Here is a 56,542-nt window from a genome sequence, read left to right on the forward strand (position 1 = left end):
GCGATGATCTACCTGATCGGCAGTCCGGTGGGCCGCCTGCTCGATCAGGCCAAATCCACATGAAGTGACGAAGAACCGTAAATATTGACACCAGCTCTGACTCACTGAAATCTAGCCATTTTCTAATTTTTTGGTTAATAACTTCTAACTGTATGCAAGTCTGATGGTGGTTTTCGAAAAACTGAAGCGGCTTCCCTAGTTGCAGATCCATATCCCAAAACCCTAAGGTTTCAATGATAGATTTTTTTTGACCACTACGATTGATCAAAGGAAAATGAAAAGACATATATCAACCTCATCAAAACATCAGACATTTTAATCTTGCATCGAGCATAGACTGAAAATTTTAAAAACTTTTTTGGTTCCCTTTCTTCTTTTTTGGTTCCTTTTCGACCACCTGTCATGAACCTTAGCCACGCCAACCTTCAGTGATTTAATATCTTGTAGAGTGTAGGGTCGAATTCCCTCTAGCTTGTAAAAAACCCGTATCTTAACAATATACCAATAATTGAAAATTATAGTGCCATGAAGAGCATGGCCAACTATTCTCTGGTCGATCAGTAGATTTAAACTTTATCTCATAGCCTTTCGTTTTCATTTCGAAATACATCAACTAGACAAACGAGCTTGTTTTTAATACGATTACGCATAACCCTACATACTCAGGCCAGCCATACATGAACAGTGAGAGCACAATAGCTATGAGGCTGCGTCAGCTCATGGAAACGGCTCATATGAGCGAGAATGAGTTATCTCGGCGCTCAGGTGTTCCTCAGCCCACAATCCATCGCATTCTGATGGGCACTAGTAAGTCTCCGAGAATTGGCAATCTAGAAAAATTGGCAAAATCTTTAAGTACCACTACGAGTTATCTTGCTCATGGAGTTAGCATTTCTTCTTACAGCTCTCATGGCGCTGTCGCTGCATCTGTAGGTTTCATGCCAAGTGCTTTAGGCTTTATGTCGTCAACTTTTGAGGCTATAAATTCAACGCGCCAAAAATTGAAACACAGCACTTATCACTATCCTATTCTTGATTGGCCAGACCTTGGATGGCACTCAATAAAATCATCATCTTTTTTTAAAAACACTATAAATAACCCAAATACAAATTATGAGCCAAGCTCTTATAAAACAATTGGCACTGGCTTTTGGCTAAGTTTGAATGGAGATGCCATGTCCTCTCCAGCTGGCGTTACTCCAAGTTTGCCTGCAGGCACTAAAATACTTTTCGATACAGGAGTAACCAGTACTCCGGGGAAGCTAGTTCTTGCTCTTTTGCTTGATGTTACGGAGCCTGTTTTCCGTAAGTTTATAAAAGATGGTGGGCAAAGCCATCTTCAAGCACTTAACCCCTCCTACCCCCTGATTCCATTAAAAGAAGACAGTCTAATCTTCGCTGTCGCTATTGAAGCAAAAACATCTCTTTAGGCTAACCCCCCCCTAGGTAGTCGAAGTGAGAACCATCTAATACGAAAACGCATTGACTTGTCAATACGTTTTCGTATTATTACACCATCGGCTCATAACCATGCTGCTCGGATGCGGCATGTAGAGGAAAACAGATGGAAAAGCTTCTTCGCCCGGAACAAGTTGCCCAAACGCTCGAGATGAGCTTGAGCTGGGTCTACGGGCATAAACATGAAATCGGATTTGTTCAGCTTGGCAGTGCCGTACGTTTTGATCAGTCAGAAGTTGAGGAGTACGCTCAGCGTTGCAGGCGCGGTCCTCAGGAAAAAGAGGATCAGCTATGGGATACACAGTCTCACAAAGGAAAGACCGTGGCACTTGGGTCGTCCGGTCAACAATCAACGGTCTCCGCTCTCTGCGAACTTTTCAGACAGAAGGAGAGGCAAGGCAGTACGCTTTGAAAGCAGGCGCTCAGCAACAGGAGAACGCATTTAATGGCGTGATGGGACGCAAGCCCAAGCGCACCTTTTCGGAAGGCCTTCAGCGGATGGTAAGCGAATACGATGCGCGCTCCCAGAAACAGCACATACTTTTAGTCGCCAAGTGGATGGATGAACAGGCCCACGGTGTTGTGATTGGCCAAGAATTGCTCGATGCAGCACGTAAAATGCAGAAAGCTTTGAAAGAGAAAGGGTTAGCGCAATCGACCATCAATAATCGAATTCAGGTGGTCAAGCGAGTGTTGTCACTCGCTTATCGTGAGTGGGATTGGCTGGACCTGCCTCTTGACGGCAAATTACGCAAGCCATCGCCTAAAAATGAGCGGCATGTCTATCTGACTGAGCCGGAGCTTGCCGAGCTATTGGAGGCAGTCCCAGAACGATACGAAGTCGAGCGTCAGGTGATTTTACTGGCGATGCTTACAGGCATGAGACGGGGGGAACTTTTGGCTCTAGAGCCTGGAAATGTTTATAGCGGTCGTATCGTGCTCAAACCCAACCAGACAAAGAATGGGAAGCCAAGAGTCATTCCGTTATCTGATGAAGCTCAACTGCTGGTTGATGCCCTGCCCTTCGCTACCACAAGTGACAAAGTCAGGGGAGCTTTTGAGAAAGCCAGAAAAACTATCGGACGACCAGATATTCGCTTTCATGACATGCGGCACTGCTACGCGTCGCTGCTGGCAAGCAAAGGGGAAACACTGACAAGTATTCGGGATCTACTGGGGCATTCATCACTGACAGTCACCAGTCGATACGCGCATGCAGATCCAGCAAGATGGGACGGTGTAATGACAAGGTTGCCGCGCATCAGCAACCAAATCGCAACCAAACATTGAACAGACTGTCTGATAATCCCGTAACCATTTGATTTAAATGGTGGGCCCAGCAGGACTCGAACCTGCGACCAAGGGATTATGAGTCCCCTGCTCTAACCAACTGAGCTATAGGCCCTGATATTGCGGTTGCGTATGATACCCAACGCACCGTCGCAAGGCCAGTGTCGTTTATCAACAAGGAGTGAATGCATGCGTGATCGTTTATGGAAGGTGTTGGGTGTGGCAGGCGCAACGCTTGCATTCACGGCTCAGGCTCAGGCGGCCTGGCAGTTTGTTCCGGCCGACAGTGAAATAACCGCTCATGTGTCAGGCCAGGGTCAGCGCGGCCCGATGGAGCAGACCTACCATGTGTCTGATCTGCAGGGCACCATCGATGATGAGGGTCGATTCGAGATGCCGCTGCGCCTTGAACAAACCGATCTGCTGGGCAAGCAGAGTGGTCTGGGCGACCTTTTATCAGGACTTTCATCCGACTCTGCCATGGTGACGCTCTCAACAAAGGTCAATCCGGCCTGGCTGAGCAATCTGCAGCCGGGGGATGCAACGACCCGTAACGTCACGTTGACTGCCAGTGGCAATCACTTCGAGCGCAGCGAACAGGTCCCTCTGACGCTTGAGCGACTGGATCAGCAGTACTATCACCTGACACTGGCCGAGCCAATCAGTGTGGATACCCAGCAGCTGATGCAGCTGGATAATGCGCAGACCGTTTTATCGTTGCTGGGGTACAAGCGCCTGAACGACACCATACCCATCGAGTTCAACGCTCGTCTGGTCGAGCGATGAGCTGGCACACACAATAGCGCCCGGCATGGCCGGGCGCTCAGGAGGGATAAAAGCTTTTCAATCTTCCATATCCCTCGGACGTGGCGGCGCAGTCTCCGGGCTGCGTTCCTGCATACCCATATGCGTTTCCTCCATCATGACACGGCGCTCTACGCTGTTGCCGTGAAGATTAATGCCCAATATTCCGCTGGCCGAGAAGATCAACCAGGTCATGATATCCACACAGTCCTGAATGCGGTCAGGATCCCTGATGACCGTAATGCAGATGGCCACGGACATGAGCGCCAGCATGCCGCACAGTGTCCAGCCTACCCCGGCTCGCCAGTCATTGTTGAAAAGCCCCTTGATAGCGCTTCCGGTAGCCTGCGACATCGCAGGCTTTTCCGCCGCCAGGTCCAGCTGTAGCTTGATGCGTTCTACATCCAGCTGTTTAAGACGCTCGATGGCCTCCGGATTCCGGTCCAGCATATCCGAGACGCCTTGTGCGGATGCATTTGCCCAGCATTCAAGGGTTGCGGCAACAATTGCTCCCAATGCTTCATGGTTGTCCGGGTTTCTAAAAAGCGCCGCCAGTTCGGGCGCCTCCTTTTCAAGGCGTCGTCCGACTTCAGACCATGCCATGACGATTTCCTCGTCGTTCTCTGGATGCTCCATCTCGGCCAGTGTCAGGTTCGATGTCATACATATCCTTTTCAAGCCTGACGACACGGTCGATCCAGCCCTGAGCAAATGCCTGCTGCGAGACATCACGCCGTGCAAGATCAACCAGCCACGCCAGACGCAGCGCATTAATGGTACTCGCAAGTGTATTACCAGTGTTCACACCGCGAAGTTTGAGCATGGCGTCCATTGCCCTTAGCGTCTGCGTTCCGATGCAACCGTCTATCTCGATGGCGCTCCAGCGCCGTCCATTGTTGCTTAATACATTCAATACCTCCTGTAGCTGTCGTCCAGCACGTTTGGTTCCGCTGTGTACGCCATAATCCAGCATCGTGATCGCCAGTGCGGGCGCACGCGCACTGATCTCATCGAGCTTCATCGCATGCCAGTAGGTTTTAAGATAAATTTTCTCGGCCAGCGCCTGAGGTAGATCACGCATGCTGCCGCGATAGCCATGATCGATAGCCACACGCTGAGTGATACCATAATTGGTCGCGCCCCCCCGATCATTGGGATGGTCGACAAATCCGCCTTCGCGCTTCATCAAGGCGACGATAATTCTGCTGCGCTGTGATTCATTCATGAGAATCTCCGTATACAAGGTTCTACGTGAAGCGCCATTGCAGCCCGGAACTGACTTACTTTTCGCGTGGCAATATTCAGTCGCCGGAGGCACAATATGCACACATTGGTTAACAAATTCGAGTATGCGTGGGTTTTAATTGACCATCAAGGCTAATTTTGAAAAAGTTTTAATACTCCCGATGAGAATTAACCATGCAAAGAGTGAGTGAAATAAGACGTGAAAACGCGCGCGCGCTACGCGACCAGGCAGGCAGCAACAAGGCGTTTGCCGAGTGCGTCGGAGTTGAGCCGCCGGCAGCCAGCCGGGTACTGAGCAGCAAGGCGACACGTAATATCGGTGACGATTTCGCACGCCGCATCGAAGCGGCATTTGGCAAGGAAGATGGCTGGCTGGACAGCCGTCATGAGCAGCCCTCATCTCATGATGGCAACGTGATCGCCATGCCATCACGCAGTGACAACAGCGTTGAGCAGGCACCCATCATGAACGGGATGGCCCCCCTGCTGAGCTGGGTACAGGCAGGCGCCTGGACGGATACTTCGGCCAGTATCATCGATCACGGGGATCAGGAATCCTTCCCTCGTCCACCCAATTGTGGCCCGAGCTGTTTTGTGCTCCGCGTGCGTGGAGAATCAATGATGGAAGTCTACCCGCCGGGCACCCTGATCTTTGTAGATCCGGACGTACAGGCCATGTCGGGTGATGATGTCATCGTTCAGTGTGAAGAGCATGGCAGCGCCGAGGCCACCTTCAAGCGCTATATTGAGGAACCAGGGCAGCCGCCCATGCTCAAGGCATTGAACCGGGGCTGGGCACAGCAATACATGACGCTGGGGCCACACTGCCGAATCATTGGCGTTGTCATGGCACAAATGATGTTGCGCCGGTAACCCTTGAACCGATCATTAGTAAATGTTTGTTTAAAAAGGATTACTCAATTCGAGCGCCGAAAATTGCCTAATTTGTACAATTAAGGGTTGACCGTATTAACCAAATGATTAACCATGATTACACGTTATCCAAAAAGGATAACGTCACGACATCAATATGGTTATCTTTGGAGAATATTCATGACGACTGCTACTGCTACCGCAATGAAGACCGTTCTTGATTTTGGCGCTGATCCTACTGGTAAAAAGGACAGTTCACAGGCATTCATCGATGCAGCGTCCAGCGAACTCGCCACGGTCATCGTACCGCCTGGTGACTACGTGATCGCCAAAACGGTTGACCTGCAATACAAGAACCTCAGCGGCTCAGGGCGCCTGCGCGAAAATCAGAACAACGGCAAGGCACGGCTTCGTCCCGGCAGCGGGCTCACCGGTGCGATGTTTATCAAGCAGGGGCCAATGGTTGAAAACCTGTTGATTCAGGGTCAAAAAGAAAGTGACGGCAAAACCGCCTTTGATGCCCAGGGCTACAACAGCGTTTTCAGCAATATCCACTTTACAAACATCCAGTACGCCATCTACGTCAAGGAAATTCTGGTCAACTTCACGATCAAGGATTGCGTCTTTATCCAGGTGGGCTATGGGCTCTACTGTGATGATGCCAAGAACAGCTACTCAACCACGGCGCGCTTTTTGCGCAACGAGTTCAATAACTGCGGCAACGCCTTCGTTTTCCGTCGCCAGATCAATGGCTCCACCTTTCAGGACAATATTTTCGAGTTTATCAGCGGCGATGCGCTGGTGGCTTCGCACATCTACGATTGCAACTTTATCGGCAACTGGTGGGAAAAACGTCGTGATACGGGTACGGCTGCTCATGTTCCACTGATCGCCCCCCAGGACGAAACGGATGACGAAACTGGCCATCCGGCTATTCGCAGCAGCAGCTACCAGCAGATCATGAACTGCTTTGCGGCCGGTAATAAGGTGACCTGGGGCTGGCGTAACGTGTTCAGCTCCATGCTTAACGACTCTCGCATGGGGGGCGTCTCTGCCCACGGGGGCGCCGTGGTGGTGAGAACCGCGGCCGGCCGCGCAATGCGTGTCACGCCAGACAACATTGTTCAGCAGGCTGACAAGTGGTGCTATCTGCCCACCTTTGCCATTGAAGCCGGTAGAAACAGCGCGGGCGCTCCCCAGGGAATCACTCTTCGAACCAAGGGTGGGCCACTGTCACTTGAAGACAGCGAAAAGAATGCCTTTTCAGGTGCCATCTCCATCGCCAAGGGAAAAGGCCTCTTCGAGCAGTACAGTCTGACCCGAAACGCCGCCGGCAAACCAACGGTGGGGCTGACAGGCGTCAGCGAAATGATGATTAACGGAGAAAAGGTCAAACTGACGACCGGTATTCCTCAGCATTTCCTGTGGCGTCAGGACAAGCTCAGCCGCGGTCTGGGGTGTTTCACGACCAACCAGGTGACAACAGAGGGAACGATCAAGCTGGTGACCGAATATCTGCTGGATAATCCCCTGATTCAGGTGACTGTCGAAGACCGGGGCATCCGTTTTGATGGTCTCAAGCATCTGGGCAGTTACGTCAATTCCAGCAAGTCACGGCGCCAGTGCACAGGGTTTGAGCTGTACTTTGTCGACGCCGAGGGCAAGCCGAAAACGCCGACGGCCTTTTCGATGCAGATGCTGACGCTCAACCCCTCCCTGCTGACCTCCTGAGGTTGCTGCAGATTCCATGCCACCAAAGAAAGGGGCGCCCATTGGGCGCCCCTTCTGCATGTGGTCAAAAAACCTTATGTCCTGACCATTGGCACCTGCTTCAAGGATTATTCATCCCAGACCGGAGCAAAGGACGGATTGGCAATACGTTCGCCGCGGTCAAGGGCGTTGATACGTTTGACCTCGTCGTCGCTCAGCGACAAATTCATGGCGTCCAGATTGGACTGCTGGTGAGCCCTTTTCGTGGACGAAGGAATCACCACGATATTGCGCGCCGCTACCCAGGCCAGCGCGACCTGTGCAGGTGTCACATCATGTTTGTCGGCAATCTGTTTGAGCGTGTCATCTTCCATGACCTTGCCTACTGCCAGCGGCATGTAACCGGTCACCCTGACGCCTCTTTCATTGCAATGATTGACCAGCGCCTTGTTGGCCAGGAAGGGATGCACCTCAATCTGGTTGGTGATGAGCTGATCGCCGCCTTCAACCTCAAGCGCCTCATCGAGCTGAGCCATGGTGAAGTTGGAGACACCGATGTTACGAGTCAGACCACGCGATTTTGCCTCGGCCAGCGCTCCGATCGACTCGGCTACCGGCACCTCGTTATCGGGTGAAGGCCAGTGCAGAAGCACCAGATCCACGTAATCGGTGCCAAGCCTTTCAAGACTCTCTTCAAGGCTTTTGATCAGATCATCATGGTGGAAACGATCCGTCCAGATCTTGGTGGTCAGAAAAATCTCTTCACGCGCACACCACTGTCAGCGATGGCACGCCCGACTTCGGCTTCATTGCCGTACATCTGCGCTGTATCGATATGCCGATAGCCCAGCTCAAGCGCCGTGGTCACCGAATCGATGACATCCTGCCCCTTGAGTCGATAGGTACCCAGACCAATATCGGGAGTCATGTGACCTCCTGTCAGTGGTGCCCGTGGGCACCTTGTAAACGCTTGACGACCATTAGCCGTAGTCATTCGATTGCTCAGTACTGACATTAGGCACTGTACCGATACTTTCAACCCGTTAGTCTGCAAATCATGTCGACAGATGGAACGGCCAAAGGCATGATTGGCACTGTCTGATGAGCACCCTCAGACTTCCATAATGACACCCTTGTGCGGACATGCGAGACTGCGCCGCCAGACTGCAAGCCCATACCATCGCCGAAGCTACCGGCACTCATGTCGAAAAGAGATCGCTATGATCAAATGGACAATCGTGGCCCTGATCGTGGCCAGTATTCTTTATGTACATTTTCGTGGCCGCGTTCGTCACAAGCCCTTTCGTCAGCTATCGGACCATTCGAGTTTCATGGCGCCCATCAATGCGTTCATGTATCTGTTTTCAAAAGTCCCGGACCGCCCTTACCACCGCGCCGAGGACTTCCCGGAAATTGCAGCCCTCACCTCGCGCTGGGAAGAGATCCGCGATGAAGCCCTGACCCTTGAAAATCACATCAAGGGCTCGGCCAAAAAGGACGACGCAGGGTTCAATTCTTTTTTTCGACGCGGCTGGAAGCGCTTTTATCTCAAATGGTATGGCGAAAGCCATGAATCAGCACAACAGCTCTGTCCGCGCACGACCGAGATCCTGGCCGGCATCCCCGGCGTCAAGGCAGCGATGTTTGCCGAACTGCCCGCCGGCAGCAAGCTGATGAAGCATCGCGATCCCTACGCAGGCTCAATCCGCTACCATCTTGGCCTGCGCACACCCAACGATGACCGCTGCCGCATCAATGTCGATGGTATCGACTACAGCTGGCGCGACGGTGAAGCAGTGCTTTTTGACGAGACCTTCATCCACTACGCCCAGAACGATACCGATCAGAACCGCCTGATTCTGTTCTGCGATATCGAACGGCCCATGAAGTATCGCTGGGCAGCGGCAGTCAATCGCTGGTTCAGCCGCAACGTCATGGCCGCGGCGGCCTCTCCCAATGATGACAACGATCACACCGGCGGGCTCAACCGTGCCTTCAAGTACATCTACAAGGTTCGTGAAGCCGGCAAGCGTCTCAAAAAGAAAAACAAGACGCTGTATTACGTGATCAAGTGGCTGATCTTTGGCGGTATTATCGTCGGCCTCCTGTCACTGTAATTTTTGCGCCTCATGTCTAACGCCATCGCGCCCCCGCATTCTTGCTGGCCCTTTATCTCCCCGGCCCGCGGGGCGCGATTGAGCATGACCTCCTTCGACGTTCAATGTTTTGATGACACCGCCTTCGCTGCCTGTGGCATGGCGCTGCCAGAGAGCCTCTCTCGCGCTGTCACCAAGCGTCGCGCTGAATATCTGGCCGGCAGGGTGTGCGCCCGCCATGCCCTGGCCGAGCTTGATATCCATGTCAACGCCCTGCCAAGTCTTGCCGACCGCCAGGTCGACTGGCCGACAACGGTCCGCGGCTCTATCACCCATGCTCGCAACCTGGCCGCCGCACTGGTCAGTACCATCCCGACCCACCAGGGGCTGGGAGTGGATGCCGAGCGCTGGCTGACAACCGAACGCGCCGATTATCTGGCGACATCGATTCTCACACCGCGCGAACAACAGGTCCTCAGCGTTTTCACGCCCGAGCAGCGCTCACGCGCGATCACCCTGACCTTCTCGCTCAAGGAAAGCCTTTTCAAGGCGCTTTATCCGCTCACCGGCACCCGCTTTTATTTTCATGATGCCCGGGTCGAAGGGTTGGACCCCACCGCATCACCGGGTCAATGCACGCTGGTACTGAGCTGTACACTCAGCGAAATATGGCTGCCCGGAACACGTCTGATCGGCGATTTTGCCGATATGGGCGATCATGCGCTGACCGCCGTTATGACCGATGCCGAACCGAATCCGGCAGCCACCCTGCTATAAGAGACATGGCTCAAACATACTGCCTACACAATGAATGCAATTCAGTTGTTGTTTATGCGCGCCCTGACTACTGTATGTAAATACAGTTAAAGGAGTGCTCATGCAGCTTACTGACAAGCTGATCGTTCTCGCGGACGCCGCCAAATATGACGCCTCGTGCGCCAGTAGCGGCGCGCCCAAACGCTCATCAAGGGGCCAGAAGGGCCTGGGGGCGACCAACGGCAACGGCATCTGTCACAGCTTTACGCCGGATGGCCGCTGCGTGGCATTGCTCAAGATCCTGATGACCAACTTCTGCCTGTATGACTGCCAGTACTGCATCAACCGGCGCTCCAGCAACGTGCCCAGGGCGCGCTTCAGCGTGGATGAAATTGTGCGGTTAACGCTCGATTTCTATCGTCGCAACCTGATCAGTGGGCTTTTTTTAAGCTCCGGCATTATCCGCTCCAATGATTACACCATGGAGGCGCTGGTCAGGGTGGCCAGAACGCTGCGCGTCGAGCATCAGTTTCGCGGCTATATCCATCTCAAGACCATTCCCGATGCTTCTCCGGATCTGATCCGCCAGGCCGGGCTGTACGCTGACCGTCTCAGCGTCAATGTCGAGCTGCCCACGAGTCAGAGCCTCAATCGCCTGGCTCCGGAAAAAAGCGACACCACCATTCGTCTTGCCATGTCGACCATTCGCGATGGGCTGGATGAGGCGACCGCTGAACCCCGAGCTCCCCGCTTTTCACCCGGCGGCCAGAGCACCCAAATGATTGTGGGGGCCGACGATACCGATGATCACACCATTCTGGGTAACGTTCAGTCCCTGTATGGTGATTACCGACTCAAGCGGGTTTACTACTCGGCCTTTTCGCCCATTCCCGAAAGCCCATCGTCGGTGCCATTGATCGCCCCACCGCTGTTGCGTGAGCATCGCCTGTATCAGGCCGATTTTTTGATCCGGGGGTATGGTTTTCGTGCCAATGAACTTTTGACCGGCCCTGGTAACCTGTCGCTGGATATTGATCCCAAGCTTGCCTGGGCGCTCAACCATCGGGAGCTCTTTCCCATCGATCTGGACCGTGCCGACATGTACATGATTGCTCGGGTGCCAGGCATCGGGATTACCAGTGCGCGACGCATCGAGACACTGCGTCGTGAACGGCGCATTCGCTATACCGATCTGACCCGGCTGGGCTGCTCCATGAAGAAGCTGGCTCCTTTTATTACCACTCAGGACTACCGTCCGCGTCAGGCCGGTCTCGAACGACAGGCACTGCTGGCGCAGATGCAGACCTCCACTCCGGCGCAGATGGCGCTGCTTTAAGCATTCGGAATGTCACCATGACGATGTATACCCTGTACATGGCACGGGCCGACTTCGCCGCCTGGCGCGACAACGCCCGCCGGTTGCTGGCGGCACGGGTGTCACCCGGCGAGGTGCTGTGGCAGGACAATGACTCGGCAGGCGATCTTTTCGCCAGCGGTGATACGGATCTGCCACCACCGAGCGAGACACCGCTGGCGCTGAAGCTTTCAAGACAGCATCTGAGTCGGCTCGAATGCGCCTCTCACTACTGGCCTGCACATCATCAGGAGTGCCGCTGGGCACTGCTTTATCGGGTGGTCTGGCGACTGGCGCAGGGTGAAGGCGAAGCACTGCTGGCAGGGGACACCGATGGTGCCGTTGTCGAGCAGCGCGTCAAGGCGGTCAATCATGAAGTGCATCACATACACGCCTTTCTGCGTTTTCATCAGCAGCCCGTTCATCCGCAAGAACAGCACGCTCCCGAATTCGTTGCCTGGTTTGAACCCCGCCATGATGTTCTTGAGGCGGCCGCACGACACTTTATCGATCGGATGGGGCAGCATCGCTGGCTGATCATGACGCCCGAGGGGACCATCTTTTGCGATGGTCGGCAGTGGCATATCGAACGCCCCGAGTCCGGTGTCTTTACCTTCCAGGACTATCAGGCGCTATCAACAATGGAAAACGACGTGGAGGATCTCTGGCTGGCCTACTACGCCAGCACGTTCAACCCGGCCCGTCTCAATGAAAAAACCATGGTGCGCAGTATGCCCTCGCGCTTTTGGCGCCACATGCCCGAGCGCGTTCTGATTACCGGCCTGATCAGCCATGCCAGGCATGGCGCCCGACGGCTGGGACAGGACAGTCGGCTGGCCGACAGGCGCGGCCACACCATTACGCTGCCCAAATAGAAATACTACGAAAGTAGAATATTTTCTTCGGATAGCTTGCAACTGCCCTCACAACCCCGTGAAAATAACGATCTCGCTTCGTTGCCGTCCTGACGGTCGACTCCACAGGGTTTTTCATGTTTTCACAAATCATGGCTGTCATGGTGCCCATCATGGTGGGTGCTGGTATCGGCTATTTCTGGGTGCGCTTTCGACAGCCCTACCCTACAGGGTTTGTTACCAAGCTGGTTTTCAACGTTGGCACCCCCTGTCTTATCGTCAATGCCCTGTCGAGCACTCATGTCGATATTTCAGCCTTTTCAAGCATGGCGACTGCCACATTCCTGTGTCTTCTGGTACTGCTGGCTGTCGGCCTGCTGCTCTCGCGTGTGACCGGGCTGGACTGGCGCACCATTGTGCCGTCGGTGCTGTTTCCCAATACAGGCAACATGGGACTGCCGCTGGCCATGTATGCCTTTGGTGAAGGACGCGGCTTTTCACTGGCCATTGCCGTCTTCGTGATCGTCTCGATCGCACAGTTTATCGTGGGCAGTATTACCAGCAGCTCTCGTCCGGTCAGAAATCTGCTGACCAATCCAACCATTTACGCCAGCATCATTGCGATACTGCTGATGGCTTATCAGATCACGCTGCCGGCCTGGCTTTCCAACAGCATCGAACTGCTTGCCGGCATGACCATTCCTATCATGCTGATTACGCTTGGTGTGGCGCTGGCCAGTATTCGCGCTCGCAACCTGTCGGTCGGTCTTGCCTTTGCGCTGGGTCGCGTTGTAGTTGCCGGTGCGATTGCTCAGGGCATCGGCCTTTTGCTGGGGCTGGATGAGGAAGCGCGCGGCATTCTCATGGTGATGATGTGCATGCCCATGGCCGTCTATAACTATCTTTTTGCCCAAAAGGCCGGACGCTCGCCGGAATTTGTGGCAAGCCTTGTCATGTGCTCGACCCTTGCCTCGTTTATTTATCTGCCGTTGATGCTGATGTGGGTCATCTAGTCTCTCTTTTGGCTGTTTGAACCATGAAAAAGGCCCCACCGAAGTGGGGCCTTTTTGGATAATGGCATCAGGCCCGGGCCGTCTGCGCGTCACCTTCGCGATACTGCGAGAAGTTGTTGACCCGCCCCTGACGGAATTTCTCGCTCATGAGCGTCTCCATTGATTCCAATGGCACGCCTTTCGTTTCCGGCACAAAACGCCAGACAATAAACAGGCTGACAAGCGTGATGGCCCCAAAGAGCCAGAACGGAAAGGCACCGTTGAAAACATCATTGAGCCATTCACTGCCGCGCATCATCGGGAAGGTTTGCGCCACGATAAAGCCCGCTGTCCACTGTGCGCCCATGGCAAGTGCCATGCCGGACTCACGAATGGCGTTGGGAAAAATCTCCGAGAGCAGCGCCCAGCTGCAGCATCCCCAGGAGATGGCATAGCCCGTCACATACACCATGATGGCGATCATGGCGGTGTAGCCCTGAACATCAAACCAGAAGACGGTCCCCAGTACGGCCATGCTCAGCACACAGGCCAGCGAACCGATGGTCAGAAGCGTCACACGCCCGACCCGGTCGATCAGGAACATGCCCGCCAGATTGCCCACAATGAAAATCAGTCCGATATAGCCAGTCTGTAAAAGCGCGCTGCCGGTGCTGTCAGTGACGCTGGAGAGCACGGTCGGGGCGTAATACATCACGACATTGATCCCGGAAAACTGCTGCGCCGCTGACAGGAAGATACCTACCAGCGCGATTCCCATCATGACCGGCTTTTTAAGCGCACTGCGTGAGCCGCGCTTTTCCTGACGAAGCTGGCGATTCATGGCACGCCGCCCGGAAGACCTGCCTTCATCGAGAGAGTTGCGCACTTCCTCGACCATCGGCTCGATATCCTTTTGCGGCGTAAAGCGTGCCAGAATTCGTCGTGCCCGATCCTGCTGACCATGCATGATGCACCAGCGCGGCGACTCGGGCACCAAAAGCAGCAAAGCCGCGAAAAGTACGGCAGGGATGGCCTCGGAGCCCAGCATCCAGCGCCATCCGTAATTATCCAGCCAGGTCTGGGCCACATCGCGGGCGATGAAATAGTTCACGAAAAAAACAATGGTCTGGCCCACGACAAGAGACTGCTGAAACATGCTCAGCGTTCTGCCGCGCCAGTGCTGAGGGGCCAGCTCTCCCATATACATGGGAGACACCACGCTTGCAATCCCGACAGCGACGCCGCCGACCAGACGCAAAATAATGTAAAACCAGAAAGCAGGTGCCAGCGCCGAGCCCAGCGCCGACACCAGAAACAGGGCAGCAGCCGTCATCATGGTCATGCGTCGCCCCAGAATATTGGCCAGATAACCGGCCCCCAATGCCCCCACGATACTGCCAATTACGACACTCGATACCGCCCACCCCTTCATGGTGGAAGAGAGATCAAAATAGGTAGTGATCGAGTCAATGGCCCCTGAAATGACCGCCGTGTCATAGCCAAACAAAATACCGCCCAGTGCGGCCACAAGGCAGATGGAAAGTATGTAGCCTATTCCGCTGGCACCCTTTTGATTCGTCATATACGTCCGTCTTCATCCCTGAATGTCACCAGCCTTTCGCTGGCCTTAAGCCATCAAGGGCAAGACTTTAGTAGAAAACTTCCGTTTGCTCGAATCGCAAGTGCAACGTTTTTTTTCAGGCATAAAAAAAGGCCGCTTCCGAAGAAGCAGCCTTTTGAAATAGCTGAAAGCTGAAATGGCTTATTGCTGCTTTTGCGCCATCTGCTGGACCTTCTGCATCATCTTAGGATCGTTCTGAACGGCCTGGCCGATCTGATTGAACTGCTCAACTTCCAGATTGTTGTCCTGTACAGCCTGAACCATTTTCTGGTTGGCTTCTTCGCGAATGCTCTGCTGAGCATCGGCATCACCAGCACCCTGAAGCTGCTTGGTGTAATCCTGAGAGATGCCTGCAATTTCCTGGGAAGCAGAGGCAAAGTTCTGCAGCTGGTCATCGCTGAAATTCTGTGACTGCTGCTGGCTCTGGGCGCTCTGAGCCGGTTGCTCCTGAGCGGCGAGTGCCGGTGTGGCAGCGAGGCCGGTCGCGACCAGCGATGCGGAAACAACTGCGGCAAAACGTTTCATGAACATCCTCCTGACTACCTTTGCTTTTTAATGCGTACTGTCGTTATGACGCCGCACAGCAAACTAAGTTCAACTGAATTTGTTACTGCATGTAACTAATTTTAAAGGCTTTATTGCCTTGCTATGCAGACCCTATCCCACTATAGACGCTGTAAAAAGCGTGTGCCGCCCAGCTGTCTCATTTGCTGCCGGACCCACGCAATACGCTGCGCCACACGGGCACTGGGCGCGATCGGACTCCAGTCACGTGGATTGGGCAGTACGGCGGCAAGCCTTGCCGCCTGATCTGCCGTGACCTGGCTGGCACCGATGCCGTAATAGTGCTGTGCGGCGGCCTCCAGACCAAACACGCCCCGATCCCACTCCACAACGTTGAGATAAACCTCAAGGATGCGCTCCTTGGGCCAGATCAGTTCGATCAGCATCGTAAACCAGACTTCAAGCCCTTTTCGAAGCCAGCTGCGATCCGACCACAAAAAGACATTCTTGGCCGTCTGCTGACTAATGGTACTGGCCCCTCGCAGGCTCCTGCCCTGCTGCCAGGCCTGAATGGCCGCATGTACCTGATCGAAATCAAACCCATAGTGATAGGGAAACTTTTGATCCTCGGCGGCCATCACGGCGAGCTTGGCCTGATCCGACAGGGAGCGCCAGGGCGTCCAGTGGTACTGAATCGTCATGGGCTCGCGATCGATGATGGCCGTTGCCTTGCGCTCCAGCATGACCATCGAGCCCGGCAATGGCACGAAACGAAACAGGGTCACCAACAGTATCGAAAACATGATCGCGCCCAATGCGATCCTGACACACCAGCGCAGCAGCTGTCCGATCAATGCCCTCATCCCCTTGTCTGTCAGCGGCATTTGCCTTCCGTGCTGCCCTGCATTTGAGGCAGCGCCACCGCTCGATCATTGTTAAAGACCACAGGTTACACGCAGCGGATCATGAATGCCCTTGCAATGTCCTTGTCGCTGATATGCCTCCGGGGCTCGTGTCAGAGCCCCGGAGGCGTATCGCTGCGAAGTCATTGAACGTTTACTGCTGGTGAAGACTACGTCTGATCGGCAAAGAGATGATGCGCGTGGTATTCGAGATGGTCGTCGATGAAGCTTGCTACAAAGAAATAGCTATGGTCATAGCCTTCATGACGTCGCAGTTTCAGCGAGACCCCCTGAATATGGCATGCCTTTTCCAGGTGATCGGGTTTGAGCTGCTCATCGAGAAACTGATCATTCTCACCCTGATCGATAAATATCGGCTGTCTGGACGCCCCGGCCAGCACCAGTTCACAGGCGTCCCAGTCCGACCATTCGGCGCGATCATCTCCCAGATAACGGCTGAAAGCTTTCTCACCCCACGGGCAATCCATGGGATTCACAATGGGTGAAAAGGCAGACACGCTGGCATAGCGACCGGGCTGTTTCAGAGCACAGACCAGTGCGCCATGCCCACCCATGGAGTGCCCGCTGATGGCTTCCCGCTCACCGATGGGAAAATGCTCGCGCACCAGCGCCGGCAGTTCATCCGTCACATAGTCATACATGTGATAGTGCCGACTCCATGGCTCTTTTTTGGCATTGAGATAAAAACCGGCGCCCGAGCCAAAATCGTAGCTGTCATGCTCGCCCGGCAGATCAGTGCCTCGTGGGCTGGTATCCGGACAGATAATGGCCATGCCCAGCCTGGCAGCCATTTTCTGGGCCCCTGACTTTTGCATGAAATTCTCATCGGTACAGGTCAGCCCGGAGAGCCACCACAACACCGGTACGGGCCCGGTTTCTGCCTGAGGCGGTAAAAAGATGCCAAACGTCATGTCGCAATCAAGCACCTGTGAGCGATGGCTGAAGCGCTTGACCCATCCACCATGACTGCGGGTAGCGCTTAACTGTTCGATGGACTGCGTCATGGTCGTCTCCACTGTAGGTTTATCACTGGCGCAACAGGTACTTTCAACTCTGATTAAAACAGGCCCGACATGCCTGCCAATAATGGGTGTGCGTTATCGACAGGCTTCAGGCAACAATACGTCGCGACAGTATAGTGAGCCACGAAAAGAGGAAACGGCAACCGATGGAAGAAACAAATCGGGAAGAAACATCGGCCACGGACGGCACCCACCCTGATCGGGGTCAGTAGTGCAGCCATTGCAGCGGTGAAAAAAATACCGGAAAGGCATTGAGGCGGGCAGGTCGTGGCCTGACCTGCCCGTGAGTTCATCAAGGGTTTAATAGATCAACGGTTTTGGCGATGAACGCGTCAACGCAGTGTATTGCAGTCCTTTTCAAACAGCTTCAACAGCTCGCTGACGCTATCGTCCAGGTAAATATCCGAAAAATTGGCCACCTCGTAAAAGGCTTTCAAATCCGGAATGTCGATTCGATTGCGCTCACGATACAAAAGTCCTTCTTCCCGAAGTTCGGAAAAGGTACGACTGACGTGAACGGCTGAAAGCCCGAGAACATCAGCCAGCACCTGCTGTGAAAGTGGCAGGTTGAATCGATGCGTGATATCCGGGCAGGTCTTGCTTAAACGCAAATGCATCTCACAGATAAAATGAGCCACCTTCTCACGCGCCGTACGACGGCCCATATTGACCAATCGTTCTGCCATGATGGCCTGCTGCTGCCCTGCCAGTGAGAACAGTACGGTAGTCAGTTTGGGTGATGTCGTGAAAATATCCGTCAGGTTCCTGATTGGAAAACGACAAATAATGCCTTCTGTCAGCATGGCTACCGACGTCAGGTGACGTCGAGGTGAAAAATCGCTCAGACCGACAAGATCGCCCGGCAAAAAGATATTGAGAATCTGTCGGGTACCATCGTCCATTGACCGGTACGAGCATGCCCAACCCTCGCTGAGGACACAAAGCGTTTCAGCAGGATGATTTTCCTCCCACAACATCTGGGCATTCGACACGGTCTGAGGCGTTTTTTCCAGCGCTGCCAGAAGCTCGGCTTCCGTCTCATCAAGCGCACAATAATGTTTGAAGTTACGCACCAGGCAGCGATCCCTGTCCAACATGGCATGCACCCACGAATGGCGTTGAAATAGCCATACGGTATTATAGTAATAATTGATGCATTACCTTCCAAAGATAGGCGCTATTGTTGGACGAATCGGCCTCAAATGCCGCTAACCTGGATTATGCAAGTAACAAAAAATCAATCATTTAGGGGGGAAATAGCATCGCACTTGAAGCAGGACATCGCCTGACCGAATCTGAAAGCGCCGCGGAAGACACCACCCAAAAGAGGCTTGCGGCGTGCAATCGAGTCAGCCTTCTCTGGAAAACATGCCCTTTTCACACCGGAGACCTGTTTGCTCAAACAGGATCGAATGTCGATCACCTCACTCTTTCCTGCCCCCCGTACCACTCAAATCGTAATCATTTTTTACGAGAAGAATTACGCTGCCCCTGGAACAGTGGCTGTGTTTCAAGTAAAGGAGTAATTCGGTCGGCTCGCATGGAGCGAAAGTAATAAAACCCTTGTATCAGATCGACATTGAGTTCCCGAACCAGCTCCAGTTGCTCACTGGTTTCAACCCCTTCTGCAATGACCTCAAGGCCCAGCCGATGACCGATAAAGACGATACCGGCCAGAATGGCACGATCCTTAAGGCTTTTAGGGGAATCCATGACAAAGGTACGGTCGATCTTGAGCGAGGTAACGGGGAACTGCTTTAGATAGGCAAGTGAGGAATAACCAGTGCCAAAGTCGTCAATGGCAATTTTCATGCCGCGATGATAAAGCGTTTGCAGATAGTCCTTTACCGTCTCATCAGACTGCACCAGAACGTTTTCGGTAATCTCGATACCGACATCGCGCATGGAAAGCTGATGGCGCTGCATGGTTTTTTCCAGCTGTTCAAGCATCGCGGTAGAGCGTAGATGCTCTCCCGATAGATTAATATCCACACGATAGCCATGAAGCCCCTGGGCTTTCCAGCAAGCCTGCTGACGGCACAATGCTTCAATGGACCAGCTTCCCAAACGGCCCATTAGTCCGAACCGCTCAGCAAGCGGAATGAACTCTGCCGGAGAAACCATGCCACCACCAGCAGGAAACCAGCGCAGCAGTGCCTCCATGCTTTCAATACGGCCACTACGCGATATCTGGGGCTGATAATGCAGCGCCAACTCCTGTTGGTCGATCGCGTTTTCCAGGCGTTTGAGTAATTCATGCTGGTAAATCAGATCACGGTGAAACTCGTGACTAAATATCTGAAAACGGCTTTCACCGGGCATTCTGGCCCGGTTACGCGCCACGTTGGCTGCATAAATCAGGGATTGGGCATCTTCACCATTGTCGGGAAAAAGGCTGATGCCCTGACTGACCGTAATGTAGTGTGACTTGCCATTCAACAGGAAAGGCAGTTCGAACATGCTGTTGACCCGGTCGATCAACTGCAGGGCATGGCGTCTTGAATCGAGATGCGTACAGGCCATGACGAACTCATCATTGCCAAAACGTGCCAATAGATCAGAGGTATAACAGTGCTGAGAAAGACGCTCGGCGACCTGGGTCAGCAAATGGTTCCCCTGGTCATACCCCAGCGAGTCGTTGATCTCGGAAAAGTTTTCGATATCAATAAAAAAGACCGCCAGCGGCGCCCTTTGCCGATCTTCATCTTCGATCAGCCGGTTGAGCTCAGCAATGAAAGCCGCCCGATTGGGCAAAAGCGTCAGCGGATCGTAACGCCGGATAAAATCAAGGTCGCGATGTGCCTGCTTTTGTACTGACAGGTCAACGTCTACACAGAACATCAGTGGATTGTCAGTATGCTGTCCAAGCATGACATGGTGAGAAAACACCGCCACGCTGCGCCCTGACTTGTGCACCAGCTCTATTTCGCTGGCAGGTATTTCCACCCCTTCATTGATCCAGCTCTGATGCGCACGTACCACCGACTCGCGCATGTCCTGCGGAATAATCAGCTCTTCAAACCGGCAGCCCATCACCTCATCGGGCATATAGCCATAGAGCTGTGTGCTGGCCGCATTCCAGTAGATGACACGCCTTTTACGATCGTAGCCCTGCACCGCCACGCGCGGCAGACTCTCAAGCAGCGCCCGAAAGCGCTGCTCGCTTCGATCGTAGCGCAAACGCTCATGACTGCTGAGGCGGTTGGCCGGATGATGAAGCTGCTGGTAGAGCTGACGATTGCGCAGTCGGGTGCGATGCCAGGCCAACAGGACCGCAAAAAGGGCTAACCCCAGAATCATGATCGCCAGATTGCGCGCACCAATGAATGGCGTGATCACCAGCACCGCTATCAGGCCTGAAATCCATAGAGCAAGGCCATGGCGCGGGTAATTGTGCGAAATGCGCATCTCCGATTAATCCTGATCCGACCCGGCAAAGGGCCCGCTGGTCAAAAGTACTGGCGTCTTTTATCAGCATAACAGCTTACGCCATGTCACAAGGAATAATTGAGACGTTACCAATGTTCTGGTGTTGGCTCCAATTTTTGCCCGCCCTTTGCACCCGATCATCAATCCCCTTCTGAAAGCCCATAACATTTATCTGCGGGCTGTCAGCAAATGCAGACAGTCAGCGTTACTTATTATTTTTTCAGGAGAAAAAAGATGACCACTACCAACGCGCAGTCCTTTTGGCAGCACAGTGTCCCCGTGGAACTTGCTGAACACGACTGGTGCTTTACCCATGTTCGCGATCGTATTGACCTGGAAGCGTGGCAGGCCTTTACTCGTGACATTCCCCGCGACCCTTACGTTGAACGCCGTTGGAAGCGCATGTCATGGCTGGCGCTTGACGAACAGGGACACATGAAAAGCCTGGGCGAGTGCCCCATGGCACAAGGGGGGCAGTACAATGATGCCGAAAGCATGGCGGACAAGTTGCGCTGGTACCCGGCGCTGGAGCAGGATTTTCTCGACCGTCCCGACGTCCGCGCCTTTGTGGAGGCCTGGGCAGCGCTCTGGGGTCTTGATGCCAACGAGCCCATTCTGATGCAGATTACCGGCGTCAAGGGATCGGGGGAACTTGACCCCTTGCAGGGCCAGGGCATTCATGCCGATGGCTGCCGCTATCTGAGCATCATGGTACTGGACCGTGACAACGTCAGCGGTGCTGAAAGCGTGCTTTATGCCGATCGCGCAGGTCAGCAGCAGCTGGCCGATCAGGTCATGGTGCCGGGCGATGTGCTGCACCTGCGTGATGACCGCCTCTTTCACGGCGCAAAGGCATTGCGTCAGGAAGATCCGAACCAGCCTTATGAGCGGTTTATCATCATCATCAACTCGAGCTTCGTGGATGGCTTTCAAAACCGCATGCTGCGCCGCTATTTCCCCGAAGCCGTCATTCATGAACACATTGCCTGATCCTTCAGGCGGAATTGTTTTGTCAATAACGCCTCATCAAACCTAAAAGGAGCCGCCGGCCGACGCCTGTCGGCCGGCACCCGGTGGCCCGGACCATCATGACCGACCCACCATGGGCCCCTGCCCCATTGCGGCCACGGCCTGACGCCGATGACAGTCAGGCGCATGATCGTTGACCATTCCCGTCGCCTGCATCCAGGCATAGATGATGGTAGGTCCTGCAAACTTGAACCCCCTTGCCTTGAGCGCTTTCGAAAACGCGTTAGATAACGGCGTTTGCACCGGTACCGGCGGCGGGTTCTGAATCGGACGATGCCCTGTCATCGACCAGCAGAATGTAGCGAAGTCCTCTCCCTGATCCTGCATGCGCAAAAAGGCCCGGGCGTTACCGATGGTCGCCTCGATCTTGGCCCGCGAACGAATGATGCCGGCATTGCTCAGCAACCTTTCAACATCATGCTCTGTGAAACAGGCAACGCGTTCGGGATCGAACCCCTCGAAAGCCTCACGAAAGGCATCACGCTTTTTCAAAACGGTCAGCCATGACAGGCCTGCCTGAAAGCCATCGAGGATCAGCTTCTCCCAAAGGGCTCGACCATCAGGTTCCGGTACGCCCCATTCATGATCGTGATAGTGCGCCAGCACAGGGTTACCCTGAACCCACTGGCAGCGTACTGGTGAGGGCGTGTCCGTCATAAGACATCTCCGGTTTTATCGCTTCAATACGACCTGTCGCGTGCGTGTTTTCCAGCGGGCATCTGACAGCGAGGCCTTCATGCATCTACCTTGAAGACTCACTTTCCTCCCCGTTCAAAGGCGGCACCCATGAACCCCATCATGCACACCATTGTGGTCGGCATTTTAAGCTATCTGATCCTGATTATCGTTTTACGCATTTCGGGCAAGCGTACCCTGTCAAAATGGAATGCGTTTGATTTCGTCACCACCATCGCGCTGGGCTCCATTCTGGCCACGGCCCTGACTTCGACGCAGGTCTCCCTCGCCCAGAGCGTGACCGCTTTCATTGTGATCGTGATGCTGCAGTTTGTGATTACCTTTATCTCGGTGCGCTCGCTCGGTGTGCTCAAGCTGATCAAGTCTCAGCCCACTCTGCTGCTTTTCAAGGGTCAGTACTGTCGTGATGCCATGCAGCGCGAGCGTGTGGCAAAGGCAGAAATTCTGGCGGCCATTCGTGAAAAGGGCATGGCTGACGTCGAGCAGGTGCACGCTGTCGTTCTGGAAACCGATGGCACTTTCAGTGTGATCGGCAATGCCGGAGACCATGACTCGGCACTGGAAGGCGTCGAAGGCGTTTCGAACCAATAACGACAAAATGGCCCCGGTCAAGGGGCCTGATCATGTCATGACACACGATCAACACGGGCCATCATGAAGGCGCCACTCCCGGCCACGCCCATGATCCTGTCGATATCTGCCCATGACGACTCATCACCCTCTTGCCGCCACCCTGCTGACCTGCTGTCTTGCCCTGCCCTTCACCACGTCGGCGCAGGCCTTCACCTGGTGGGACGACAACCGTGAGATGGCCATCACTCAATCGAGAGCCGAACTGGTTCAGCAGGTACGCCAACTCAAGGGATTGGCACAACTGCAATACATCAATCGAGTGGTCAATAACGCGGCGCGCCAGCAGGAAGAAGCCACCGATATCTGGAAAGGGTTTGATCGCCTGACCCGTGAAGGATTCGGCGACTGCGAAGACTTTGCTCTCGCCAAATACCAGATTCTGCGGGAGACCGGCATGCCAGCTGACAGGCTCGACCTTCTTGCCGTCAGGGACACACTGACTCCCACCTATCACGCCGTTCTACGTTATCGGATGGATGACGGCAGTTATTTGATTCTCGACAACCTGACCACGCTGATACTGCCGCAGGCGCGGCGTACCGACCTCACACCCATCGTGGCCTTTGATGAAACGCACAGCATGCTGTGGAAAAAGGATCATTTCGTATCAATTACCCCTTCGCACGTCAGGCTGGGCGGCAAACTGCTGAGTGAACGCATGGCGAGCCTGATGCATTACTGAGCGCGGAGACCCTTCAGGCTGCCAGCGCCTCCGTCAGATAGGCACGAAGCGGCGCATTTTTGAACTGACACTTTAAATACCAGAGCTGTCTGGCGGTCATGGTTTTCGGCCGGGTCATGTAAAGTACTTCGGCCATGGTAGGCACGAAGGGTTTCAACAACAGTGCCATACCCGCCTCCTCCGGAGTTCGATTACCCTTGAGGCTGTTACAGCGCTGACAGCAGGCAACCGCATTGAGCATCGAGAGCCGGCCACCGCGCGAACGCGGCAGGATATGATCGATCGTCAGGGCCTGACGCGTCACCGTGACCCCACAGTAGGCGCAGCACAGCCCTTCACGGTACTTGCACAGCACCCGATTGAAGCCGGTATGCTCAAATGCCAGCATGGCATTGACGGGCGGCGACACCCCAATCACTTCGGGAATATCGATAAAGGATTGTTGGCCGGTCAGCGAGCTGGTGCCGCCGTGCAATCGATAGGCGGCCTCGCCATCGGCCCACACCACGCCCCCTTCGCACGCACGCGACATCAACACTGCAGCCTCTTCAAGCGTTAACCAGTCGATTGGAATGCCGGAGGCATGAAGACGTAACACCATGGGTTGGCGCATAACACGAAACTCCCCACGAGTCGAGACGATAGCTACGATCCTACACCACTATGTCATTCCCGTGACAATCCCTGCATAAGTCTTTATTGACCCGACCGTTACCTTCTTTTTGGCATATGCCGGAACATGACCCGTTGACAGCAAACTGTTCCATACATAAAACGTTCTATATATGAAACGTTTCTTCTGTCAACAATGGAACAATGGATCTCATGGATGATGATGCCCTGCAACGACTGGGCCGGCGTATCACAGCGCTGCGCCAGCACAAAACGTGGTCACTGACCTTTCTGGCCGACAGGGCCGGCATTGCCAAATCGAGCCTGTCACGCCTTGAGCAGGGCAAGGGCAATCCGACACTCGACACCCTTTGGCGCCTGGCCCTGCAACTGGAAACCCCTTTCAGCGCCCTGATTGCCACTGCTCAGAGCAGCATCATCGAGGGGGATATCTCGGTGTCCCTGCTTGATCGCCATCGCGGTGTCCTGCCCGTGGATATCTACCTGATGACGCTTGCTCCCGATGCCGTGCGCTACACTGGCGCTCACGTCGCGGGAACACGGGAAACCCTTCAGATCATCACGGGCCGACTGCAGGCCGGCCCCGACCAGGCACTCGTTATTCTGGAAACCGAAGAAATACATCAGTTTGCGGCAGGGCAGCCCCATACCTACCGCGCAGGCCCCCAGGGCGCCACAGTGCTCGTCACCATCTTTTATCCGCAGGGAGAGGTGGCATGAATGCGAAGGCATGGCGAATGGGTGCGCGTGAGGCCCTGCGCTGCTCAGTGGCTATCTGCCGGTGGCGCTCTCCTTTGGACTGATCGCCACTCAGGCCGGCTTCAGCCCACTGGAGGCTGCGGCGCTATCGCTTTTCATTTACGCCGGCGCCTCGCAGTTTCTGTTTGTGGGCATGATTGCCGGGGGCGCGCCGCTATGGCTGACGGTCGTCATGACGCTTTTGATCAATGCACGCCACCTTGTCTATTCCATCACGCTGGCGCCCTGGGTATCAGAGAGTCGCCGATGGCCATGGCTGATGCATGGACTGACAGACCAGGTGTTTGCGCTGGCACACTATCGCCTGCCACTGCTGAGTGAACAGGATCGCATGAGCTGGTTTTCCAGCACCGCCATTGTGGCCTGGAGTGGCTGGGCTGGCGGCACCCTGCTGGGCAGCCTTGTGGGTCAGCAGTTGATCGGGCAGTGGCCGCTGTTGGCCAGTGCCATGACCTTCGCCCTGCCGGCGCTGTTTCTGGTGCTGCTGGCACCACGCTGCACTTCCCTGCGATGGATGATGGCCTTGCTGGTCAGCGCTTTTGCGGCCCTGATGCTGGCGCTCAATCACATGGCCAATGTCGCCATTCCGCTGGCAGCAGCGCTCGGCGCCCTGTGTTTTTATCTGTTGCCGGAAAGTACCGCGAGGACAAGCTCATGAACAGTGCCATCTGGTGGACCGCTGCAGCGACAGCGGTGGGCACGCTGCTGATTCGAATGCTGCCACTGTACTGGATGCAGCGACGGATGAGCTGCGCGTCCGATATTGAAAGGGAGAGGCCCCTGCCGACGTGGCCCGGGGTGCTGGCACCGCTGATGATTGCAGCGCTTCTGGGGCTATCGCTGGTGCCTCAGCCGACCAGTGCCCTGGGCTGGAGCAGCACGGCCGCCGGGAGCCTTGCCACACTGTGCCTGTGGTACAAAACGCGCACGCTCGGACTGCCAGTGGCGGCCGGGGTGGCCGCCTATACACTGGTGCTTTTAATCGGGTCATGAGGATATTCACATGACCCGATCAGGGCTCAACACTCGATGGCGTTGACAGCCAGACCGTAGTTGACGGCCAGTCCGCCCAGCGAGGTCTCCTTGTACTTGCTCTGCATGTCCCGACCGGTATCGCGCATGGTGCGAATGGCGTGATCCAGCGAAATAAAGTGGGTGCCATCACCGTTGAGGGCAAACTGCGCCGCGTTGATCGCCTTGACCGACGCAATGGCATTACGCTCGATGCACGGCACCTGAACCAGACCACCGACCGGGTCACAGGTCAGGCCCAGATTATGCTCAAGGCCGATCTCGGCGGCATTCTCTACCTGTTCGGGCGTCCCGCCCATGACCTGGCACAGACCGGCAGCGGCCATGGCACACGCAGAGCCTACTTCCCCCTGGCACCCGACTTCGGCACCGGAGATCGAGGCGTTTTTCTTGCACAGGATACCGATGGCACCGGCCGTCAGCAGAAAGTCGACGACACCACGCTCACAGGCGCTTTCCTCGAACTTCATCCAGTAGCCCAGTACCGCCGGAATAATACCGGCGGCACCGTTGGTCGGCGCGGTCACCATGCGTCCGCCAGCGGCATTTTCTTCATTGACCGCCAGCGCAAACAGGTTGACCCAGTCCATGGCTGAAAAGGTGGTCGCGATCAGGTTTTTCTCGGCACGTTCAAGACGCGACAGCAGCGAGGCAGCGCGACGCTTCACGTTCAACCCGCCCGGCAGTACGCCATTCTGCTCAAGCCCCTTGGCAATACAGGCCTGCATCGCCTGCCAGATACCGAAGAGCTCCTGACGCACTTCTTCTTCACTGCGCCAGACCCGCTCGTTGGCCATCATGATCTGAGCGATGCTCATGTTCTCGCGCTTGCAGATCGCCAGCAGCGCATCGGCGCTGTCAAATTCATACGGCAACGTGACGCCGGGCTCGGCATCACTGTTCTCTTCATCGGCACCATTGATGACAAAACCGCCGCCGACCGAATACCAGGTCTGGGTAATGTTGCTGCCATCCCTGAGCGTGGCGACCAGCGTCATGGCGTTGGGGTGGCGCGGCAGCGGCTCATTGGACCAGTAGAAATCCCGCTCCCACAGAAAGGGAACGCTGACTCGCCCGCCCAGGCGCAGCACCTGTGACTCCAGCAGCTCATCGATGGCAGGCGCGATAATGTCCGGGTCGATCGAAGCCGGCAGCTCGCCCATCAATCCCATGATGACAGCGCGGTCGGTGCCGTGCCCGACACCGGTGGCCGACAGCGATCCATGAAGATGAATCTCGATACCGGTCACGCGCGAGGTGGCCTGCCGCTCATCCAGCGCATCCAGAAATAATCTGGCCGCACGCATGGGGCCGACCGTGTGCGAGCTTGATGGACCAATGCCGATATTGAACAATTCGAAGACGCTGATAGGCATGCTGTCACCCCATAATCGGTGTAAGGAGCACTAAACCGTTATTGAATTTGTGCGCGATAGGGCCAGAATGTATTGCCCTGGAGCGCCTTTCAAAGCATAAATAGGCGACCAGGGTTTAGTTTTACTAAACCATCGCACCTATTGCCCTGATACTGGGCCATTGCTGATGACGAGTCTTTCATGCCTTCAGCCACGACCTCCATGCATGCCGGTCTTCATGTCTTCGCCTGCGCAGCACGCCACCTTTCCTTTACCCGGGCAGCAGGTGAACTCAATGTGACCACCGGCGCTGTCAGTCAGCAGATTCGCCTGCTCGAGGAGAGACTCGGGTTTCGGCTCTTTCACCGCCACCCCCGAAGACTGTCGCTGACGGCCGAGGGCGAGCGGCTGGCCGACGCCGTATTGAGTGCGCACGGTCGTATCGACCAGGAGCTCAAACGCCTGTCTCGCGGCCTGATGAGTGGAGAACTGGTACTGCGCTGTGTGCCGTCCTTTTTGACCCGCTGGCTGATGCCGCGCCTGCCACGGCTGCAGGCACAGCTGCCGGCGCTGGATATCTATCTGCACGCTGAAGACAGCGACCGCGCTCTGACCGAGGAGAATTTCGATCTGGCCATCGATCTTGGCAATGACCACTATCCGGGCATGGCCTCCACACTATTAATGGAAGAGATTATTTTTCCGGTCTGCGCACCGTCTCTTTTCAGCCACCGTCCGGCGCTGAATCACCCTGACAGACTTGCCCACTATCCACTGCTGCATGATGTCACCGCCTGGCGCGGCAGCAGCCCGCATGGCGAATGGCATCACTACCTTGAGGCCATTGGCGCCGACCCTGTCGGCATCCAGCGGGGCTACAGCTTCAATCGACATGACCTCACCATGGAGGCGGCGCGCGCCGGCATGGGCATCGCCATCGCGCGCCAGACGCTATTGCGTGATGAACTCAGCAGCGGCGAGCTGATTGCTCCCCTGCCGCAGCGGGTCAATACGGGTCGCCACTACGCCATTGTGCATGCCTTTGGTGCGCTGGATGATCCCCGCATTCGCGCCGTTCATGACTGGATTTGCGCCGAGGCCAGACGCACCCCCTGATGCAGGCGAGCCATACCGAACCACGCACACAAAAAACGCCTGCTCCCTTTCAGGAGCAGGCGTTGAGCGTCAAGGCGATCGCTTTCTTGTCGATACCGCTTATTCGTCGATAAAGGAGCGCAGCGACTCGGAGCGTGACGGATGACGCAGCTTGCGCAGCGCCTTGGCCTCGATCTGCCGGATACGCTCGCGGGTCACATCGAACTGCTTGCCCACTTCTTCCAGCGTATGATCGGTATTCATGTCGATGCCAAAGCGCATCCGCAGTACCTTCGCTTCGCGCGCAGTGAGACCGCCCAGCACGTTGCGCGTGGCCTCGATCAGCCCTTCACCGGTGGCCGAATCGATCGGGGACACCATGGTGGAGTCCTCAATGAAATCACCAAGATGGGAGTCGTCATCATCACCGATGGGTGTTTCCATCGAGATCGGTTCCTTGGCAATCTTGAGCACCTTGCGCACCTTGTCTTCCGGCATCTCAAGGCGCTCACCCAGCTCCTCCGGCGTAGGCTCGCGCCCCATCTCCTGAAGCATCTGACGCGACACGCGGTTGAGCTTGTTGATCGTTTCGATCATGTGTACCGGAATACGGATGGTACGGGCCTGGTCGGCAATCGAGCGTGTGATCGCCTGACGAATCCACCAGGTCGCATAGGTCGAGAACTTGTAGCCGCGACGATATTCGAACTTGTCGACCGCCTTCATCAGACCAATGTTGCCTTCCTGGATCAGGTCCAGGAACTGCAGACCACGGTTGGTGTACTTCTTGGCAATCGAGATCACCAGACGAAGGTTGGCTTCTACCATTTCCTTCTTGGCACGGCGCGCCTTGGCTTCACCAATCGAGAGCCGACGGTTGATATCCTTGAGCTCGGATACCGGCAACAGGGCCAGTTCCTCTTCAAAGGCAATCTTGCGCTGAGCGCGTTCAATGTCAGAACGCAGCGGCTCGATGTTGCTGGCGTGCTTGCTGTTGCGCGCCATGAAATCATCGATCCAGGTAGTATCCGACTCACGCCCCGGAAAGGAAGTGATGAACGCCTTGCGAGGTACCTTGCCGCGCTTGACGCACAGCTGCATGATGGTCTTTTCCTGCTCGCGGATCTGACCAACACTCAGGCGCAGCTGACCAACGAGCCGCTCGAAGTGGCGCGGTACCAGCTTGATCGGCGAGAAAAGCTCAGCCAGACGTGCCTGTTCGCTGCGCGCCTGTGGAGAAGACAGGCCATGCGCTTCGATCGCTGCCTTGGTCTGCTCGTTCTGCTCGCGGATCTGCTCGAAACGAACGCGCGCCAGCTCGGGATCCGGACCGCCTTCAGAAGCAGTATCGTCTTCCTCGTCGCCGTCTTCCTCGTCACTGTCATCATCACTGTCGCTGTCGTCGGAATCATCGGCGACAACCTCGGGAACCGGCTCTTCGACTTCCGCCACACCCGGAACCCCTTCATCGGGATCGATGAAACCGGAGAAGAGATCCGATAGACGGCCCGGCGCCTCTTCATCCTGAGTGGCGTCGTAGGCCTGCAGGATGGAGTCAACCGAGCCCGGCAGACTGGACAGCGCCGACATGACCTCACGGGTACCCTCTTCAATACGCTTGGCGATTTCGATTTCGCCTTCGCGCGTCAGAAGCTCAACGGTACCCATTTCACGCATGTACATACGAACCGGATCAGTGGTGCGACCAACGTCACTTTCAACGGCCGCCAGCGCTGCGACAGCTTCTTCGGCGGCAGATTCGTCAGCAGACTGATCCGACATCATCAGCGTGTCTTCATCGGGTGCTTCTTCAACGACATTAATGCCCATGTCGTTGATCATGCCGATGATGTCTTCTACCTGATCGGGATCTGCAATATCCTCAGGCAGATGGTCGTTGACCTCGGCGTAGGTAAGAAACCCCTGTTCCTTGCCTCGCGCGATCAACTCCTTCAGACGTGACTGCGGTGTATTTCCAGCCATAGAAACCTATCTCGAAGAAGAGTGAAGCGCCTGGATCATGCCGAAAGGCATACCAGGCAATCCAGTATAGACCAGCAGGGAGCCGACAGCAGAAGGCTGACGCTTCTCACCAATCCTGTGTATTGATGCGGACGTCAAAAGCCATGCGACGCCTATCGCTATATCCCTACTAAATAAGGGGGATAAACGCTTGTTTCAACCCCATGGCAGGGCTTTCAGCGCTTGATCTCGCAGATCAGCTGCCAGAGTCGACCCGCCTCCTCGCGGGTAAGCTTTTCACCATTTCGTTCCCGGGCCTGCAGCGCTTCAAGCTCACGCTCCGGACTCAAGCGCTGGCGCTGCTGCTCAAAATGCGCCACGAGCACTTCCATTTCCCGCTGACGCAGCGCCGCCGGGATCAACGGCTCGCGCTGCAAAAGCGCCAGCAGTCGGCTGCCATGGCTGCTACCGTGAAAATGCGCCAGCAACACCTGTGATGAGCGATAACCTCCAGCGCGCACCAGCCTGACAACGTCCAGCAGAAGCTGACCGTCCTCATCGTCGGGGCACCACGCCTCGCCTTCCGGCAACGACTCGACCAGGACCGGGGAATGCACAATCAGATGCAGGATTCGACCGCTCGAGCTCAGGGTGGTAGCGCCCTTTTGACGAGGTGGCGATCCTTTTCCTGCCGGCGGCTCCTGATACCCGGACGTCTGAGTGCGCGTCTGATGCTGTGATGCCTGTGACGCGCCAGACCCGGATCCGGCACTACCTTCGGACAGCTCTTCCAGCGTGCTGCGCTCAAGCCCCGTACGCTCGCTGAGCTCACGCATCAAAAGGGATCTCAACAGGCCCTGAGGCAGCTTCCCGATGCCTTCGAGCACGGCACTGGCAAAACGTTCACGATCCTCGATACGGCGCAGATCACGCCCTTCGCCGGCATGATCAAAAAGATATTCCGTCAGCGAGCCGGCCCGCACGATGCGCTGTTCAAAGGCCTCACCGCCCTCCTGGCGAATCAACGAATCGGGATCTTCTCCCTCCGGCAAAAACAGGAACCGGGCCTGACGCCCGTCAATCATCAACGGCAGCACGGTATTCAACGCGCGATGGGCCGCCTGTCGCCCGGCAGCGTCACCGTCAAAACAGAACACCACTTCGTCGACCAGGCGAAACAGACGCCGAAGGTGCTCATCGGTGGTGGCCGTGCCAAGCGTTGCTACAGCGTAGTCGACCCCGTGCTGCGCAAGGGCCACCACGTCCATGTAGCCTTCAACAATCAGCATGCGCTCGGGGCGCTTTGACTGCACTCGAGCCTCGTAGAGACCGTAAAGCTCTCGCCCCTTGTGAAATACCGGAGACTCGGGCGAGTTGAGGTACTTGGGCTTTTCATCTCCCAGCACCCGGCCGCCAAAGCCGATGGTACGCCCTTTCCAGTCACGGATAGGAAAAACGACCCGGTCACGAAAGCGGTCCCAGCTACGCCCGGCCTCTTCCTTTCTGACCAGCAGGCCATATTCGACCTGAACATTTTCATCCACGCCCTTCTCTATCAGATGGCGCTTGAGCGTATCCCAGCCGGCAGGCGCATACCCGATGGCATAGCGACTGACGATTTCCTCACTCAGGCCGCGGCGCGACAGGTACTCATGCGCCTGATGCGCCGCAGGTGACGCCAGCTGCTGCTGATAAAACCGCGTCCCCAGCTCCAGTAGATTGACGGCTTCTTCCTGGCGTTTTGCCTGCACCCGTGCCTGCTGGCGCTGTTCGTCGCTTTCTCCTTCCCGGGGCACTTCCATGCCCGCGCGGCCTGCCAGCGCCTCGATCGCCTCCGGGAAGTTCAGGCGATCAAACTCCATGACAAAGCGCAGCGCATTACCGCTCGCACCGCATCCGAAGCAGTGGTAAAACTGCTTGTCGGCACTGACGGTAAAGGAAGGAGACTTTTCCTGATGAAACGGACAAAGCGCCGAGTGATTGCGCCCTGTCTTTTTAAGCTGTACACGAGAACCAATGAGGTCAACGATATCCGTTCGTGCCAGTAGATCGTCGATAAATCGTTGAGGAATTCTGCCGGCCATAATGTCCTGCACTACCTCAAGAGTCAGTGGTCACGCCTGCTCCAGCGCCGTCATCCCGATTAACCGGGATGCAGACTGCCGCAGGTGTGTCGTGTGGCATTATCCATGACGGCATCAGCACTCGTTACCCTATCGGCGGCGTCTGACGCATCATTACCTGTTAGAATGAACATCCATAAAAACGAACGGCCGCCATTGGCGGCCGTTCGGCATCCCGCTGAAGCGTTGGGCATACGCTCAGGTACGGATCAATACAACCGCTCGAAGCGCTTGCGTTCGCGCTGCAGCTTCTTGGCATGGCGCTTGACAGCTGCTGCTGCCTTGCGCTTGCGCTCGGCCGTGGGCTTTTCGTAGTTCTCACGACGACGGACTTCGGAAAGCACGCCGGCCTTTTCACAGGAGCGCTTGAAGCGACGCAGAGCAACGTCGAACGGTTCGTTGTCACGTACTTTGACGGAAGGCATTAAGCAATCACCACCTTAAGGAGATCAATGAGGTTTGAATGTGCTCAATGCCGTCGATGCGGCACTTAAACCGGTCATGACATGTTTATCACGATTCAGCGAAGGCGCCGCGATCAGCGGCCAGAAGCACAGCCCGGTATTACAGGGACACGCATTATAAACGTCGCGCCTTCAGTTTGCAAAGCGCCTGACGCGAGAAGTACAAACGGGTAAACTTGCCCACCTGCCGGCTGCAACGAACATGACCTGCAGAACGGCACCCGCCATTGAAAGACGCCCTTACCGAAATCAGGACACATCATGCGCGTACTGGGGATCGAAACCTCCTGCGATGAAACGGGGATCGCCCTGTTTGATAGTGAACACGGGCTGTTGGCCGACGCCCTGTTCAGTCAGATCGACATGCATGTCGAACACGGCGGTGTCGTACCCGAACTGGCCTCGCGCGACCACGTACGCCGCCTGCTCCCCCTTATTGATCAGGTGCTGGCCGAGGCAGGCCTTGAAGCCCGCGATGTTGATGCCATTGCCTACACGGCCGGCCCTGGCCTGGTAGGCGCCCTGATGGTGGGCGCCGCCACCGCTCACGGTCTGGCCTGGGCCTGGCAGGTACCCGTACTGGGTGTTCATCACATGGAAGGCCACCTGCTGGCCCCCATGCTGGAAGAAGAACGCCCTGGGTTTCCCTTTGTTGCCGCGCTGGTGTCCGGCGGGCATACACAGCTGGTGGCCGTGCATGCGCTGGGAGACTACGAACTGCTGGGTGAATCCGTGGACGATGCCGCCGGAGAAGCCTTTGACAAGGCAGCACGCATGCTCTCGCTGCCCTATCCCGGCGGTCCACATATCGCCCGACTGGCCGAGCAGGGCGACCCCACCCGTTTTCGCTTTCCAAGACCCATGACGGACCGTCCCGGCCTGAACTTCAGCTTCTCGGGCTTGAAGACCCATACGTTGACCACTATCAAGGCGCTTGAGGCCCGGGGAGCGCTGGATGATCAGACCCGCGCCGACGTGGCCCGCGCCTTTGAGGAAGCCGTCGCCGACACTCTGGTCATCAAGTGTCGGCGCGCGCTGGAGCAAACCGGGCTCAAGCGACTGGTCGTGGCAGGCGGCGTCAGCGCCAATCAACGTCTGCGTCTACGCCTTGATACGGCGCTTGAAAAACTGGGCGCACGCGCCTTTTATCCCAGAGGGCGTTTTTGTACCGACAATGGCGCCATGATTGCCTATGTTGGCGCTCAGCGCCTGATGGCCGGTGAGCGCGACGGGGAGGCCATGATCGCCACGCCGCGCTGGCCGCTTTCCGAACTGAGCCCGCCTGCCCCACGCCAGAATGCTACTTAATAAACCATGACAGGAGTAACGCCATGGACATGGTACTGATTGAAGAGCTGGCGCTGGAAGCCGTGATTGGCGTATATGCATGGGAAAAGCGCATCCATCAGCGTCTTTTGCTGACCCTGGAGCTGGGTTGTGACATCACAAAGGCCGCACGCGATGATGATCTGAAAGCGACGCTGGATTATGCCGCCATTAGTCAGCGCCTTCAGCAGTACTGCAGTGAGCATCAGTTCGAGCTGGTAGAAACCTTTGCCGAACGCATTGCGGCCCTGCTTCGAGAGGAGTTCGGCATTGCCTGGCTGCGTCTGACGCTGAAAAAGCCCGGTGCCGTGGCAGATGCCGCCTTTGTCGGCGTGCGTATCGAGCGCGGCGGGTACGGTCGCTGACATGGCGTTCGTACTGTTCAGCCTGGGCAGCAATGCCCAGCGTCATCGACGCATTGATGCCGCCCTTTCGGCCCTGCATGACGCCTTTGGTGAACTGCTGATATCACGGGTATTTGAAAGCCACCCGGTAGGCTTTGACAGTCCGTGCAACTTCTACAACCTGGTAGTGGGGGCATCATGCCCCTGGTCGGTGGCCCGTCTCAATCGATGGTGCAAGCAGGTCGAGCGCGACAATGGCCGCGACCACAGTGCCCCGAAGTTCAGCTCGCGAGCGCTGGATATTGATATTTTATGCATGGACAATCTGACCGGCTGCATTGACGGAGTGACCCTGCCCCGCGAAGAGATCACCTATAACGCCTTTGTCCTGCGTCCGCTGGCCGAAAGCTTTGGTAACTATCGCCACCCCGCCACCAACGAACGTTATCAGGATCTTTGGCAGGCCTTTGATGCCGACGCCCAAAGGCTCTGGCCGGTGGCCTTTGAGTGGCAGGGAAAGGAGATTTCAGCGCCGGAACCCATTGAGGCCGTCACGTTTGCGCCAGCGCGCATTCGATAGCGTTGCGTCGCGTCACATCGATCATGCGGCCCAGTTCTGCACCCTGATAGCCCTGCGCCATGAGTGACTGCGGCGAGACCTGTCTTGCCTGATCAATGGCCTGCTCAAGCGCGGCTATCGGCAATCCGAAGTCGCTGGTGGCCAGCATATCGAGTACTTCGTCCATGCGGGATGGCCGCCGCCAGGCATCCATCGCCTGCGCCCAGGCCAGCACCTGCTCGGCATCCGGGGAAGACGGCAACATTTCCCGGCTGCGCACGACCATCAGCGCCCGATCACGCCAATCTCCCGGCACACGGTAACGTTCACACAGTGCGGTCAGCGCGTCATGAGACAGGTCCGCCGTCAACAGCGCCCAACGCGCCATGGGCGCCTCGGTTGCCCTCATGCGCGCCAGCCCTGTTGCCAGCACATCATCAAGCACCGGCATGAGGACATTGAGCGCCCCGCACTGCTGCAGCAATTCGAAAAAGGCCGCCGGATCCTGCTCCCCCAGGGTTCGCTCAATTTCCTGCCAGACCCGCTCGGCCACCAGATGGCCCACTTCACCTTCTGCTACCATGGCCTTCATCAGGGCCATGGTGTCATCGGCGACCGTGAAGCCGCGCGGGCGAAAGCGTGCCAGAAAGCGAGCGGTGCGCAGGATGCGCAGCGGATCCTCGACAAAGGCCTGTGAGACATGCCGCAAAATGCCGGCACGACAATCCTCAAGGCCATGGAAGGGATCCACACGCTGCCCCGAACTGTCCTGCGCCATGGCATTAATGGTCAGGTCGCGCCGTATCAGATCTTCTTCAAGCGTCACCTCGGGCGCCGCATGCACCTCAAAACCGGTATAACCATGTCCGGATTTGCGCTCGGTCCGTGCCAGCGCATACTCCTCGTGGGTATGAGGATGCAGAAAGACCGGAAAATCACGCCCGACCGGGCGAAATCCACGCTTTCGCATCTCTTCACTGGTAGTACCCACGATCACCCAGTCGCGATCATCATGGGCAATGCCCAGCAGATCATCGCGTACGGCGCCGCCAACGCAGTAAACCTCAAGCCCCTGAAGCGCCTCGTCGAGCTCAAAACGGATCACTGCGGCCCTGCCTCCCCGTTACGCACCACCTGCTCGGGGTGGTGATGCTGCCAATGGGTAAAGCCACCGTCCAGACTGTACACCTTTTCAAAGCCCTGCCCGGCCAGCCACAGGGCCGCCTGCTGGCTGGAATGGCCGTGATAGCAGACCACCACCACCGTGCTGTCCTGCGGCGTGCGCTCGACAAAGTCGCCGACGCTCGTATTGTCCAGATGGTAACTACCCGGGATATGGCCCTGGCTGAAGCTCATGGGGTCACGGATATCCACCACCTCATGAGCAGCGCCGCTGTCCTGCCACTGGCTCAGGGTGTCGTGATCGAGATGACTAAAGGACATGAAGTCTCCTTTGAACCTGTGTGTGACGTCGCACCCGCCGTTATGTGCGCGCTTTGGCTGCCACCGTGACGACCTGATCGGTTTCAAGGTTCATCGCCATCAGGACACCGCCCCAGACACAGCCTCCATCAAGGGATCGAACGTTGGCCTGCGCCCCCGGTGCCCGGCCCTCAAGGGCGGCCCAGTGCCCGAAAATCAGGCGACTGGTATCGCCTCGTTCAAAGCAGAACCAGGGGCTGAAGCCTTCGGGTGCGCTATCCAGTCCTTCCTTGGCACTGAAGTCGAGCGTGCCATGCTCATCAATAAATCGCATGCGTGTAAACACGTTAATGATGGCACGCAGGCGATCATTGCCACGCAGCGCAGGCTCAAAGCGCGCCGGTTCATTACCGTACATGTGAGGCAGAAACTCGAGAAACTGGCGTGATGAGAGCATTTCCTCACCTTCCCGCGCATACTGCCGGGCACGCTCCAGCGACCATTGCGGCGGCAGACCGGCATGGGTCATGACACATTGATGTATCAGGGATTCGACCATCAGGGGCTGACGGCGCAGCCACTCCAGCAACGTCTCGCGATCGGGCGCTTCAAGGATGTCCATCAGGGTGTCCGAGGGCTTGAGGCGACCATGGCCAAAGGCCACTGCCAGAAGGTGAAGGTCATGGTTACCCAGCACGACGCTTGCATGCTCGCGCAGCTCATAAACGCGGCGAAGCGTTTCAAGCGACTGCGGCCCACGATTGACCAGATCACCGGTGATCCATAAATGGTCGCGTCCGGGCACAAAATCGATGGCTTCGAGCAACTCATCAAACTCATGGCAACAGCCATGTAAATCACCAATGACCCAGGTTGTCATCGTCTACTCCAGAACCATTGAATGAATAAGACACCGCCCCTTCCAGGACACTTTTTTTGATACATCAATGCGGGTTTTGAGACATCAATGAAGATGCAACGGGCAGGCCAGGCGAAAGGGGGCGATCGTCACATCAAACGTTTCCCCCAGTGCCGGCGCCATGAAGGTATAGCTGCCGTCCATCACACCGACCTGACTGTCGAGAATGGCGCGACTGGAGTAATTAAAGGGCAGCCCCGGCGCAATCATGGGCTGTCTGCCCACGACCCCTTCACCACGGACTTCACGCACCTCACCGCTGCCCAGGGAAATCCGCCAGTAGCGTGCCAGAAGCTGTATGGAATATTCCCACTGGTTGCGAATGGCGACCCGGTAGCCAAACACGAAGCGCTGCTGCGAAGGATCCGATTCCTGCGGCAGATAAAAGCTTTCAACCTCGACCACAATATCCCGGGCAGGCTCACTCATGACGCGTTCTCGGACAGATGATTGGCGATCGTCACGAACTCACCAACACTCAACGTCTCCGGGCGGCGCGCAGGGGCGATCTCAAGCGATTCCAGTGTTTCGGCGCTCAGGACATCACGCAGATTGTTGCGAAGCGTCTTGCGCCGCTGGGAAAAGGCACGACGTACCAGATTGGACAGCAGCTCTTCATCGTGCGCCACATGGGGCCGCACCTGCCAGGGCACGAGCCTTACAATGCTTGAATCCACCTTTGGCTGAGGCAAAAAAGCTTCAGGCGGCACATCAAAGAGTGACTCTACCTGGCAGTAATAGCGGGTCATGACCGATAAACGCCCCCACTGCCCTGTGCCGGGCTCTGCTGCCAGACGAGCCACGACTTCCTTTTGCAGCATGAAGTGCATATCGCGCACCGCATCGCCCGCACCCAATAAATGGAAAATCAACGGTGTGGAAATATTGTAGGGCAGATTGCCGACCACTCGCAGCGGCGAGCCCTCTCCGCGAAATTCCCTGAAATCAAATGTCAGCGCATCGCCTTCGATAATGTTGAAATCGGGATAGTTGAAAAACCGCGTGCGCAGTCCCGGAATCAGGTCCCGGTCAAGCTCGATGGCCTCAAGTGATCCATGCGCTGCCAGCAACTCCTCGGTCAGGGCACCCTGTCCGGGCCCGATTTCGACCAGTCGGTCACCCTTTTGTGGATGTATCGAGCGCACGATACGTTCGATGACACCGTGATCCTGGAGGAAATTTTGCCCAAAGCGCTTGCGAGCGCGCATGGGGGCCGGTTGTCGTGACATGAATGATCCTTGCATAAAAGATGACGGCCTGCATCAACGAAAGGCCGCGAGGGTCGCTCGCGGCCTGTCATCAGCACTGGCATCCGAAAGGAGGCAGGGCCTGTTACGGCGCAGTGTCGTCGCCCTGCTCCAGTCGATTATCAACGTAGGCCGAGGCACGAATCTCCTGCGTCCAGGCCTCCAGTTCCTCGTTGACCTTGCGTTGAAACAGCGTACGTCGAATCTGCTCTCGCTGCTGGTCGGCATTACCACCGCCGCGCTTGTCCAGAAGGGTAATCAGGTGATAACCGCTCGGGCTGCGGATGGGCTCGCTGACGTCGCCCACACTCAGGCGAGGCACGACATCATCGAAGATGCTGGGCATTTCGGCACCGGAACGCCAGCCCAGATCACCGCCATCCAGCGCCTGAGGGCCGTCGGACTGGGCCGCTGCAACTTCCTGGAACTTCGCCTGCCCCGAGGTAATGGACTGGCGCAGCTGCTCGGCCTTTTGACGGGCTGCCTCGGCCTGCTGAGGCGTAGGCGCCTGTGGCACGGCAATCAGAATGTGCGCCAGATGATACTGCACATTGGCGTTGCTGCCGGCCTGTTTTAGATACTGATCCACTTCGCGGTCGGAAATATTGACCTGGCTTGCCACACTGCGCTGCTGTACCTGAGTAATCAAAAGCTCGCGGCGAACCTGCTCCCTGACCTGGGCATAGCTCATGCCCTCCTGCTCGACTCGATCAACAAACTGCTCAAGCGTCATGTTGTTGCGCTGAGCAACGCCTCGCATGGCCTGATTGAGGTCACTGTCGCTGACGCTCAAATTGGCACGTTCGGCCATCTGCAGCTCGATCTGCTCGGTGATCATGCGCGAGAGGACCTGGTCGCGCAGCTCCTCCTGATCCGGCATGCCGATATTGCGCGACTGCATCTGCTGACGCACCTGGCTGACGCGCTGATCCAGATCGCTGGACATGATGGCTTCATCGTTGACCACGGCGACGACGCGATCCAGAGGCTGCACGGCAGCAGTCGCCAGCGGCGAAACGGAAAGACTCAGCGCAAGGCTCAGAGCGGCTAGCGTGTTTGCGTTGCGTGCCTTCATGACATCTCTCTTCTCATTCATAAAACCGACGTTACGTCAGTAGTGCAGCAAGGTCGTGCCTTCGCCACAGGTTATGGTCCAGTCACAAGCGATCGTGTGGCCTATCTGCCCACGCCGGTATAAGCGCCGAAGTCATCTTCCCGAACGCCAGGAATGGCCTCGGAGAAATAGCCATCACTACTACCCTGCCCGACACCACCAAGCCCCTTGAAGATGAAGGACAAAAAGAGACCGTGCTTGCGCTCGTCATCGTCAATACGGGCCGTATCGTCATCGTCGATATACTCGCGCCATGCGAGCTGAACACCGTAGCAGCAGTCGTTGAAGCGCACCCCTGCCAGCGTCTCGAGTGTCCGATTATTGGTCTGATCATACAGATAGCGACCGAGCAGTGAAATTGCCGGGGTCACACGATACGCCGCCGAAATATCATACTCTTCGCGGTTGTAGGTCAGGCGATCATCCTGATCCCCGAAAGGATCAAAATCCTGAACGGTCCAGCGATAGCCCAGATTGAGGATCAGATTATCCGTATCCTGATAGGTCAGATAGGAAGAGGTCTTCTCGGTGCGGTCGCGATGATCGTCGTAGAAAAAGGACTGGCGGGCCGACCAGCGATCGCTGATCTGCCAGTCAGCTTCAGCAACAATCGGGGAGCGATCACGAGTGTTGCGGTAAAAAAGATCACTTTGCTCATTGATAACGCGATCTTCAAAGCGTGCATCGACAACGCGGCGATCCTCGAAATAACGACTCTGTCCGACCGACAGGTTCAGTCGCTCACGACCGGTATCATCTTCAAGGAAGCGGGTACTTACCCCATAGGACACCTTGTTGGTATCCCCGATACGGTCAGAGCCACTGAACCGATAGGGTGACCACAGCTGTGAATAGGACAGCGGTTGCTCACGGCTATCAAACTGCGGCAGCTCGGACTGATCCCGATAAGGGGCGTAGGCATAGTACAGGCGTGGCTCCAGGGTCTGGCGCCAGTCACGTCCGAAAATGCTGGTATCGCGCTCGAATATCAGCCCCGAATCCACCGAGAGTACCGGCAGCACACGATTTGGCGAGTCATCAAAACCTGAAGTCTCATCGCGATCATGCCAGTCCAGATCATACTGGGTCGCCATAAGCTCGGCACGGGGCTCGAAAAATCCCCAGGAAGGCGCACGGCGGAAGCCGACAGCAGGCGCAACGTGAACGCGCGCGCCGGTGGCGGACTCCTGTGGAATCGGGATATCACTGTAATCGACGTCGCGCCAGAAGTAGGTAGCGCTGGAGTTGAACTCCTCATAAAGACCGCCGGCCTGATCCCAGCGCGCGCTGGCCAGCAGGGCCGGCAGCTCGTAGAACGGCTTGTCATCGTCGTCCAGTGGCTCATCAAGTTTCTGATAGCCACGGGCCCGCGCCTGCAGGTTCCAGGTGGTTCCCTGATAATTCAGTCGCGCCAGACGCTCGAGGTTATCGGTGTCCTGCTCCTCGAAGGTCTGTCCGAAATCGTCAAAATAGTCGCCATCACTGGCCGCACCATAGCGCAGATTATAGGTGGTTCGTGGCGAGAAACGCCCATCATGGGCATAGCGTACGAACCAGCGATCTTCGCCCTCAAAATCCTTGTCCTCTCCACCATCGTCGTGTCCGAGATAGTTGCCTTCCAGCGTGCCGACATCTTCATCGAAGAGATAGCGCAGCTGCCCACCAATGGCCTCGCCACGTCGCGAAATATAGCGTGGTGTGATCGTGGCATCGTAGTTGGGGGCCAGGTTCAAATAAAACGGTTGGGCGTAGTCAAATCCTGACTCACTACCCAGACTGACAGAGGGCCACAAAAAACCGGTCAGACGGCGATCATCGATCGGAAAGCGTACCCAGGGCCAGTAAAAGACCGGCACGTCTTCGATTTCCATACGCGCATGAGTTGCCGTACCGTACCCTCTTTGCTGATCCAGCGTGATGTCGCTGCTGACCAGTCTCCAGAGGCTGGACTGAGGCTCACAGGTGGTAAAGGAGGCGTCCTGCAGCCGGTAGCGGCCATCCTCGAGGCGCGATAGCTGGGCAGCATCACCGCGCAGGCGCTGCTGATGAGCCACATAGTGGGCCTGATCAATTTCGGCGGCATCGCTGTTGAGCGCCACCTGGCCCTTGTCGCCGCGCACCAGGAAACCGGGCTGACGATAGGATACGGGGCCCTGCAGCGACACGTTCGTGCGCGCCTCGTTGAGCGTGGCACGCTGTGCTTCCAGCTGCTGGTCCCCTCGGCGAAGGACAACCTCACCCTCCAGCAGGGTTTCACCGTTACTGCCGTATCCGGCATCGTCGGATTCGGTGCGCACCTGTGACGGGGTACTGCCGGCATCGAGACGATAGTCCGGCATGATATAGCGGCCCCGACACAGCGCATTGGCGGGGCGGTCATCCCCCCAGGCCTGCCAGTCAAGTTCGCTTGCAGGCAGTGGCTGGGGCGCCGCCTGAGCCATGGTCGAGAGAAGACCGGTCAGCGAGGCGGCGGTCCAGAAGATACGCTGGCCCATGATCCTTGTTCTTCCTTGCAATGAAGCGATGTGATTGCTTTTAAAAATCGGTATGGTACGCGGCATTGGACACCGCAGCAGCCTGAAAACAGCGACAAAAGTGTCCTGTTGCGGCCCTTGAGCGCTCAGCATGCGGTGCCGCAACCGTACCGTCAACCAGGAGTTCCCATGACAGCGCGCCTTGACGCCCTGCGCCGCTGGGCGGCATCTCATCACGGCCTTGAGGCCACGCCACCCGAACTCGAGATCGTGACAGATGATGCCAGCTTTCGACGCTATTTTCGCCTGCATCTCGACACCGGGCATTCACGCATATTGATGGATGCGCCTCCCGAGCGTGAGAACAGCAGCTCTTTCGTGAACATCGCTCGTCAGTGGCGGGCGCATGGCATTTCTGTACCCGAGCTCTATCATGTCGATCTGGATCAGGGATTTATCGAGCTGCAGGACCTGGGCGATGACATGCTACGCCAGCATCTGGCCCGGGACGATCGGCGTGAAGCGCTCATGCTGCAGGCCATCTCAACCTCGGTGGCCATTGCGGCACTGCCGGCCGACGCCCTGCCGAACTATGATACCGGCTGGCTCGGTGAGGAGCTCGACCTCTTCCCACAGTGGTGTCTGACCCGATGGCTCGACATCGCCGTTCCCGAGAGCTGGCCCGAGGTGCGCGAGCAACTGGTCGCGGCGCTGAGTGCGCAGCCTCAGGTATGCGTCCATCGCGATTTCCACGCGCAAAATCTCATGTGCCACGATGAGCAGCTGTGGGTGATCGACTTTCAGGGCGCGGTACGTGGTCCGCTATCCTACGATCTGGTCTCGTTGCTGCGCGATCGCAACAATCCCTGGCCCGAGAGCGATCAGGCCCGCTGGATCGAGATGTGGCGCCAGAAGGCACAGGATGCCGGCATTATGGCGCCCATCACGCCGGAGGCATTTAGACGCATGGTTGACCTGACCACCGCCCAGCGCAGCCTCAAGGTGCTGGGGCTTTTCTGTCGTCTGGCGCTACGCGATGACAAGCCGCGCTATCTCACCCTGCTGCCCCTGTTTATTGAGCACGTGCGACAGGGTCTGACGGGCCAGCCCGGTTTTGAAACCTTCATGCAGTGGTTTGATACCTGCTTCGTCCCAAGGCTGGATGCACGGTTGCTTCAGCACCGCACCGCCAGTCACGGGGGCTGACATGAAAGCGATGATTCTTGCCGCCGGACGCGGCTCGCGCATGCGCGAGCTGACCGATCATTGCCCCAAACCATTAATCAAGGTGGGGGGGCACGCACTGATCGAACATCATATCGAGCGGCTGCGCATGGCGGGCATCACCGATATCGTCATCAATGTCAGCTATCTGGGCGAGCAGATCATGACGGCGCTGGGCGATGGTGCGCGCTACGGGGTTCGGTTGCGTTACAGCGTCGAGACCACCGCGCTCGAAACGGGCGGCGGCATTCGCCATGCCCTTCCCCTGCTGGGGGACGACCCGTTCTGGCTGGTCAATGCCGACGTCTGGTGTGATATTACGCCCAACAGCCTGGGCTCTCTCGATGGCGATATGGCACGGCTGGTCATGGTCGACCCACCCGAGCATCACCGTCAGGGAGATTTTCATCTGGACGATGCCGGGCGCCTGCATGAACAGGGAGTGCCACGACTGGTCTATGCCGGCGTGGCACTGATGCATCCGTCACTGGTAGCAGACCTTGCCGACGACACCGCCTGCCCGCTGAAACCCTGCCTGGTCAATGCCATGCAGCAGCACAAACTCGGCGGTTATTACCATAAAGGGCAATGGTCGGATATCGGCACCCCTGAACGGCTGGCCCTTCTTGAGCAGCAACTCTCATACCAGAACATGGACTGATCCCTGTCCCTGTTTCAACCATCCCATGAGAGGGTTCACCTCTTTATTTATACGGAGCAAGACTCATGGAAGCCAACATCAAATGGACCGATGGGCGACAGTTCGTGGCCGAATCCGGCAGCGGTCATGCCATCATTCTGGATGGGAATCCGGACAATGGCGGTCGCAACACCGGCCCTCGGCCAATGGAAATGGTCCTGATGGGACTCGGTGGATGCAGCGCCTACGATGTCATCAACATTCTTGAAAAGGCGCGCGCGAAGGTGACTGACTGCGTTGCACAGCTCAAGGCTGAACGCGCCGACACCACGCCGGCCGTGTTTACCGCCATTCATCTCCACTTCGTGGTCACGGGGGTGGCGCTCAAGGAAGCCCAGGTCAAGCGGGCCGTGGAGCTTTCGGCCGAGAAATACTGCAGTGCGTCACTGATGCTGGCTCAGGGCGGCGTCGAGATCACCCATTCATGGGAAATCGTTGAAGCCTGAAGGCCACGACGGCGAGCTGGCTTGTAACGAACCGATCTCATTCGGCGCAGTCAGGCTACACTGATGGTCACATGCCCGGCGTTATGCCGGGTTTTTTGCGACGGTTACAGGCTCTGCCGATCAGCGCTGCTGACGTCACGGCCAGGCGGGAGAAGATATGGAAAAACCGATTGAAAAAAGGGCATTTGAGCTGCTGCTGGTAGGTGTCTCGGTCGCCTTTGTCTGGATACTGCTGCCCTTTTTCAGCGCCATTTTCTGGGGGGTCATTCTGGCGCTGGTGTTCATGCCCCTGCAACGACGCCTTTTGAGCCTCTTTGGCGGACGGCGCAATCTGGCCGCCATCACCAATGTCCTGATCTGTATCTTTATTGTCATTATTCCGGTGACGCTGATTGCCGGCTCGCTGGTGCAGGAAGGCACCAGCGTTTATCAACGTATTCGCTCGGGAGATCTGGATATTGGGGCCTATGTAGAACAGGCACGCCAGGCACTGCCGCCCACAGTGGACAGCTGGCTTGAAAGTACCGGCATGGGAGATCTTTCACAGCTGCGTGACCGAATATCCGAAGGCGCTGCTCAGGGCAGTCAGATGCTGGCCTCAAGAGCGCTGAGCATCGGCCAGAATACCCTGCAGTTTTTCATCAGTCTGGGCATCATGCTCTATCTGCTTTTTTTCCTGTTTCGCGATGGCGTTCCACTGGGTCGACGCATTCGTCAGGCCATCCCGTTGAGCGCGCGCTACAAGTATCAGCTCCTCAACAAGTTCATTACGGTGACCCGTGCCACGGTCAAGGGCAACATCATTGTCGCCGCCACTCAGGGTGCCATCGGTGGGCTGGCCTTCTGGGGCCTGGGCATCGAAGCGCCGCTGTTGTGGGGCGTCATCATGGCCTTTTTGTCCCTGCTGCCAGCCATTGGCGCCGCCCTCGTCTGGGCGCCGGTCGCCATCTACTATCTGCTGACCGGCAATATCCTTGACGGCGTCATCCTGACATTTGTAGGCGTAGTGGTCATCGGCCTTGCCGACAACTTTCTGCGCCCGCTTCTGGTCGGCAAGGATACCAAGCTGCCTGATTACGTGGTGCTGATCTCAACCCTGGGGGGTATGGCACTCTTTGGCATCAATGGCTTTGTGATTGGCCCGCTGATTGCGGCACTGTTCATTGCCGCCTGGGATCTTTTTTCCCACGAAAAGGAGGAGGACGAAGCCGGTGCCATTACCGAGCTGTCGCCGATCTCGACAGAGCCTGGCAAAACACAGCCCTTGAAAACCCGGCCCCCCGAGCCACGCAACGGCCAATAATCAGTCGATCAGCCCTGCAGATGAGTGGCGACGCAGACGTCGCCACTCGCAGACCCGGGCACCCACCGAGGTCATCCAGCGCCAGCCGCCGGGCCAGCGCTGACCACCGGCTTCAAGCGCAACACGAGCATGACGCGTGCAGTCATCCAGCATCTGACGGATGACGGCACGCGATTTGTTATCCCCGGCCGGTAGCGCCGCCAGCTGGCGCTCCAGCGACTCGCCCTGCAGCGTTTCTGCCAGATTGACCAGACCGAGCCCGCGCCCGTGATGGCGGCGACTCAACAGCATCCCGGCGCCCAGCGATGTCGTGTAATAAAAGGGTGTCAGGCGCGAGGGCCGCCCTCCCAGCTCTCGCAGTCGCGCGTTGCACCAGTCCAGATGATCGATGCCTCGAACCGACAGATCATCCACCGGCTGGTAGCGACTGCTGATGCCGGTGGCGAAACGCTGCCCCTGATACATGCCCTGACCTATCACGCGACCGCGATGATGATGGCGCAGGACATCGATGGAATGTAGGGTGTCATCCGCCGTCATGGTTTGATCCCGCACTGCCATGCCGGGTCGGGCTCGGCTGGCACGTGTAGCACCCGGCACCAGGGTGCGCAGCATGGTATCAAGTTGATCAACAAAACGATCACTGTGCGTGAATCGACGGGACATGGCAGGACTCCTGAAGGTCGCTCACGATGAAAAACAATGGCGGCTGCCCTGACTATAGTGGCCATCATCAGGGCTGGCGACGTTTGTTGTAAAAGATGCGATACAGCATGACTCTATATCGCGCCTCCATTATGAGGCCGTCTGAAAAATGAGTTCAGTTCTGCCGACAACCGTCAGCTCATCTGCTCACCGGTACGGTATCTGCCGGCCGGCGTTCGTGGGCGGTCATGTACCGGCCGGTCAGCGTCATCTGCCTCGCTGGTCGTGCCTTGCGGAAACCGTACGCTCAACGCAGCAAAGGCAATCAGCGTCACCGCGATCCCCAAAAAGAAAAGCCCCTGCTGGTAGCTCAGCGATTCCGATCGAAAAAGAAAACCGGCCGCCACCGCGCCCACGTTGCCGCCGGCGCCGACGATCCCGGCCACGGCCCCCAGAGCTCGACGGTTGATAAAGGGCACTACACCATAGGTCGCGCCTTCGGCCATCTGTACACAAAGGCTGAACAGCACCATGGTCATGATGGCGATGCCCAGCACCTGCATCTGGGAGAACAGGATCAAAGCCACTCCCTCACACAGCAGCGTCAAAAACAGCCAGCGCACGCGCCCCTTGAGACCACCCAGGCGTGCAAAGCGGTCAGAGAAGAAACCGCCCAGCGCTCGGGCAAAAAGGTTCATCAACCCGAAAAGACCCGCGATCAGGCCCGCAGCTCCCAGCGACAGCTCAGAGTTATCGAAATAGTACAGCGCAGCGATATTGTTGATGGTCAGCTCAACGCCGAAACAGGCGCCATAGACCAGAAACAGGGCCCAGACGCGGACATCCCTGATGGCCGTGCCAAAGCTGGCCCGAGCGCCATATTCGTTTTTGGCCTCGACGAGCTCTCCGCGGCGGCGCAGGTCGGCAAAATTGCCATCCGGTGCGTCCTGGGTGAAATGCCAATAGGCAATACTGGTCAGAAACAACACCACGCCCGGCACGATCATCGCAAGCCGCCAGCCCAGCGTTTCACTCACCCCCAGCATCAAAAACCCTGACAGTACCAGAGGCATGAGAATCTGAGTCGTTCCTCCCCCCAGATTGCCCCAGCCGGCCGTGGCCGCATTGGCCGTGCCCACCACGTTGGGACCGAACATGATCGAAGTGAGGCACCGATCGCGCCGATGGCCAGTCGCGCCAGCAGAAAGCTTTCAAAACTGTCGGCCAGACCGATCGACATGACCGGCAACGCGCCCAGGCACAAAAGCCAGGTATAGGTGCGCCGCGGACCAATACGATCACATAAAAGCCCGATGAACAGACGTACCACCACGGTCACGGCGACCGAAGCGATCATCGTATTGCCGATCTGGGTCTTGGTCAGGTTCAGGTCATCCCGTACGACAGCCATCATCGGCGCAATGCCGAACCAGCCAAAAAAGCACACATGAAAGGCAAACCAGGACAGGTGAAACGCGCGCATCTGCGGCGTTTTGAAATCGAAAAGCCGAATGCGGGTGGCCTTGTTTCTGATCTCCATGAGGCTGCCTCGGTAAAGGGTTCGATGACACCTGTACGCTCATTAATGAGTGCACAGAACAATGGCTTCATCGCACTCGCACCGGGGCATGGTCTGACGCATCAACAAGCCCGGTCGCGTTGTGACGCGATTACTCGAGCAAGACATATGCCAGATATAACCAACATGGAATAACACAGCGGGATAAACTCTTTCCTCCTGTCCGGTTTATCACCCATCCGCTTTGGCCATGATCTCTTGCAGGACCCTTTGTCAGTGTCGTGCACCACGATAGCGCAGCGACATGACTTTTCTCTCGACAAGGCCCCTGTCCTGAAGCATCAGCCATAAAAAAAGCGCCGGCAGTCAGACTGCAGGCGCTTTTGATGGTTTCTGTGAGGGCTTAGCCGGCAGGCCAGCTCATTTGGCGTCCGCCCATCAGATGCAGGTGAATGTGATAGACGCTCTGACCACCCTGCTCGTTGCAGTTCATCACCACACGATAACCGTCTTCGGCGATCCCCTTTTCACGCGCAATTTTGGCTGCCACCAGATGCAACTTGCCTACCACTTCGGCATCGGCATCGGTGAGATCGTTGAGTGTGGCGATCTCCCTTTTGGGAATGATCAGCACATGCACCGGCGCCTGCGGATTGACGTCGTTGAACGCCAGCACATTATCGTCTTCATAAACGATATCTGCCTTGATCTCGCGATTGATGATTTTGGTAAAGATCGTGGACATGAAAACTCCCTGGTCAGAAATGGATCATTATCGTCGGCGCATCTATCGAAAACGCCGCTGGGCCAGCAGGGCTTCTATCTGTGGTTCAAGAATCAGCTCGATGGCCAGTGGCATTTGCGCCCCCGGCACCACCAGCGTATTGGGCCGCGTCATGAACGCCCCCGACAGCATGGTCAGCAGATAGGGGAAATCCGCGCTGTCGCGGTCGCGAAAGCGAATCACCACGAAGGATTCGGCATCAGAAGGAATTGCCTGCGGCTCGAAGGGATTGGAGGTATCCACCGTGGGTACGCGCTGAAAATTGATATGCGTACGGGAAAACTGCGGCACGATATAGCGCACGTAGTCCTGCATGCGTCCAAGAATCGTCTCTACCACCGCTTCGTGGGAATGACCGCGCATGTTGATATCGCGATCGATCTTTTGAATCCACTCAAGGTTGACGGTGGGCGTCACTCCGATCAGCAGGTCAACGTGCTGCGCCAGGTCCTGGCTGGAAGATACCAGACCGCCATGCAGCCCCTCATAGAATAAAAGATCCGTACCGGTGGGCAGGGGCTGCCATTCGGTAAAGGTCCCGACACGATAACCGGCCTCCAGCATCCGCTTGTCTTCGGAATGGATGTAATGACGGTAGGTGCCGGTACCATGTTCACCATATTCGGCAAACAGGCGCTCGAGGCGGTCCAGCAGGTTGGCCTCGACCGCGAAGTGTGAAAGCTCGTTCTTGCGTTCGGGCTCGTCACGAAAAATACGTGCCAGATCTTCCCGGCTATAGCGGTGAAAGGCGTCGCCATCCACAAAGGCGGCTCTGATACCCTTGCGCGAAAACATGCGCTCGAAGGCGCGCCGCACGGTAGTGGTTCCTGCGCCGGACGAGCCGGTAATGGCAATCACGGGGTACTCGCGTGACATGGCGCCTCCTGAGCTGCAGACCCGAGACGGGTATTGTTAATGACGCCGGCCAGCCCTGAAGGCCGGCCGGCGTGCAGCGCTATCGGTTGATGGCGCGAGCAGCAATGTCGCTGCGATAAAACCCGCCTTCAAACTGCATGGCGGCCACGCCTTCATAAGCAAGATCGCGCGCCGCTTTCACGTCATCTCCCAGCGCCGTAACGCAGAGTACACGCCCGCCCGCTGTCTCAATGGCGCCGTTTTCACTCTCGCGGGTGCCGGCATGAAATACGTGGCAGCCAAGACGCTGCGCATCATCAAAGCCCGTGATGACATCGCCCTTTCGATAGCTGCCCGGATAACCTTCTGCCGCCATCACGACACCCACTGCCGGGCGCGGGTCCCACTGACAGTGGTACTGACCAAGCTGGCCATCAATGGCCGCTTCACACAGCGTGACCAGATCAGACTGCAGGCGCAGCATGATCGGCTGGGTTTCGGGATCGCCAAAACGGCAATTGTATTCAATCACGCGCGGGGCGCCCTGAGCATCGATCATGAGTCCTGCATACAAAAAGCCCGTATACGCATGACCGTCGGCCTTCATGCCCTGAATGGTCGGCATGATAATCTCGCGCATGACGCGCTTGCGTACACTTTCGGTGACCACGGGTGCCGGCGAATAAGCGCCCATGCCGCCGGTATTGGCACCGCTGTCATTGTCGCCTACCCGCTTGTGGTCCTGACTGGTCGCCATCTCCACAACGTGATTGCCATCGGCCATAACGATAAAGCTGGCCTCTTCGCCGTCAAGATACTCCTCGATGACCACGCGCGCGCCGGCATCGCCGAAAGCGTTGTCTTCCAGCATGTCCTGAACGGCCGCTCGCGCCTGCGCCATGTCCATGGCCACAATCACACCCTTGCCGGCGGCCAGACCGTCGGCCTTGATCACGATCGGCGCCCCCTGTGACTCAAGATAGGCCAGCGCCGGCGCGACTTCCGTAAAGCTTTGATAGCGGGCGGTCGGAATGCCGTGGCGCGCCAGGAAATCCTTGCTGAAAGACTTGGAACCCTCAAGCCTTGCGGCCGCCGCACTCGGGCCAAAAATCCTGAGCCCTTCGGCCTGAAAACGGTCAACGACACCCGCCACCAGCGGCGCTTCAGGGCCGACCACGGTAAGATCAACCCTTTCATTGAGCGCGATTGCAAGCAACCCTTCAATATCACCGCCGGCGACATCCACGTTACGAAGGCCGGGCTCGCGTGCGGTACCGGCATTGCCGGGGGCCAACAGCACCTCATCCACCCGCGGTGACTGTGCCAGCTTCCACGCCAGCGCGTGTTCGCGGCCACCGCCGCCAATTATCAGTACCTTCATGCCGAAGCTTTCCTGCGTCATGGTTCAAGCCATTACCCGTGTGCCCGGGCGCGTGTCCGGCGCATTATGTCAGAAAGCGAACGGGTCGTCCGCCCGTGACAGCTGCGCTATCATCGTCGCCCCTATCGACACGCCCGCGCCCCTGGAAATACCGCCCACATGAATCTTTTGTTGCTCACTCCTGACGACCTCGTGACGCCCGCTCGGGCGTGTATCCACGATAGCCGACGCCTGTACCATCTTCACGAGATACACAAGGCGTCACCCGGCGAAGAGCTGACAGTCGGCATGACCAGTGAAGGCATCGGCCGGGCGCGCCTGCTCGAACTTGAAAGAGAGCGGGCACTGTTCGAGATCCTGCATCTCGACCATCCCCCGCCACCGGCTCTGCCGGTGCATCTGTTGCTGGCCCTGCCGCGCCCACGCATGCTGGCCCGCTCGCTCGAGAACATCGCCACCATGGGCGTCAAACGGCTGACGCTTTTGCATACCGCCAGAGTCGAGAAAAGCTACTGGCAATCGCCCGAGCTTCAACCCGAGCGCATTGAGGCGCATCTGCGTCTTGGCCTTGAGCAGGCCCGTGATACGGTATTGCCGATAGTGGATCTGCAGCCTCGTTTCAAACCCTTTATCGAGGATCAGCTGCCTGGCGCACTCATGGGCCATCGGGCGCTACTGGCCCATCCCGGCATCGGGGAAAGCTGCCCGCGCGGGCTGGCCATGGATCAGCCCGTGACCCTGGCGATTGGTCCCGAAGGGGGCTTTATTCCTTATGAAGTCGAAAGGCTGCAAACGATGGGTTTTGAAGGCATCCACCTGGGCCCGCGAATTCTGCGCGTGGAGACAGCGGTGGTATCGCTGCTGTCACGGCTTTTTTAAACACCCTGGCCGCGTCAGCACAGGCCACCACCTGCCGCCCCCTACTGCTGCGCGGCGCGCGGCTGGCTGATGCGCGCGCGCGCCAGTGCGTCTTCCCTGAGCAGATAGCGCAGCGCTTCAAACCGCTCAGGGGCATCGCGCTTACCACACTGGATGTCTTCCACCAGCGCTCGTGCACCGGCATGCGAATCCTCGGCATCCATCGGCAGGGAGAACTGCTGCGCCAGCATTTCCCTGACCTCATCCCAGATGGAGACACCCCGATACTGCTGGCGGGCAATGATCGACAGCGCATTGGCGACCATCAGGGCCGAATGCCGTGCCTCTCCGTCCAGCGCCGGGATGATCTCTGACTTGAGAGTCTGACGCGTGATCTCCATCAGATCGCGCGCATCATCATTGAGCGCCGAAAGCGCCTCCCAGGCGACGGGAAGGGAAGTCTCGGTCGTATGGGTGTCCGCCTGATCGGATGACGACGGCAGACTGGCCGGATCGATGCCGGCTGCGACCGGGATCAGGCGCAGCAGGTCAAGCTCAAGGCCCGGCAGCAGATGCGACGTCAACGCCAGCTCCAGATCCGGCTGGACACCGCTGTCGTGACGCGCGCCCTGCTCCAGGGCAATCACGGCCCAGCGAAGCGTCGCCAGGATAATCCACTTGTCAAGCTGCTCACGATCAATGCGTTCCCCGCCGGCATTTTCATAGCCACGTAAAAAGGCCTCGATCGAACCCAGACCACCGGCCTCTCCCGGACCGCCGAAACGCCAGCAGGGCGCACAGAACCAGCCAATGTCGGCAAGCGCGGCATTGGGTCCGGCAAACTCCCAATCCAGCACCGCCTCGAGCCGGCCGGCGTTGATCATGAGATTGCCGGTGCGGAAGTCGTTATGCGCCAGCACGGTGTTTGACGGCGCCGGCGGATGGCGTTCCAGCCAGCGCAGCGCCCATGCCAGCACCGGCTGAGGCTGATCCAGCTGCGCCAGGCGGGCATGAAAATCGGCCAGCTGTGTGGAGACCACATCATCGCTTTTGTGACCATCATCATCGGACAGCGGCAGGGCATGAATGCGCGCCAGCTCCGCGCCCAGATCTTCCACCAGCGGTTCAAGGGCCCTATCTCCGGCCAGAGCCACCAGCGACCGGGGAGAGGCCTCCCCGTCGACATGGCGCATGATCATGAAAGGACGACCCAGAACGCTGTCTTCCTCACACATCCACAGGGGTTCGGGCACACGGATGCCGTGATGCCAGGCACGCTCGAGCAGGCCAAATTCTTCCTTTCGGCTGGCGCTGATGGCCAGTGGCGCCCGGGCATCGCTGCGCAACACCCAGCGCTGCTCTCCAGCCATGGGACCGCCGGTCACGACCACCTCCAGAAGGCGATTGTCCTGCACAGCGCCGCCGCCCAGACGCCGCTGAGACTGGATCACCACATGCTCGGCGCCACACTGTTGTGCCAGCCATGCACTCAGGGCCGAATCCGCAGCGCTGTCACTCATTGATCAGCCACCTCCCAGTGCCAGAAGTCGTTGCCTTCACTGCGCAGCATGCGCGCCAACAGCATCTGATGGACTTCGGTGGCACCATCCACAATGCGCGCCTGACGCGCATAGCGGTAGATCCATTCCAGTACCGTGTCTTGGGAGTAGCCCTTGGCGCCATGCACCTGGATGGCGACATCCACCGCCTTGTTGAGCACATTGGAGACGGCCACCTTGGCCATGCTGACTTCCTTGCGGGCAAAGCTGCCCTGATCGAGTGCCCAGGCCGCCTTCATGACCAGCGTCCGGCCTACTTCGATCTCCATGGCCACTTCTCCCAGCATCGTCTGAATGCTCTGGTTATCTGCCAGCGCGGCACCAAAGGCCTGACGCATCTCGACATGACCCAGCGCTTCCTCCATGGACCGCTGCGCCAGGCCCAGCCAGCGCATGCAGTGTGTCAACCGCGCCGGTGCCAGCCGAATCTGGGCGACCTTCATGCCCTCGCCTACCCCGAGCACTACCTGATCGTCGGGAATTTCCAGTCCGTCAAAGATCAGCTCGCAGTGGCCACCGTGCTCTTCGGGCCCCATGATCGGAATACGACGCTTGATCTCCCAGCCGGGCTGATCACGATGAAACAAAAAGACGGTCAGCCCCTTGCGCGCATCGTCACTGGTCCGGGCCACCAGCATGAAATGCTCGGCAAGACCGGCACCGGTAATGAACCACTTGTGACCGTTGATCACCCAGCGATCACCGCGGCGCTCGGCACGCGTTTGCATCATGCCGGCCATGTCGGAGCCGGAGCCGGGGTGCGGCTCGGTCAGGGCAAAGGCACTGCGCACCTGGCCATCAACGATCGGCTGAAGCCAGCGCGCCTTCTGCTCTTCGGTACCGACCTTTTCAAGCACCATCATGTTGCCGTCATCGGGTGCCACGGCGTTAAAGCAGACCGGTCCGAAAATGGAGCGGTTCATGGCTTCATAGCAGGCGGCCATGCCCACCATGGAAAGCCCCATGCCACCGCGAGCGCGAGGCATCTGCGGAGACCAGAGCCCGGCCTCCTTCACCTCGCCACGCAGACGCTGGAGGTGATGATCCACGATGTTTTCGTGCTCGTCGTAATTGGCCCGATCCTTCTCCAGCGGCATGATGCGCTCATCCACAAAGGTACTGATGCGCTGACGATACTGTTCAATGTCCCGGGGGAGTGAGAAATCCATGTGATGTCCAGAGAGATAGGAAAATAAGCGTCAGAGCGAGCTGACCATGTGGCCGCCATCAACCGTGAGCACACTGCCGGTCATGTAGTTGCCGGCCTCGCTGCACAGCAGTAGCAAGGGGCCATCGAGAGACTCGGGCGCTCCCAGACGTCTCTGGGGGATACGTCGAATCAGGTGTTGCCCCTGCTCGCTCTGGAAAAAGTCGTGGTTAAGAGGCGTATCGATATAGCCCGGTGCCAGTGCGTTCACTCGAATGCCGTAGCGTGCCCACTCCAGCGCCAGGCTTTTGGTGAGCTGGATCAATCCCGCCTTGCTGGCACTGTAGGCTGCCACATGACCGGCCACCCGCAGCCCGAGAATCGAGGCCACGTTGACGATCGCACCGCCGGCACCCTGCGCCTGCATGGCCTGCGCCGCGGCTTTTGATACCCGCATGGCGCCGTTGAGATTGGTATCGATGATGTCGTTCCATGCGTCCATGTCGCGTGACATCGCCGGGGTCGTATCGGTAATGCCGGCATTGTTGACCACGATGTCGGGAGCCTGCCCAGCCTCAAGTGTCAGCGTCTCGAGAGCACGACGCACATCGTCTTCATCACGGATGTCCATGGCACACACCCACACCCTGATGCCCTGGCCGCGCAGTTCGACGGCCTGCGCTTCAAGAGGCTCCCGGCGGCGGCCGGCCAGCATCAATGACGCTCCGGCGCTTCCAAGCACCTGACTGAAATGCGCGCCCAGGCCACTGGCGGCTCCTGTAATCAGCGCTACCTGTCCTTTTAGGTGTAGACGTCCTTCAATATCCGCTGTCATGACGACTCCAGCGTTGAATGCAATCAATGGTCCGCACACGACAACGCATTTTTATATTCAATATTAAACATAAGCGATTCATGTGGTCGGTGAGCTTAAAATAGATAATAACTTTCAAACTACGACGTATGGTTTCATCAGAATGTGCCGTATCGATTATGTTGTTTTTACAAAACAAAAAGGCGGCAAGACATGTTTATATTGTATGAGCAAAACCGTGAACCTGTTAATTCAAACTTAATTTGCTCAACTTGCCCTTCTTGTTAACAAATTATTAGACCGTAGACCGAGTTTGCGAGAATGACATACCCAACATTATTTGTCGGGTTTAAAACTCATTAAAAAAATAAAAAAGCATACTTATGGTCTCGTGGAGATATGGCATTGAATAATTACCGTGCAACATCGTCGTCATGCCCGCCACCGGGCAAAAGCAACCATGTGCCCCTGTCACCCCTCAGTTTTCTGGAGCGTGCCGTTCGGGTTC

The 56,542-nt window shown here is 57.1% G+C and carries 56 protein-coding genes, 1 tRNA gene and 2 pseudogenes (1 of these 59 cut by a window edge); 27 read left to right on the top strand and 32 right to left on the bottom strand.

Annotated elements, in window-relative coordinates; translation table 11 throughout:
* Positions 1-286: hypothetical protein (locus Q0931_RS16080; RefSeq protein WP_299262009.1), on the bottom strand; the 286-nt coding region annotated here is incomplete at its 3' end.
* A 415-nt stretch (positions 287-701) separates the two neighbouring features.
* Between Q0931_RS16080 and Q0931_RS16085 the strand changes: the two genes are divergently transcribed.
* From Q0931_RS16085 to Q0931_RS16095, 3 genes are all read left to right on the top strand, one after another.
* Positions 702-1,430: a LexA family transcriptional regulator gene (locus Q0931_RS16085; protein WP_299262070.1), complete on the top strand. Its 729-nt coding sequence runs from the start codon at positions 702-704 to the stop codon at positions 1,428-1,430.
* A 134-nt stretch (positions 1,431-1,564) separates the two neighbouring features.
* Positions 1,565-1,870 (top strand): helix-turn-helix domain-containing protein, encoded by a 306-nt coding sequence (locus Q0931_RS16090; RefSeq protein ID WP_299262010.1) that lies wholly within the window; start codon positions 1,565-1,567, stop codon positions 1,868-1,870.
* Positions 1,867-2,748, top strand: coding sequence for a site-specific integrase (locus Q0931_RS16095; protein WP_299262011.1), 882 nt, complete (start codon positions 1,867-1,869; stop codon positions 2,746-2,748). The genes Q0931_RS16090 and Q0931_RS16095 overlap by 4 nt, the downstream gene beginning before the upstream one ends.
* A gap of 38 nt (positions 2,749-2,786) precedes the next feature.
* Here the strand turns inward: Q0931_RS16095 and Q0931_RS16100 are convergent.
* Positions 2,787-2,863: transfer RNA gene (locus Q0931_RS16100), tRNA-Ile, on the bottom strand.
* A gap of 74 nt (positions 2,864-2,937) precedes the next feature.
* On the opposite strand from Q0931_RS16100, the gene Q0931_RS16105 reads away from it, so the two are divergent.
* Positions 2,938-3,534 carry a hypothetical protein gene (locus Q0931_RS16105; RefSeq protein ID WP_299262012.1) on the top strand — a complete coding sequence of 199 codons (597 nt, stop codon included), beginning with the start codon at positions 2,938-2,940 and terminating at the stop codon, positions 3,532-3,534.
* Positions 3,535-3,591: 57 nt separating this feature from the next.
* On the opposite strand, the gene Q0931_RS16110 is transcribed toward Q0931_RS16105, so the two are convergent.
* The gene (locus tag Q0931_RS16110; RefSeq protein ID WP_299262013.1) at positions 3,592-4,155 is read right to left on the bottom strand and encodes a hypothetical protein; all 564 of its coding nucleotides are present in this window, start codon (positions 4,153-4,155) and stop codon (positions 3,592-3,594) included.
* Positions 4,142-4,777, bottom strand: a complete 636-nt coding sequence (locus Q0931_RS16115; protein ID WP_299262014.1) for a glycosyl hydrolase 108 family protein — start codon at positions 4,775-4,777, stop codon at positions 4,142-4,144. The genes Q0931_RS16110 and Q0931_RS16115 overlap by 14 nt, the downstream gene beginning before the upstream one ends.
* A gap of 194 nt (positions 4,778-4,971) precedes the next feature.
* Between Q0931_RS16115 and Q0931_RS16120 the strand changes: the two genes are divergently transcribed.
* Together Q0931_RS16120 and Q0931_RS16125 are read left to right on the top strand one after the other, a co-directional pair.
* The gene (locus Q0931_RS16120) at positions 4,972-5,670 is read left to right on the top strand and encodes a S24 family peptidase (protein ID WP_299262015.1); all 699 of its coding nucleotides are present in this window, start codon (positions 4,972-4,974) and stop codon (positions 5,668-5,670) included.
* A gap of 180 nt (positions 5,671-5,850) precedes the next feature.
* On the top strand, positions 5,851-7,401 hold the full coding sequence (locus tag Q0931_RS16125; RefSeq protein WP_299262016.1) for a glycosyl hydrolase family 28-related protein: 1,551 nt from the start codon (positions 5,851-5,853) through the stop codon (positions 7,399-7,401).
* 107 nt (positions 7,402-7,508) lie between these two features.
* Here the strand turns inward: Q0931_RS16125 and dkgB are convergent.
* Positions 7,509-8,308 (bottom strand): annotated as a pseudogene (gene dkgB, locus Q0931_RS16130) (2,5-didehydrogluconate reductase DkgB).
* A gap of 292 nt (positions 8,309-8,600) precedes the next feature.
* Between dkgB and lpxO the strand changes: the two are divergent.
* The 5 genes from lpxO (at position 8,601) to Q0931_RS16155 (ending at position 13,453) form a co-directional block, all read left to right on the top strand.
* Positions 8,601-9,497: a lipid A hydroxylase LpxO gene (lpxO, locus tag Q0931_RS16135; RefSeq protein ID WP_299262017.1), complete on the top strand. Its 897-nt coding sequence runs from the start codon at positions 8,601-8,603 to the stop codon at positions 9,495-9,497.
* Positions 9,498-9,581: 84 nt separating this feature from the next.
* A complete protein-coding gene (locus Q0931_RS16140) occupies positions 9,582-10,253 on the top strand; it encodes a 4'-phosphopantetheinyl transferase (protein WP_299262018.1) in 672 nt (223 codons plus the stop codon).
* Between the two features lie 100 nt (positions 10,254-10,353).
* A complete protein-coding gene (locus tag Q0931_RS16145) occupies positions 10,354-11,568 on the top strand; it encodes a putative DNA modification/repair radical SAM protein (protein WP_299262019.1) in 1,215 nt (404 codons plus the stop codon).
* 17 nt (positions 11,569-11,585) lie between these two features.
* Complete coding sequence (locus Q0931_RS16150) at positions 11,586-12,461, top strand: TIGR03915 family putative DNA repair protein (protein ID WP_299262020.1); 876 nt, start codon at positions 11,586-11,588, stop codon at positions 12,459-12,461.
* A gap of 116 nt (positions 12,462-12,577) precedes the next feature.
* Positions 12,578-13,453: an AEC family transporter gene (locus Q0931_RS16155; protein ID WP_299262021.1), complete on the top strand. Its 876-nt coding sequence runs from the start codon at positions 12,578-12,580 to the stop codon at positions 13,451-13,453.
* Between the two features lie 67 nt (positions 13,454-13,520).
* On the opposite strand, the gene Q0931_RS16160 is transcribed toward Q0931_RS16155, so the two are convergent.
* The 6 genes from Q0931_RS16160 to Q0931_RS16185 all read right to left on the bottom strand — a co-directional run bounded on the left by Q0931_RS16160 (position 13,521) and on the right by Q0931_RS16185 (position 20,910).
* The gene (locus Q0931_RS16160; protein ID WP_299262022.1) at positions 13,521-15,014 is read right to left on the bottom strand and encodes a sugar porter family MFS transporter; all 1,494 of its coding nucleotides are present in this window, start codon (positions 15,012-15,014) and stop codon (positions 13,521-13,523) included.
* A gap of 180 nt (positions 15,015-15,194) precedes the next feature.
* On the bottom strand, positions 15,195-15,578 hold the full coding sequence (locus Q0931_RS16165) for a DUF4168 domain-containing protein (protein ID WP_299262023.1): 384 nt from the start codon (positions 15,576-15,578) through the stop codon (positions 15,195-15,197).
* Between the two features lie 140 nt (positions 15,579-15,718).
* Positions 15,719-16,420: a monofunctional biosynthetic peptidoglycan transglycosylase gene (mtgA, locus tag Q0931_RS16170; RefSeq protein ID WP_299262071.1), complete on the bottom strand. Its 702-nt coding sequence runs from the start codon at positions 16,418-16,420 to the stop codon at positions 15,719-15,721.
* Between the two features lie 209 nt (positions 16,421-16,629).
* Complete coding sequence (fghA, locus tag Q0931_RS16175) at positions 16,630-17,484, bottom strand: S-formylglutathione hydrolase (RefSeq protein WP_299262024.1); 855 nt, start codon at positions 17,482-17,484, stop codon at positions 16,630-16,632.
* 350 nt (positions 17,485-17,834) lie between these two features.
* Entirely contained in the window at positions 17,835-18,599 is a 765-nt protein-coding gene (locus tag Q0931_RS16180; protein ID WP_299262025.1) for a Crp/Fnr family transcriptional regulator, read from the bottom strand.
* 364 nt (positions 18,600-18,963) lie between these two features.
* The gene (locus tag Q0931_RS16185) at positions 18,964-20,910 is read right to left on the bottom strand and encodes a bifunctional diguanylate cyclase/phosphodiesterase (RefSeq protein WP_299262026.1); all 1,947 of its coding nucleotides are present in this window, start codon (positions 20,908-20,910) and stop codon (positions 18,964-18,966) included.
* A 255-nt stretch (positions 20,911-21,165) separates the two neighbouring features.
* On the opposite strand from Q0931_RS16185, the gene Q0931_RS16190 reads away from it, so the two are divergent.
* The gene (locus tag Q0931_RS16190; protein ID WP_299262027.1) at positions 21,166-21,921 is read left to right on the top strand and encodes a 2OG-Fe dioxygenase family protein; all 756 of its coding nucleotides are present in this window, start codon (positions 21,166-21,168) and stop codon (positions 21,919-21,921) included.
* 96 nt (positions 21,922-22,017) lie between these two features.
* Here the strand turns inward: Q0931_RS16190 and Q0931_RS16195 are convergent, their stop codons facing one another.
* Positions 22,018-22,617 carry a DNA-3-methyladenine glycosylase I gene (locus tag Q0931_RS16195; protein WP_299262028.1) on the bottom strand — a complete coding sequence of 200 codons (600 nt, stop codon included), beginning with the start codon at positions 22,615-22,617 and terminating at the stop codon, positions 22,018-22,020.
* A 129-nt stretch (positions 22,618-22,746) separates the two neighbouring features.
* On the opposite strand from Q0931_RS16195, the gene Q0931_RS16200 reads away from it, so the two are divergent.
* Together Q0931_RS16200 and Q0931_RS16205 are read left to right on the top strand one after the other, a co-directional pair.
* Positions 22,747-23,247, top strand: a complete 501-nt coding sequence (locus Q0931_RS16200) for a DUF421 domain-containing protein (RefSeq protein WP_299262029.1) — start codon at positions 22,747-22,749, stop codon at positions 23,245-23,247.
* Positions 23,248-23,359: 112 nt separating this feature from the next.
* Positions 23,360-23,971, top strand: a complete 612-nt coding sequence (locus Q0931_RS16205; protein WP_299262030.1) for a transglutaminase-like cysteine peptidase — start codon at positions 23,360-23,362, stop codon at positions 23,969-23,971.
* Positions 23,972-23,984: 13 nt separating this feature from the next.
* On the opposite strand, the gene Q0931_RS16210 is transcribed toward Q0931_RS16205, so the two are convergent.
* Positions 23,985-24,584 carry an HNH endonuclease gene (locus Q0931_RS16210; RefSeq protein WP_299262031.1) on the bottom strand — a complete coding sequence of 200 codons (600 nt, stop codon included), beginning with the start codon at positions 24,582-24,584 and terminating at the stop codon, positions 23,985-23,987.
* A gap of 212 nt (positions 24,585-24,796) precedes the next feature.
* On the opposite strand from Q0931_RS16210, the gene Q0931_RS16215 reads away from it, so the two are divergent.
* The 3 genes from Q0931_RS16215 (at position 24,797) to Q0931_RS16225 (ending at position 26,356) form a co-directional block, all read left to right on the top strand.
* A complete protein-coding gene (locus Q0931_RS16215; protein ID WP_299262032.1) occupies positions 24,797-25,324 on the top strand; it encodes a helix-turn-helix transcriptional regulator in 528 nt (175 codons plus the stop codon).
* A 61-nt stretch (positions 25,325-25,385) separates the two neighbouring features.
* Positions 25,386-26,021: an AzlC family ABC transporter permease gene (locus Q0931_RS16220; protein ID WP_366941631.1), complete on the top strand. Its 636-nt coding sequence runs from the start codon at positions 25,386-25,388 to the stop codon at positions 26,019-26,021.
* Positions 26,018-26,356, top strand: a complete 339-nt coding sequence (locus tag Q0931_RS16225; RefSeq protein ID WP_299262033.1) for an AzlD domain-containing protein — start codon at positions 26,018-26,020, stop codon at positions 26,354-26,356. Before Q0931_RS16220 ends, Q0931_RS16225 begins: the two co-directional genes overlap by 4 nt.
* A 26-nt stretch (positions 26,357-26,382) precedes the next feature.
* Here the strand turns inward: Q0931_RS16225 and Q0931_RS16230 are convergent, their stop codons facing one another.
* On the bottom strand, positions 26,383-27,771 hold the full coding sequence (locus Q0931_RS16230; RefSeq protein WP_299262034.1) for an L-serine ammonia-lyase: 1,389 nt from the start codon (positions 27,769-27,771) through the stop codon (positions 26,383-26,385).
* Positions 27,772-27,951: 180 nt separating this feature from the next.
* Here Q0931_RS16230 and Q0931_RS16235 point away from each other — a divergent pair, with 180 nt between their 5' ends.
* On the top strand, positions 27,952-28,866 hold the full coding sequence (locus Q0931_RS16235) for a LysR substrate-binding domain-containing protein (protein ID WP_299262035.1): 915 nt from the start codon (positions 27,952-27,954) through the stop codon (positions 28,864-28,866).
* Positions 28,867-28,965: 99 nt separating this feature from the next.
* On the opposite strand, the gene rpoD is transcribed toward Q0931_RS16235, so the two are convergent.
* The 3 genes from rpoD to rpsU all read right to left on the bottom strand — a co-directional run bounded on the left by rpoD (position 28,966) and on the right by rpsU (position 33,355).
* Entirely contained in the window at positions 28,966-30,828 is a 1,863-nt protein-coding gene (gene rpoD, locus Q0931_RS16240) for an RNA polymerase sigma factor RpoD (protein WP_299262036.1), read from the bottom strand.
* A 215-nt stretch (positions 30,829-31,043) separates the two neighbouring features.
* Positions 31,044-32,891: a DNA primase gene (gene dnaG, locus Q0931_RS16245; protein ID WP_299262037.1), complete on the bottom strand. Its 1,848-nt coding sequence runs from the start codon at positions 32,889-32,891 to the stop codon at positions 31,044-31,046.
* 248 nt (positions 32,892-33,139) lie between these two features.
* A complete protein-coding gene (gene rpsU, locus Q0931_RS16250; RefSeq protein ID WP_086622362.1) occupies positions 33,140-33,355 on the bottom strand; it encodes a 30S ribosomal protein S21 in 216 nt (71 codons plus the stop codon).
* Positions 33,356-33,655: 300 nt separating this feature from the next.
* Here rpsU and tsaD point away from each other — a divergent pair, with 300 nt between their 5' ends.
* The 3 genes from tsaD to folK are packed head-to-tail and all read left to right on the top strand — an operon-like array spanning position 33,656 to position 35,644.
* Positions 33,656-34,702 carry a tRNA (adenosine(37)-N6)-threonylcarbamoyltransferase complex transferase subunit TsaD gene (tsaD, locus tag Q0931_RS16255; RefSeq protein WP_299262038.1) on the top strand — a complete coding sequence of 349 codons (1,047 nt, stop codon included), beginning with the start codon at positions 33,656-33,658 and terminating at the stop codon, positions 34,700-34,702.
* 23 nt (positions 34,703-34,725) lie between these two features.
* The gene (folB, locus tag Q0931_RS16260; protein ID WP_299262039.1) at positions 34,726-35,085 is read left to right on the top strand and encodes a dihydroneopterin aldolase; all 360 of its coding nucleotides are present in this window, start codon (positions 34,726-34,728) and stop codon (positions 35,083-35,085) included.
* A gap of 1 nt (position 35,086) precedes the next feature.
* Positions 35,087-35,644 (top strand): 2-amino-4-hydroxy-6-hydroxymethyldihydropteridine diphosphokinase, encoded by a 558-nt coding sequence (gene folK, locus Q0931_RS16265; protein ID WP_299262040.1) that lies wholly within the window; start codon positions 35,087-35,089, stop codon positions 35,642-35,644.
* On the opposite strand, the gene Q0931_RS16270 is transcribed toward folK, so the two are convergent.
* The 7 genes from Q0931_RS16270 to lptD form a co-directional block, all read right to left on the bottom strand.
* Positions 35,616-36,728, bottom strand: a complete 1,113-nt coding sequence (locus Q0931_RS16270) for a polynucleotide adenylyltransferase (RefSeq protein WP_366941632.1) — start codon at positions 36,726-36,728, stop codon at positions 35,616-35,618. The genes folK and Q0931_RS16270 overlap by 29 nt on opposite strands.
* A complete protein-coding gene (gene glpE, locus Q0931_RS16275; RefSeq protein WP_299262041.1) occupies positions 36,725-37,066 on the bottom strand; it encodes a thiosulfate sulfurtransferase GlpE in 342 nt (113 codons plus the stop codon). The genes Q0931_RS16270 and glpE overlap by 4 nt, the downstream gene beginning before the upstream one ends.
* Positions 37,067-37,106: 40 nt before the next feature.
* Positions 37,107-37,925 carry a symmetrical bis(5'-nucleosyl)-tetraphosphatase gene (locus Q0931_RS16280; RefSeq protein ID WP_299262042.1) on the bottom strand — a complete coding sequence of 273 codons (819 nt, stop codon included), beginning with the start codon at positions 37,923-37,925 and terminating at the stop codon, positions 37,107-37,109.
* Between the two features lie 84 nt (positions 37,926-38,009).
* On the bottom strand, positions 38,010-38,393 hold the full coding sequence (gene apaG / locus Q0931_RS16285) for a Co2+/Mg2+ efflux protein ApaG (RefSeq protein ID WP_299262043.1): 384 nt from the start codon (positions 38,391-38,393) through the stop codon (positions 38,010-38,012).
* A complete protein-coding gene (rsmA, locus tag Q0931_RS16290; protein WP_299262044.1) occupies positions 38,390-39,193 on the bottom strand; it encodes a 16S rRNA (adenine(1518)-N(6)/adenine(1519)-N(6))-dimethyltransferase RsmA in 804 nt (267 codons plus the stop codon). Before rsmA ends, apaG begins: the two co-directional genes overlap by 4 nt.
* A gap of 103 nt (positions 39,194-39,296) precedes the next feature.
* On the bottom strand, positions 39,297-40,286 hold the full coding sequence (locus Q0931_RS16295) for a peptidylprolyl isomerase (protein WP_299262045.1): 990 nt from the start codon (positions 40,284-40,286) through the stop codon (positions 39,297-39,299).
* 101 nt (positions 40,287-40,387) lie between these two features.
* Positions 40,388-42,820, bottom strand: coding sequence for an LPS assembly protein LptD (lptD, locus tag Q0931_RS16300; RefSeq protein WP_299262046.1), 2,433 nt, complete (start codon positions 42,818-42,820; stop codon positions 40,388-40,390).
* 168 nt (positions 42,821-42,988) lie between these two features.
* On the opposite strand from lptD, the gene Q0931_RS16305 reads away from it, so the two are divergent.
* The 4 genes from Q0931_RS16305 (at position 42,989) to Q0931_RS16320 (ending at position 46,472) form a co-directional block, all read left to right on the top strand.
* A complete protein-coding gene (locus Q0931_RS16305) occupies positions 42,989-44,005 on the top strand; it encodes a phosphotransferase (protein WP_299262047.1) in 1,017 nt (338 codons plus the stop codon).
* A gap of 1 nt (position 44,006) precedes the next feature.
* Positions 44,007-44,684, top strand: coding sequence for an N-acetylmuramate alpha-1-phosphate uridylyltransferase MurU (murU, locus tag Q0931_RS16310; RefSeq protein ID WP_299262048.1), 678 nt, complete (start codon positions 44,007-44,009; stop codon positions 44,682-44,684).
* A 65-nt stretch (positions 44,685-44,749) separates the two neighbouring features.
* A complete protein-coding gene (locus tag Q0931_RS16315; protein WP_299262049.1) occupies positions 44,750-45,169 on the top strand; it encodes an OsmC family protein in 420 nt (139 codons plus the stop codon).
* A 157-nt stretch (positions 45,170-45,326) separates the two neighbouring features.
* Positions 45,327-46,472 carry an AI-2E family transporter gene (locus Q0931_RS16320; RefSeq protein ID WP_299262050.1) on the top strand — a complete coding sequence of 382 codons (1,146 nt, stop codon included), beginning with the start codon at positions 45,327-45,329 and terminating at the stop codon, positions 46,470-46,472.
* Here the strand turns inward: Q0931_RS16320 and Q0931_RS16325 are convergent, their stop codons facing one another.
* From Q0931_RS16325 to purD, 5 genes and pseudogenes are all read right to left on the bottom strand, one after another.
* Positions 46,473-47,138: a demethoxyubiquinone hydroxylase family protein gene (locus Q0931_RS16325; RefSeq protein ID WP_299262051.1), complete on the bottom strand. Its 666-nt coding sequence runs from the start codon at positions 47,136-47,138 to the stop codon at positions 46,473-46,475.
* 275 nt (positions 47,139-47,413) lie between these two features.
* Positions 47,414-48,657: pseudogene (locus Q0931_RS16780) on the bottom strand (MFS transporter); the annotation flags it as partial.
* A 382-nt stretch (positions 48,658-49,039) separates the two neighbouring features.
* Positions 49,040-49,381, bottom strand: a complete 342-nt coding sequence (locus tag Q0931_RS16340; protein ID WP_299262054.1) for a histidine triad nucleotide-binding protein — start codon at positions 49,379-49,381, stop codon at positions 49,040-49,042.
* 42 nt (positions 49,382-49,423) lie between these two features.
* On the bottom strand, positions 49,424-50,296 hold the full coding sequence (locus Q0931_RS16345) for a phosphoribulokinase (RefSeq protein WP_299262055.1): 873 nt from the start codon (positions 50,294-50,296) through the stop codon (positions 49,424-49,426).
* Positions 50,297-50,375: 79 nt separating this feature from the next.
* Positions 50,376-51,656, bottom strand: a complete 1,281-nt coding sequence (gene purD / locus Q0931_RS16350) for a phosphoribosylamine--glycine ligase (protein ID WP_299262056.1) — start codon at positions 51,654-51,656, stop codon at positions 50,376-50,378.
* Between the two features lie 159 nt (positions 51,657-51,815).
* Between purD and Q0931_RS16355 the strand changes: the two genes are divergently transcribed.
* Complete coding sequence (locus tag Q0931_RS16355; RefSeq protein WP_299262057.1) at positions 51,816-52,535, top strand: 16S rRNA (uracil(1498)-N(3))-methyltransferase; 720 nt, start codon at positions 51,816-51,818, stop codon at positions 52,533-52,535.
* A gap of 41 nt (positions 52,536-52,576) precedes the next feature.
* On the opposite strand, the gene Q0931_RS16360 is transcribed toward Q0931_RS16355, so the two are convergent.
* Genes Q0931_RS16360 through Q0931_RS16370 form a run of 3 tightly spaced genes read right to left on the bottom strand, consistent with a single transcriptional unit; the run spans position 52,577 to position 56,055 of the window.
* Positions 52,577-54,034, bottom strand: coding sequence for a phosphotransferase (locus Q0931_RS16360; protein ID WP_299262058.1), 1,458 nt, complete (start codon positions 54,032-54,034; stop codon positions 52,577-52,579).
* Positions 54,031-55,242, bottom strand: a complete 1,212-nt coding sequence (locus Q0931_RS16365) for an acyl-CoA dehydrogenase family protein (RefSeq protein ID WP_299262059.1) — start codon at positions 55,240-55,242, stop codon at positions 54,031-54,033. Before Q0931_RS16365 ends, Q0931_RS16360 begins: the two co-directional genes overlap by 4 nt.
* 30 nt (positions 55,243-55,272) lie before the next feature.
* Entirely contained in the window at positions 55,273-56,055 is a 783-nt protein-coding gene (locus Q0931_RS16370) for an SDR family oxidoreductase (RefSeq protein ID WP_299262060.1), read from the bottom strand.
* Positions 56,056-56,496: 441 nt separating this feature from the next.
* On the opposite strand from Q0931_RS16370, the gene Q0931_RS16375 reads away from it, so the two are divergent.
* Positions 56,497-56,542, top strand: the beginning of a protein-coding gene (locus tag Q0931_RS16375) for an AMP-binding protein (RefSeq protein ID WP_299262061.1). Its footprint extends 1,127 nt past the window's final position; 46 of the gene's 1,173 nt are visible here — the first part of the coding sequence; its start codon is at positions 56,497-56,499; the stop codon falls past the right edge of the window.

It is taken from the genome of uncultured Kushneria sp. (assembly GCF_947497025.1).
In the GTDB taxonomy this organism is placed as follows: Bacteria; Pseudomonadota; Gammaproteobacteria; order Pseudomonadales; family Halomonadaceae; genus Kushneria.

Bases quoted from the DNA above. Each gene is read 5' to 3' on its own strand.
- Q0931_RS16125 (WP_299262016.1), top strand. From the start codon at position 5,851: ATGACGACTGCTACTGCTACCGCAATGAAGACCGTTCTTGATTTTGGC.
- Q0931_RS16340 (WP_299262054.1), bottom strand. From the start codon at position 49,381: ATGTCCACGATCTTTACCAAAATCATCAATCGCGAGATCAAGGCAGAT.
- Q0931_RS16110 (WP_299262013.1), bottom strand. From the start codon at position 4,155: ATGGCATGGTCTGAAGTCGGACGACGCCTTGAAAAGGAGGCGCCCGAA.
- Q0931_RS16090 (WP_299262010.1), top strand. From the start codon at position 1,565: ATGGAAAAGCTTCTTCGCCCGGAACAAGTTGCCCAAACGCTCGAGATG.
- mtgA (WP_299262071.1), bottom strand. From the start codon at position 16,420: ATGAGGGCATTGATCGGACAGCTGCTGCGCTGGTGTGTCAGGATCGCA.
- Q0931_RS16195 (WP_299262028.1), bottom strand. From the start codon at position 22,617: ATGACGGACACGCCCTCACCAGTACGCTGCCAGTGGGTTCAGGGTAAC.
- Q0931_RS16185 (WP_299262026.1), bottom strand. From the start codon at position 20,910: ATGCGCATTTCGCACAATTACCCGCGCCATGGCCTTGCTCTATGGATT.
- Q0931_RS16190 (WP_299262027.1), top strand. From the start codon at position 21,166: ATGACCACTACCAACGCGCAGTCCTTTTGGCAGCACAGTGTCCCCGTG.
- Q0931_RS16120 (WP_299262015.1), top strand. From the start codon at position 4,972: ATGCAAAGAGTGAGTGAAATAAGACGTGAAAACGCGCGCGCGCTACGC.
- Q0931_RS16140 (WP_299262018.1), top strand. From the start codon at position 9,582: ATGACCTCCTTCGACGTTCAATGTTTTGATGACACCGCCTTCGCTGCC.
- rsmA (WP_299262044.1), bottom strand. From the start codon at position 39,193: ATGTCACGACAACCGGCCCCCATGCGCGCTCGCAAGCGCTTTGGGCAA.
- rpsU (WP_086622362.1), bottom strand. From the start codon at position 33,355: ATGCCTTCCGTCAAAGTACGTGACAACGAACCGTTCGACGTTGCTCTG.
- fghA (WP_299262024.1), bottom strand. From the start codon at position 17,484: ATGACGCAGTCCATCGAACAGTTAAGCGCTACCCGCAGTCATGGTGGA.
- Q0931_RS16145 (WP_299262019.1), top strand. From the start codon at position 10,354: ATGCAGCTTACTGACAAGCTGATCGTTCTCGCGGACGCCGCCAAATAT.
- Q0931_RS16165 (WP_299262023.1), bottom strand. From the start codon at position 15,578: ATGAAACGTTTTGCCGCAGTTGTTTCCGCATCGCTGGTCGCGACCGGC.
- tsaD (WP_299262038.1), top strand. From the start codon at position 33,656: ATGCGCGTACTGGGGATCGAAACCTCCTGCGATGAAACGGGGATCGCC.
- glpE (WP_299262041.1), bottom strand. From the start codon at position 37,066: ATGTCCTTTAGTCATCTCGATCACGACACCCTGAGCCAGTGGCAGGAC.
- Q0931_RS16115 (WP_299262014.1), bottom strand. From the start codon at position 4,777: ATGAATGAATCACAGCGCAGCAGAATTATCGTCGCCTTGATGAAGCGC.
- Q0931_RS16215 (WP_299262032.1), top strand. From the start codon at position 24,797: ATGGATGATGATGCCCTGCAACGACTGGGCCGGCGTATCACAGCGCTG.
- Q0931_RS16355 (WP_299262057.1), top strand. From the start codon at position 51,816: ATGAATCTTTTGTTGCTCACTCCTGACGACCTCGTGACGCCCGCTCGG.
- Q0931_RS16205 (WP_299262030.1), top strand. From the start codon at position 23,360: ATGACGACTCATCACCCTCTTGCCGCCACCCTGCTGACCTGCTGTCTT.
- Q0931_RS16320 (WP_299262050.1), top strand. From the start codon at position 45,327: ATGGAAAAACCGATTGAAAAAAGGGCATTTGAGCTGCTGCTGGTAGGT.
- Q0931_RS16180 (WP_299262025.1), bottom strand. From the start codon at position 18,599: ATGTTGGACAGGGATCGCTGCCTGGTGCGTAACTTCAAACATTATTGT.
- lpxO (WP_299262017.1), top strand. From the start codon at position 8,601: ATGATCAAATGGACAATCGTGGCCCTGATCGTGGCCAGTATTCTTTAT.
- folK (WP_299262040.1), top strand. From the start codon at position 35,087: ATGGCGTTCGTACTGTTCAGCCTGGGCAGCAATGCCCAGCGTCATCGA.
- Q0931_RS16345 (WP_299262055.1), bottom strand. From the start codon at position 50,296: ATGTCACGCGAGTACCCCGTGATTGCCATTACCGGCTCGTCCGGCGCA.
- Q0931_RS16280 (WP_299262042.1), bottom strand. From the start codon at position 37,925: ATGACAACCTGGGTCATTGGTGATTTACATGGCTGTTGCCATGAGTTT.
- Q0931_RS16230 (WP_299262034.1), bottom strand. From the start codon at position 27,771: ATGCCTATCAGCGTCTTCGAATTGTTCAATATCGGCATTGGTCCATCA.
- Q0931_RS16105 (WP_299262012.1), top strand. From the start codon at position 2,938: ATGCGTGATCGTTTATGGAAGGTGTTGGGTGTGGCAGGCGCAACGCTT.
- Q0931_RS16360 (WP_299262058.1), bottom strand. From the start codon at position 54,034: ATGAGTGACAGCGCTGCGGATTCGGCCCTGAGTGCATGGCTGGCACAA.
- rpoD (WP_299262036.1), bottom strand. From the start codon at position 30,828: ATGGCTGGAAATACACCGCAGTCACGTCTGAAGGAGTTGATCGCGCGA.
- Q0931_RS16325 (WP_299262051.1), bottom strand. From the start codon at position 47,138: ATGTCCCGTCGATTCACGCACAGTGATCGTTTTGTTGATCAACTTGAT.
- purD (WP_299262056.1), bottom strand. From the start codon at position 51,656: ATGAAGGTACTGATAATTGGCGGCGGTGGCCGCGAACACGCGCTGGCG.
- Q0931_RS16225 (WP_299262033.1), top strand. From the start codon at position 26,018: ATGAACAGTGCCATCTGGTGGACCGCTGCAGCGACAGCGGTGGGCACG.
- Q0931_RS16370 (WP_299262060.1), bottom strand. From the start codon at position 56,055: ATGACAGCGGATATTGAAGGACGTCTACACCTAAAAGGACAGGTAGCG.
- murU (WP_299262048.1), top strand. From the start codon at position 44,007: ATGAAAGCGATGATTCTTGCCGCCGGACGCGGCTCGCGCATGCGCGAG.
- folB (WP_299262039.1), top strand. From the start codon at position 34,726: ATGGACATGGTACTGATTGAAGAGCTGGCGCTGGAAGCCGTGATTGGC.
- Q0931_RS16200 (WP_299262029.1), top strand. From the start codon at position 22,747: ATGAACCCCATCATGCACACCATTGTGGTCGGCATTTTAAGCTATCTG.
- Q0931_RS16305 (WP_299262047.1), top strand. From the start codon at position 42,989: ATGACAGCGCGCCTTGACGCCCTGCGCCGCTGGGCGGCATCTCATCAC.
- Q0931_RS16155 (WP_299262021.1), top strand. From the start codon at position 12,578: ATGTTTTCACAAATCATGGCTGTCATGGTGCCCATCATGGTGGGTGCT.
- Q0931_RS16295 (WP_299262045.1), bottom strand. From the start codon at position 40,286: ATGAAGGCACGCAACGCAAACACGCTAGCCGCTCTGAGCCTTGCGCTG.
- Q0931_RS16160 (WP_299262022.1), bottom strand. From the start codon at position 15,014: ATGACGAATCAAAAGGGTGCCAGCGGAATAGGCTACATACTTTCCATC.
- dnaG (WP_299262037.1), bottom strand. From the start codon at position 32,891: ATGGCCGGCAGAATTCCTCAACGATTTATCGACGATCTACTGGCACGA.
- Q0931_RS16235 (WP_299262035.1), top strand. From the start codon at position 27,952: ATGCCTTCAGCCACGACCTCCATGCATGCCGGTCTTCATGTCTTCGCC.
- lptD (WP_299262046.1), bottom strand. From the start codon at position 42,820: ATGGGCCAGCGTATCTTCTGGACCGCCGCCTCGCTGACCGGTCTTCTC.
- Q0931_RS16365 (WP_299262059.1), bottom strand. From the start codon at position 55,242: ATGGATTTCTCACTCCCCCGGGACATTGAACAGTATCGTCAGCGCATC.
- apaG (WP_299262043.1), bottom strand. From the start codon at position 38,393: ATGAGTGAGCCTGCCCGGGATATTGTGGTCGAGGTTGAAAGCTTTTAT.
- Q0931_RS16085 (WP_299262070.1), top strand. From the start codon at position 702: ATGAGGCTGCGTCAGCTCATGGAAACGGCTCATATGAGCGAGAATGAG.
- Q0931_RS16210 (WP_299262031.1), bottom strand. From the start codon at position 24,584: ATGCGCCAACCCATGGTGTTACGTCTTCATGCCTCCGGCATTCCAATC.
- Q0931_RS16150 (WP_299262020.1), top strand. From the start codon at position 11,586: ATGACGATGTATACCCTGTACATGGCACGGGCCGACTTCGCCGCCTGG.
- Q0931_RS16315 (WP_299262049.1), top strand. From the start codon at position 44,750: ATGGAAGCCAACATCAAATGGACCGATGGGCGACAGTTCGTGGCCGAA.